Origin of the sequence: Baia soyae, assembly GCF_004341445.1 — a bacterium.
GTDB lineage: Bacteria > Bacillota > Bacilli > Thermoactinomycetales > Thermoactinomycetaceae > Baia > Baia soyae.
Window position 1 is genome coordinate 1 of record NZ_SLXV01000013.1, and the last position, 57,671, is coordinate 57,671.

General features: G+C 42.8%; 57 protein-coding genes (1 of these 57 running past the window's edge). 53 read left to right on the forward strand and 4 right to left on the reverse strand.

Features of this window, described 5'->3' with window-relative positions; all coding sequences use genetic code 11:
• Positions 1 to 153: 153 nt before the first annotated feature.
• The gene (locus tag EDD57_RS05745; RefSeq protein ID WP_131848527.1) at positions 154 to 861 is read right to left on the reverse strand and encodes a DNA alkylation repair protein; all 708 of its coding nucleotides are present in this window, start codon (positions 859 to 861) and stop codon (positions 154 to 156) included.
• 218 nt (positions 862 to 1,079) lie between these two features.
• On the opposite strand from EDD57_RS05745, the gene ndk reads away from it, so the two are divergent.
• The 15 genes from ndk (at position 1,080) to EDD57_RS05820 (ending at position 13,934) form a co-directional block, all read left to right on the forward strand.
• On the forward strand, positions 1,080 to 1,523 hold the full coding sequence (gene ndk / locus EDD57_RS05750; protein ID WP_131848528.1) for a nucleoside-diphosphate kinase: 444 nt from the start codon (positions 1,080 to 1,082) through the stop codon (positions 1,521 to 1,523).
• A gap of 93 nt (positions 1,524 to 1,616) precedes the next feature.
• A complete protein-coding gene (holB, locus tag EDD57_RS05755; protein ID WP_131848529.1) occupies positions 1,617 to 2,624 on the forward strand; it encodes a DNA polymerase III subunit delta' in 1,008 nt (335 codons plus the stop codon).
• Between the two features lie 26 nt (positions 2,625 to 2,650).
• Complete coding sequence (gene aroC, locus EDD57_RS05760; protein WP_131848530.1) at positions 2,651 to 3,814, forward strand: chorismate synthase; 1,164 nt, start codon at positions 2,651 to 2,653, stop codon at positions 3,812 to 3,814.
• Positions 3,815 to 3,829: 15 nt separating this feature from the next.
• Positions 3,830 to 4,924, forward strand: a complete 1,095-nt coding sequence (gene aroB, locus EDD57_RS05765; protein ID WP_131848531.1) for a 3-dehydroquinate synthase — start codon at positions 3,830 to 3,832, stop codon at positions 4,922 to 4,924.
• Between the two features lie 88 nt (positions 4,925 to 5,012).
• Entirely contained in the window at positions 5,013 to 6,110 is a 1,098-nt protein-coding gene (gene hisC / locus EDD57_RS05770; protein ID WP_341539663.1) for a histidinol-phosphate transaminase, read from the forward strand.
• Positions 6,111 to 6,260: 150 nt separating this feature from the next.
• On the forward strand, positions 6,261 to 6,749 hold the full coding sequence (locus tag EDD57_RS05775) for a hypothetical protein (RefSeq protein WP_131848532.1): 489 nt from the start codon (positions 6,261 to 6,263) through the stop codon (positions 6,747 to 6,749).
• An 88-nt stretch (positions 6,750 to 6,837) separates the two neighbouring features.
• The gene (gene coaA / locus EDD57_RS05780) at positions 6,838 to 7,770 is read left to right on the forward strand and encodes a type I pantothenate kinase (protein WP_165873684.1); all 933 of its coding nucleotides are present in this window, start codon (positions 6,838 to 6,840) and stop codon (positions 7,768 to 7,770) included.
• Positions 7,767 to 8,960 carry a hypothetical protein gene (locus tag EDD57_RS05785; RefSeq protein ID WP_131848534.1) on the forward strand — a complete coding sequence of 398 codons (1,194 nt, stop codon included), beginning with the start codon at positions 7,767 to 7,769 and terminating at the stop codon, positions 8,958 to 8,960. The genes coaA and EDD57_RS05785 overlap by 4 nt, the downstream gene beginning before the upstream one ends.
• A 116-nt stretch (positions 8,961 to 9,076) precedes the next feature.
• Positions 9,077 to 9,628 carry a ReoY family proteolytic degradation factor gene (locus EDD57_RS05790; protein ID WP_131848535.1) on the forward strand — a complete coding sequence of 184 codons (552 nt, stop codon included), beginning with the start codon at positions 9,077 to 9,079 and terminating at the stop codon, positions 9,626 to 9,628.
• 50 nt (positions 9,629 to 9,678) lie between these two features.
• Positions 9,679 to 10,140, forward strand: a complete 462-nt coding sequence (locus EDD57_RS05795; protein ID WP_131848536.1) for a DUF2487 family protein — start codon at positions 9,679 to 9,681, stop codon at positions 10,138 to 10,140.
• Positions 10,141 to 10,299: 159 nt separating this feature from the next.
• On the forward strand, positions 10,300 to 10,797 hold the full coding sequence (locus EDD57_RS05800; RefSeq protein ID WP_243649457.1) for a QcrA and Rieske domain-containing protein: 498 nt from the start codon (positions 10,300 to 10,302) through the stop codon (positions 10,795 to 10,797).
• Between the two features lie 29 nt (positions 10,798 to 10,826).
• Positions 10,827 to 11,498, forward strand: coding sequence for a menaquinol-cytochrome c reductase cytochrome b subunit (qcrB, locus tag EDD57_RS05805; protein WP_131848537.1), 672 nt, complete (start codon positions 10,827 to 10,829; stop codon positions 11,496 to 11,498).
• A 25-nt stretch (positions 11,499 to 11,523) separates the two neighbouring features.
• Positions 11,524 to 12,333, forward strand: coding sequence for a menaquinol-cytochrome c reductase cytochrome b/c subunit (locus EDD57_RS05810; RefSeq protein ID WP_243649458.1), 810 nt, complete (start codon positions 11,524 to 11,526; stop codon positions 12,331 to 12,333).
• A gap of 71 nt (positions 12,334 to 12,404) precedes the next feature.
• Entirely contained in the window at positions 12,405 to 13,046 is a 642-nt protein-coding gene (locus EDD57_RS05815; protein ID WP_131848538.1) for a DUF1405 domain-containing protein, read from the forward strand.
• Positions 13,047 to 13,130: 84 nt separating this feature from the next.
• A complete protein-coding gene (locus EDD57_RS05820) occupies positions 13,131 to 13,934 on the forward strand; it encodes a sporulation protein YpjB (protein WP_131848539.1) in 804 nt (267 codons plus the stop codon).
• A 41-nt stretch (positions 13,935 to 13,975) separates the two neighbouring features.
• Here the strand turns inward: EDD57_RS05820 and EDD57_RS05825 are convergent, their stop codons facing one another.
• The gene (locus tag EDD57_RS05825) at positions 13,976 to 14,860 is read right to left on the reverse strand and encodes a YitT family protein (protein ID WP_131848540.1); all 885 of its coding nucleotides are present in this window, start codon (positions 14,858 to 14,860) and stop codon (positions 13,976 to 13,978) included.
• 158 nt (positions 14,861 to 15,018) lie between these two features.
• Between EDD57_RS05825 and EDD57_RS05830 the strand changes: the two genes are divergently transcribed.
• From EDD57_RS05830 to EDD57_RS05940, 23 genes are all read left to right on the forward strand, one after another.
• Complete coding sequence (locus tag EDD57_RS05830) at positions 15,019 to 15,369, forward strand: nucleotide pyrophosphohydrolase (protein WP_131848541.1); 351 nt, start codon at positions 15,019 to 15,021, stop codon at positions 15,367 to 15,369.
• Positions 15,370 to 15,390: 21 nt separating this feature from the next.
• Entirely contained in the window at positions 15,391 to 16,191 is an 801-nt protein-coding gene (gene dapB / locus EDD57_RS05835) for a 4-hydroxy-tetrahydrodipicolinate reductase (protein WP_131848542.1), read from the forward strand.
• 28 nt (positions 16,192 to 16,219) lie between these two features.
• Complete coding sequence (locus EDD57_RS05840) at positions 16,220 to 16,621, forward strand: methylglyoxal synthase (protein ID WP_131848543.1); 402 nt, start codon at positions 16,220 to 16,222, stop codon at positions 16,619 to 16,621.
• Positions 16,622 to 16,637: 16 nt separating this feature from the next.
• Positions 16,638 to 17,345 carry a bacillithiol biosynthesis deacetylase BshB1 gene (gene bshB1 / locus EDD57_RS05845; RefSeq protein ID WP_131848544.1) on the forward strand — a complete coding sequence of 236 codons (708 nt, stop codon included), beginning with the start codon at positions 16,638 to 16,640 and terminating at the stop codon, positions 17,343 to 17,345.
• 38 nt (positions 17,346 to 17,383) lie between these two features.
• A complete protein-coding gene (gene bshA / locus EDD57_RS05850) occupies positions 17,384 to 18,508 on the forward strand; it encodes an N-acetyl-alpha-D-glucosaminyl L-malate synthase BshA (protein WP_131848545.1) in 1,125 nt (374 codons plus the stop codon).
• A 13-nt stretch (positions 18,509 to 18,521) separates the two neighbouring features.
• Positions 18,522 to 19,748 (forward strand): CCA tRNA nucleotidyltransferase, encoded by a 1,227-nt coding sequence (locus EDD57_RS05855; RefSeq protein ID WP_131848546.1) that lies wholly within the window; start codon positions 18,522 to 18,524, stop codon positions 19,746 to 19,748.
• Positions 19,729 to 20,712: a biotin--[acetyl-CoA-carboxylase] ligase gene (locus tag EDD57_RS05860; RefSeq protein ID WP_131848547.1), complete on the forward strand. Its 984-nt coding sequence runs from the start codon at positions 19,729 to 19,731 to the stop codon at positions 20,710 to 20,712. Before EDD57_RS05855 ends, EDD57_RS05860 begins: the two co-directional genes overlap by 20 nt.
• Positions 20,713 to 20,723: 11 nt before the next feature.
• Entirely contained in the window at positions 20,724 to 21,590 is an 867-nt protein-coding gene (gene panB / locus EDD57_RS05865) for a 3-methyl-2-oxobutanoate hydroxymethyltransferase (RefSeq protein ID WP_131848548.1), read from the forward strand.
• Positions 21,587 to 22,450: a pantoate--beta-alanine ligase gene (panC, locus tag EDD57_RS05870; RefSeq protein WP_131848549.1), complete on the forward strand. Its 864-nt coding sequence runs from the start codon at positions 21,587 to 21,589 to the stop codon at positions 22,448 to 22,450. Before panB ends, panC begins: the two co-directional genes overlap by 4 nt.
• A gap of 4 nt (positions 22,451 to 22,454) precedes the next feature.
• Positions 22,455 to 22,838, forward strand: a complete 384-nt coding sequence (panD, locus tag EDD57_RS05875) for an aspartate 1-decarboxylase (RefSeq protein WP_131848550.1) — start codon at positions 22,455 to 22,457, stop codon at positions 22,836 to 22,838.
• Between the two features lie 129 nt (positions 22,839 to 22,967).
• Entirely contained in the window at positions 22,968 to 24,344 is a 1,377-nt protein-coding gene (locus EDD57_RS05880) for a tetratricopeptide repeat protein (protein WP_165873685.1), read from the forward strand.
• Positions 24,345 to 24,375: 31 nt separating this feature from the next.
• Entirely contained in the window at positions 24,376 to 25,248 is an 873-nt protein-coding gene (gene ku / locus EDD57_RS05885; protein WP_243649460.1) for a non-homologous end joining protein Ku, read from the forward strand.
• Between the two features lie 349 nt (positions 25,249 to 25,597).
• Positions 25,598 to 26,545 carry an ABC transporter ATP-binding protein gene (locus tag EDD57_RS05890; RefSeq protein ID WP_083426264.1) on the forward strand — a complete coding sequence of 316 codons (948 nt, stop codon included), beginning with the start codon at positions 25,598 to 25,600 and terminating at the stop codon, positions 26,543 to 26,545.
• Between the two features lie 23 nt (positions 26,546 to 26,568).
• Complete coding sequence (locus EDD57_RS05895) at positions 26,569 to 27,804, forward strand: ABC transporter permease (RefSeq protein ID WP_243649461.1); 1,236 nt, start codon at positions 26,569 to 26,571, stop codon at positions 27,802 to 27,804.
• Between the two features lie 27 nt (positions 27,805 to 27,831).
• Complete coding sequence (gene fabD / locus EDD57_RS05900) at positions 27,832 to 28,755, forward strand: ACP S-malonyltransferase (protein WP_131848554.1); 924 nt, start codon at positions 27,832 to 27,834, stop codon at positions 28,753 to 28,755.
• Positions 28,756 to 28,768: 13 nt separating this feature from the next.
• Positions 28,769 to 29,515, forward strand: coding sequence for a 3-oxoacyl-[acyl-carrier-protein] reductase (gene fabG, locus EDD57_RS05905; protein ID WP_131848555.1), 747 nt, complete (start codon positions 28,769 to 28,771; stop codon positions 29,513 to 29,515).
• A gap of 46 nt (positions 29,516 to 29,561) precedes the next feature.
• Entirely contained in the window at positions 29,562 to 29,849 is a 288-nt protein-coding gene (locus EDD57_RS05910; protein WP_131848556.1) for a phosphopantetheine-binding protein, read from the forward strand.
• 8 nt (positions 29,850 to 29,857) lie between these two features.
• On the forward strand, positions 29,858 to 30,364 hold the full coding sequence (gene fabZ, locus EDD57_RS05915; RefSeq protein WP_131848557.1) for a 3-hydroxyacyl-ACP dehydratase FabZ: 507 nt from the start codon (positions 29,858 to 29,860) through the stop codon (positions 30,362 to 30,364).
• 35 nt (positions 30,365 to 30,399) lie between these two features.
• The gene (locus EDD57_RS05920) at positions 30,400 to 33,363 is read left to right on the forward strand and encodes a GNAT family N-acetyltransferase (RefSeq protein ID WP_131848558.1); all 2,964 of its coding nucleotides are present in this window, start codon (positions 30,400 to 30,402) and stop codon (positions 33,361 to 33,363) included.
• 3 nt (positions 33,364 to 33,366) lie between these two features.
• On the forward strand, positions 33,367 to 34,707 hold the full coding sequence (locus tag EDD57_RS05925; protein ID WP_131848559.1) for a DUF6365 family protein: 1,341 nt from the start codon (positions 33,367 to 33,369) through the stop codon (positions 34,705 to 34,707).
• Position 34,708: 1 nt separating this feature from the next.
• Complete coding sequence (locus EDD57_RS05930; RefSeq protein ID WP_131848560.1) at positions 34,709 to 35,809, forward strand: aminomethyl transferase family protein; 1,101 nt, start codon at positions 34,709 to 34,711, stop codon at positions 35,807 to 35,809.
• A gap of 14 nt (positions 35,810 to 35,823) precedes the next feature.
• Entirely contained in the window at positions 35,824 to 38,274 is a 2,451-nt protein-coding gene (locus EDD57_RS05935; RefSeq protein WP_131848561.1) for a beta-ketoacyl-[acyl-carrier-protein] synthase family protein, read from the forward strand.
• A gap of 588 nt (positions 38,275 to 38,862) precedes the next feature.
• Positions 38,863 to 39,594, forward strand: a complete 732-nt coding sequence (locus EDD57_RS05940; RefSeq protein WP_131848562.1) for a sugar phosphate nucleotidyltransferase — start codon at positions 38,863 to 38,865, stop codon at positions 39,592 to 39,594.
• Between the two features lie 6 nt (positions 39,595 to 39,600).
• Here EDD57_RS05940 and EDD57_RS05945 read toward each other — a convergent pair whose 3' ends face one another.
• The gene (locus tag EDD57_RS05945; protein WP_131848563.1) at positions 39,601 to 39,927 is read right to left on the reverse strand and encodes a hypothetical protein; all 327 of its coding nucleotides are present in this window, start codon (positions 39,925 to 39,927) and stop codon (positions 39,601 to 39,603) included.
• Positions 39,928 to 40,102: 175 nt separating this feature from the next.
• Positions 40,103 to 40,927 (reverse strand): HAD family hydrolase, encoded by an 825-nt coding sequence (locus tag EDD57_RS05950; protein WP_131848564.1) that lies wholly within the window; start codon positions 40,925 to 40,927, stop codon positions 40,103 to 40,105.
• A 257-nt stretch (positions 40,928 to 41,184) separates the two neighbouring features.
• On the opposite strand from EDD57_RS05950, the gene miaB reads away from it, so the two are divergent.
• The 15 genes from miaB to EDD57_RS06025 form a co-directional block, all read left to right on the forward strand.
• A complete protein-coding gene (miaB, locus tag EDD57_RS05955) occupies positions 41,185 to 42,669 on the forward strand; it encodes a tRNA (N6-isopentenyl adenosine(37)-C2)-methylthiotransferase MiaB (protein ID WP_131848565.1) in 1,485 nt (494 codons plus the stop codon).
• 12 nt (positions 42,670 to 42,681) lie between these two features.
• Positions 42,682 to 43,110, forward strand: coding sequence for a YlbF/YmcA family competence regulator (locus EDD57_RS05960; RefSeq protein WP_131848566.1), 429 nt, complete (start codon positions 42,682 to 42,684; stop codon positions 43,108 to 43,110).
• Between the two features lie 90 nt (positions 43,111 to 43,200).
• The gene (cotE, locus tag EDD57_RS05965) at positions 43,201 to 43,791 is read left to right on the forward strand and encodes an outer spore coat protein CotE (RefSeq protein ID WP_131848567.1); all 591 of its coding nucleotides are present in this window, start codon (positions 43,201 to 43,203) and stop codon (positions 43,789 to 43,791) included.
• Positions 43,792 to 44,033: 242 nt separating this feature from the next.
• Positions 44,034 to 45,467, forward strand: a complete 1,434-nt coding sequence (locus EDD57_RS05970; RefSeq protein WP_131848568.1) for a putative amidoligase domain-containing protein — start codon at positions 44,034 to 44,036, stop codon at positions 45,465 to 45,467.
• A gap of 111 nt (positions 45,468 to 45,578) precedes the next feature.
• Complete coding sequence (gene mutS / locus EDD57_RS05975; RefSeq protein ID WP_131848569.1) at positions 45,579 to 48,338, forward strand: DNA mismatch repair protein MutS; 2,760 nt, start codon at positions 45,579 to 45,581, stop codon at positions 48,336 to 48,338.
• A gap of 70 nt (positions 48,339 to 48,408) precedes the next feature.
• On the forward strand, positions 48,409 to 50,352 hold the full coding sequence (gene mutL / locus EDD57_RS05980) for a DNA mismatch repair endonuclease MutL (protein ID WP_131848570.1): 1,944 nt from the start codon (positions 48,409 to 48,411) through the stop codon (positions 50,350 to 50,352).
• A 63-nt stretch (positions 50,353 to 50,415) separates the two neighbouring features.
• Positions 50,416 to 51,156, forward strand: coding sequence for a tRNA(His) guanylyltransferase Thg1 family protein (locus tag EDD57_RS05985; RefSeq protein WP_131848571.1), 741 nt, complete (start codon positions 50,416 to 50,418; stop codon positions 51,154 to 51,156).
• Between the two features lie 8 nt (positions 51,157 to 51,164).
• A complete protein-coding gene (locus EDD57_RS05990; RefSeq protein WP_131848572.1) occupies positions 51,165 to 51,599 on the forward strand; it encodes an AAA family ATPase in 435 nt (144 codons plus the stop codon).
• A gap of 205 nt (positions 51,600 to 51,804) precedes the next feature.
• The gene (locus tag EDD57_RS05995) at positions 51,805 to 52,446 is read left to right on the forward strand and encodes a class I SAM-dependent methyltransferase (RefSeq protein WP_165873687.1); all 642 of its coding nucleotides are present in this window, start codon (positions 51,805 to 51,807) and stop codon (positions 52,444 to 52,446) included.
• A 91-nt stretch (positions 52,447 to 52,537) separates the two neighbouring features.
• Positions 52,538 to 53,215 (forward strand): GNAT family N-acetyltransferase, encoded by a 678-nt coding sequence (locus tag EDD57_RS06000; RefSeq protein ID WP_165873688.1) that lies wholly within the window; start codon positions 52,538 to 52,540, stop codon positions 53,213 to 53,215.
• A gap of 26 nt (positions 53,216 to 53,241) precedes the next feature.
• A complete protein-coding gene (gene miaA / locus EDD57_RS06005) occupies positions 53,242 to 54,171 on the forward strand; it encodes a tRNA (adenosine(37)-N6)-dimethylallyltransferase MiaA (RefSeq protein ID WP_243649459.1) in 930 nt (309 codons plus the stop codon).
• Positions 54,172 to 54,204: 33 nt separating this feature from the next.
• Positions 54,205 to 54,453 carry an RNA chaperone Hfq gene (gene hfq / locus EDD57_RS06010; protein ID WP_072329815.1) on the forward strand — a complete coding sequence of 83 codons (249 nt, stop codon included), beginning with the start codon at positions 54,205 to 54,207 and terminating at the stop codon, positions 54,451 to 54,453.
• Between the two features lie 92 nt (positions 54,454 to 54,545).
• On the forward strand, positions 54,546 to 55,508 hold the full coding sequence (locus EDD57_RS06015; protein WP_131848576.1) for an AAA family ATPase: 963 nt from the start codon (positions 54,546 to 54,548) through the stop codon (positions 55,506 to 55,508).
• 44 nt (positions 55,509 to 55,552) lie between these two features.
• Positions 55,553 to 56,824, forward strand: coding sequence for a GTPase HflX (gene hflX / locus EDD57_RS06020; protein WP_131848577.1), 1,272 nt, complete (start codon positions 55,553 to 55,555; stop codon positions 56,822 to 56,824).
• A 59-nt stretch (positions 56,825 to 56,883) separates the two neighbouring features.
• A protein-coding gene (locus tag EDD57_RS06025) for a methionine gamma-lyase family protein (protein ID WP_131848578.1) crosses the window boundary here: on the forward strand, positions 56,884 to 57,671 show its 5' portion. Its footprint extends 475 nt past the window's final position; only the first 788 of its 1,263 coding nucleotides appear in the window; its start codon is at positions 56,884 to 56,886; its stop codon lies beyond the right edge, outside the window.

The window sequence follows — 57,671 nt, forward strand, 5'->3', positions numbered from 1 at the left end:
GATGGAGAAACCATCGCCATAAACGATATTTGAGTCAATTCACACAAAAACCTCTTCTAAACTTGTTGTTCAGAAGAGGTTTGTCTGCAGTCTGACGCTTCCAGACGGCAATCTGGAAGCGTTTTTTCTCGAGGAGACACATCATCGTTTAAGCTAACACCGTACATACTTGCGTTTGAAGCCAATCCGTCCTTTGTCGATTTCTTTTTGAATTCGTTCGGAAACAAGTGAGAGGCTACTCTTTTTCGTGCCTTTCATGATTTCGACTGAGCCTATGTTCTGAGCGATTTCGATCGCTTTATCATGAAGGGGTATATAGGAAAGGCCTACTGTATAGACAAAGTTATTCATCGAAATTTTGGTTCGATCAGGTGAGTGGTGGATCGTCATGTCTACCTGCTCAAGCATATCCGCTATTTTACTTGTACTAAATTCACGGTCGGGGCGATTCCCTAAAAGCCAGCAGTAGCAACTCCAGCCTGCTGACATCCTTAGTTCGTCACCGCTATTGATCCATTTATCGGCAACGGCTTGCGCAATATCTGCTTCTGATAATGTTACTGCCACGACGAAGTCAGATAGCATGTAGAAATATGCCCCGTCCATCCAGCGTTCAAAATGTTCTTCTGTCATGATCATAGGGTCTGCAATGACACCTGCAAAATACATCGCATCGTAGTTTCCGGTGGCGTATAATTGGTCCGCCAAAGGTTGATTTTTCTTGATTTTCTTTGCAAGTGGCTTCATTTCGCCTGTCGTTACACCAAAAAGAGGCTCGTGTGCTCCATTGCTTATGTATATTTTTTTCATTCGTTCCTTGCTGAGTGCTTCTAGCTCCTGCATTACCATTTCAAAATCCATCGTTTTGCACTTCCCTTCCTCATCATTGTTCCCCTTTCTAGGGCCATTACTATTTTTCCTTTCTCTTTTTTTAGCGATTTTGCTGGGTTTCTTTTCTTTGAAAACGGTTGCTTTCCCATTTACTTCTTGATACAATTTTTTTGGTCTTATACATAGCTATAAACTGGCTTAGATGTATCTTCTAGGCACATTTGTTACATAAACTGGAGGTAATACGGATGGAAAAAACATTTATTATGGTGAAACCAGACGGCGTACAACGCGGTTTAGTGGGCGAAATCGTAGCTCGTTTTGAGAAGAAAGGCTACCAACTTGTTGGAGCAAAATTGATGCATGTATCCCGTGACCTAGCGGAAGCACATTATGCAGAACATAAAGAGCGCCCATTCTTTGGTGAGCTTGTAGATTTCATCACATCTAGCCCTGTGTTTGCTATGGTTTGGGCGGGTGAAGGCGTGATTGGTACAGCTCGTCATATGATGGGTAAAACGAATCCAAAAGAAGCAGATCTTGGTACGATTCGCGGTGATTTCGGAGTAAGTGTTGGCATGAATATCGTTCATGGTTCTGATTCTGCTGAGAGTGCTGAGCGTGAATTAAGCCTATGGTTTAAGGAAGAAGAAGTTACAAGCTATGCAAAAACGTTAAATCGCTGGGTGTAGGGCGATGGTAAGAAAAAAAGCTCGGGTTGACCGGGCTTTTTTCTTTTGAGAGGATATAGAGAGAACGTGATAGAGAACGGGGGCATTTACCAGATGTCGTTTCAGTCATATAAAGATCAGAAACGAGTGATTGAATTTTTACAAACGGCCATCAGACAAGATCGTGTTGCCCACGGGTACTTGTTTTATGGTCCCAAAGGTACATATAAAAGGGAAATTGCCCTCGAGTTCGCTAAGGCAATTAATTGCGAGAAGAGTCAGCTAGATCCATGTGATGAGTGCCCTACTTGTAAGCAAATTGAATCAGGGAATCATCCGGATGTACTCGTGATTGAGCCAGATGGTAACATGATAAAGATGGAGCAGATTAAACAGTTGCAACATCGTTTTCGATATCAATCTGCACAAGGGATGACACGTGTCGTTATTTTGGATTCGGCTGATCAGATGAGAATTGAGACCGCGAACACGTTGTTAAAATTCTTAGAAGAGCCGACTTCTCCCATGCTGGCGATTTTAATAACGGAGCAAGAGAAGAGTATCGTGCAGACGGTTCGCTCTCGGTGTCAGTCAGTCCGCTTCGTGGAGCCGACTTGGTTGGAGCAAGCCAAGATGTGGCAAGCTCACGGGATTCAGCCGCCTATGAATTACGTACTAGCACAGTGCTCCCAAAAATTCGAGCAGTTAGAAATGGATTCGGAGGAGTTGGAACGAATCTTTCGTCACGTGATCGATTGGTCTCAGTTGTTAGTAAATAAGCAATCCACCGCTATCGTTACGATTCAAGAGCCATGGTTCCAAGAATTGATTCAGAAAAAGCAAGTGACGCTGATTCTAGATTTTCTTATGATATGGCTTCGTTATGTCTCGAGAAGTGCGATCGGGATGGCGGATGAGAATATGGCTGGCTTTGCAGAGCAGGGTAGTAGCCAGGCAAAAAGAACGACTCAATCTGCATGTGCGAAGCTGATCGAGCAGGTTATGATTACGAGGAAATTAGTAGCTAGACCTGAGCTAAGTAACCAGTCATTAATCGAGCAATTCGTTATCCGGATACAAAAAGATGCTCCTAGTGATTGGACGAAACTGGGCTATAATTAAGCCATTTTGAGAGGAAATGAATATAGATGAGATACCTAACAGCAGGAGAATCACATGGTCCGCAACTTACATTAATTATAGATGGTGTGCCGAGCCAAGTTCCCTTTTCAAAAGAGCAGATTGACCATCAGCTACATCGCAGGCAAAAAGGACATGGCCGTGGTCGTCGAATGCAGATTGAGCGAGATGAAATTCAAATCATGAGTGGGGTTCGCTTTGGTAAGACGACGGGAGCACCGATTGCTTTAGTGATAGAAAATAAGGATTATACGCATTGGCAAAAGGTGATGAATCCATTTCCGATGCAGGAAGAAGCAGATAAGAGAAAGCTAACGCGTCCACGTCCGGGACATGCAGATTTAAATGGAGCGATAAAATATGACCATCGTGATTTGCGAGATGTTTTAGAGCGTTCGAGTGCAAGAGAAACAGCGGCTAGAGTAGCGGCTGGTGCTTTCGCACGGCAGATTCTAGCATTATGTGGGATCGAAATTGCAGGACATGTCTTGCAGATTGGTGGAGTGAAAGCGAAGCGAATCTTAGATGTTCCGTTATCTGAGTTCGTCACGCAAGCTGAAGAATCGCCTGTGCGTTGCTTAGATCCAGAGGCAGAACAGGCCATGATGAAAGAGATTGATGATGCGAAAGCAGAAGGGGATTCGATTGGTGGCATCGTGGAAGTGATTGTAGAGGGGATGCCGATCGGTCTGGGAAGTCATACCCAATGGGATCGTAAACTGGATGCGAAAATTGCTCAAGCGATCGTGAGTATCAATGCGTTTAAAGGTGTGGAGTTTGGAATCGGTTTTGAGGCGGCTAATTTACGCGGTTCACAAGTTCATGATGAGATTATCTGGTCGAAAGAGCGTGGATTTACTCGTGCTACCAATCGTCTAGGTGGCTTCGAAGGTGGTATGACGACAGGCGAAGAGATTATCGTACGTGGGGTGATGAAACCAATTCCTACATTGTACAAGCCGTTAATGAGTGTTGATATCGATACAAAAGAGGAATTTGCAGCAAGTATTGAAAGATCGGACTCCTGTGCAGTTCCTGCGGCTAGTGTCGTAGCGGAAGCTGTAGTCGCTTGGGAAGTGGCCCAAGCATTACTTGAAAAATTCCCTGCTGATACAGTGGAAGAGTTAGTCGCTCAGGTCCAGCGCTACCGGGAACATACGAGAAATTTTTAATGGGAGTGTGAGCAAATGAGAAAGCTAGAGGTCTCGTTACCTGAACAGTCCTATTCCATCTTGATTGGTTCAGGATTATTAGCTAAGCTGCCCAATCTATTAGAGATGCAAGGTGTTCAAAAACAAGATCGCTTATTTCTCATCACAGACGATCAGGTGGCTATTCACTATTTGGAGCCAGTTCGGAGAAGCCTCTCTGAATCTGGCTTCTCTATCGATTTTGCAATCGTCCCTCATGGTGAACAATCGAAATGTGTAGCAACCTATGAATCTTTGATTGGGAAATTGATAGAAGCCGGATGCAACCGTAAAAGCGTCATCCTAGCGTTAGGCGGCGGAGTTATTGGAGACCTCGCTGGATTTGTAGCGGCTACATACATGCGTGGGATTCGTTTTTTTCAGTTGCCTACTACCTTACTCGCACATGATAGTAGTGTGGGTGGGAAGGTAGCGATTAATCACATACTCGGTAAAAACATCATGGGTGCCTTTTATCAGCCTAAAGGTGTGATTTATGATGTTGATACCCTACAAACGCTGTCAACACGAGAGCTTCAATCAGGATTTGCTGAAGTGATCAAACATGGATTAATCTGGGATCACTCCTTTGTCGATTGGTTATTTCAAAACAAAGAAGAGTTGCTAAGCCGTAATTCTCTCTACCTAACAGAAGCGATCGAAAGAGCATGTGCGGTCAAAGTAGCTGTCGTCAGCCAAGACGAAACAGAACAAGGTATCCGTGCCATCTTAAACTATGGGCACACCATCGGTCATGCCATCGAAGGAACAACTTCCTACAGCGCCTACACTCACGGAGAAGCAATCTCGATCGGCATGGTCGGATCAGCGTGGATGAGCGAAAAAATCCACTCTTCCAGCCAAGGCTTAACCAAGATGACCGAAGAGTTATTAACCCACTTTGGTCTACCTGTCAAGCTACGTACACCTTTATCAGAAGATAAGCTGATGGACTACCTACGTCGAGACAAGAAACACACTTCTACCGGATTTATCTTTATCCTATCACCCATATACGGACAAGTCCGAATCAACGAGCACGTCCCCGAGGGGTTGATCCGTCAAGCATTACATAGGATAGGGGCTTGTTAATAATTTAAGCTCATTCTTTCTTCTGTGAAAATTTCGACCCTTCCACCTTCAACTATTGTAAAATAAAAAGAAAGGGAGGAATAAATCCATGATCAAATCCAAAAAATCCATTCACGGCCTACCTGTCTATCAACCAGGAAAGCCCCTAGAAGAAGTAAGGCGAGAACTCGGACTCGAACGCATCATCAAATTAGCTAGTAACGAGAATCCATTCGGATCATCCAAGGCAGTTTGGAAAGCAATCGAACAAGGGAAAGATTCGCTCCAACTTTACCCCGAAGGGTCTGCCCCTGATTTACGTGAAAAAGTAGCCGAACACCTTGAAGTAGACCCACGACGTCTCATCTTTGGAAATGGATCTGATGAAATTGTTCAAATGATTGCCAGTACATACCTAGAACCAGATACAGAGGCAGTGATGGCAGATCTGACGTTTCCTCGTTATGAAACGGTAACCAAGATAGAAGGAGCTATACCGATTCAAGTCCCTTTGAAAGAAGGCACTCATGACCTTGAAGGAATGCTTGCAGTGATCACCGAAAAAACGAGAGTGGTTTGGATTTGCAATCCTAATAACCCTACGGGTACGATAGTGGGTCGCGAGGAGCTTGAATCCTTCTTAGACCAAGTTCCTGATCATGTCTTAACCGTGCTGGATGAGGCATACGCTGAGTATGTGACCGATTCTAGCTATCCAGACTCTTTATCGTTACTCGACTATAATCCCAATATTGTCGTGTTACGCACCTTCTCTAAGATTTACGGCTTGGCGGCGCTACGGGTTGGATTTGGGGTTGCGCATCCGGATGTGGTAACCGAGTTGAATCGGGTCAGGGATCCATTTAATCTAAATCGTTTGGCTCAATTAGCAGCAAGTGCAGCCGTGGAAGACCAAACGTTTGTTTTCTACTGCCGAAATCAAAATGAGAGTGGACGTAAGCAGATCACGGGACGCTTGGACCAATTAGGCTTATTCCATTATCCTTCACACGGAAACTTTATCCTATTTGATACCGGTTTCCCGGCCAACGATGTATTTCAATTCCTGCTTCACCGCGGCGTGATTACCCGTTCTGGAGAAGGACTCGGATTCCCTACCTTCCTTCGTGTTACCATTGGTAGTAAAGACGAAAATGAAGCTTTTTTGAAAGAACTTGAATCCTTTTTAGAAGAACATAAATGTTAGAAATTACTTGCATTTCAGATAATATATAGGTTATATTGAATGTATAGTATGGTTTCTCTCCACTCCTATCCTAATATTGCTATGGTAGAACCGATTAAGCGGTTCTTTTTTTTGGTTTGTCCACATAGTGTGGGATGAGGAGGGTTGTCTATGGGCGGACGAATTTGGCATTTTTCATTGGAATTCTTCTTTGTTCTCATCTGTATTTTCATCTTAAAAACATGGGTATTTCCCTTTTTTATCTCAATTTGGTTTCCCATTAGCGATATGACGGAGCTTCTTCATGAATGGACGTTACTCATGGTTGGAGTGATTACCTTATTCGCTTATGTAGGTCTAGGCTCTACTGCTAAATGGAGCTATCACCTTAACTGGAAGGTGTCGAGTGCTTTATTCTGTTTCTATCATCTGCCTCTTTTTGTCCTACCATGGACATGGTCCCAGCAAATGCAATCGGATTGGACCTATCTAGTAGGGGAGTTGTTTGTCCTATTTGGCTTTCGAGAGTGGGATTCACCGTTCTCTATTTTCATTGTCTCTTGGGTGGCTTTCTTGTTTGGTAGATGGATGAAGATAAAAGAAAAGGATGAACAAGGAGGAAGGCTTGTTTCTAGGCATAAAGTATTCGTTCAAAAATGATGGGATGGATCGAGTACAGAGTAAAAAGATTGTCATTCTCTCTTTTTTTTGTCACAATGGACAAAGATCTCTAAAGAGGAGAATGAACATGAGCCAAGAGGCTGACTTAACCCTTCATGTCCGCTATCAGCGAGATAAGTGGAATGAACGCCATCAGGCAACTCCTTTTTCACTGTCAGCAGAAGCGCATGTGGAATTGATTGATAAACTAAAAATCTCTGAACATGAAATTCGTCAAGTATATCTCCCGATTGCGTCCCGCTTTGTGGAGCTATATCATCATTTACAACAAGCTCCACGTACTGCGAACATCCCGCTCATTATTGGAGTGGCAGGTAGTGTTGCAGGTGGAAAGAGTACCATTGCCCAGATTTTTCACACGCTATTCGAAGATTCGCTGGGCAGAGATTCTGTGACGATCGTATCAACAGATAGCTTTTTATATCCGATGAAAATCATGACTGAGAAAGATATATTACATAGAAAAGGCTTTCCTGAGAGTTATGATATGGAAGGCTTTGTTCGCCTTCTCTATGAATGTAAATCGGGTTTTTCGAACTTTAAAGTTCCTATTTACTCGCATGATACGTATGATATATTGCCAGACGAAACCCTTACATTCACAAGGCCCAAAATGGTGATTGTAGAAGGGTTAAATGTGTTGCAAGTCGTTCCCGTTCAATTGGATCTGCTGAAGCGAACCTCATGGATTGCTGCTGATTTTCTGGATATTTCAATCTATGTGGATGCAGAAGAAGAAAATCAAATTATTTGGTATCTAGAGCGAGTCAAACGGCTCTGGAAGGAAGCTCGAACCAATCCGCATTCCTACTACCATCAATTTACCTCTCTAAGCGAAGAGGAGCTATTAAACCGAGCAACCAATGTATGGAATGAGATCAACCACGTAAACCTACATAACTATATCTTACCTTCACGCGAACGAGCCGATGTCATTCTACATAAAAATGGGGACCACTCTGTTACCGATATATATGTACAGAGGAAATTACGGATTTGAATACGATGTCTAACTTAACACCCTTTCGTCCAAACTATCATTTAATAGGGACGAAAGGGTGTCGTAGTAAGATGAGAATAGCAGAATGGCTTACTTATGCAGGAATTGATCAATTAAAACAATTACATCGGTACTATGGATGTGAACAAACGGATCAACACTCGAAACATGAGTTAATCTGTAGCTTACTACGTCAAATCAGTAAAAAAAGTTATATCCACAATTTGCTGGAAGGGTGCTCTACGACTGAATTACGGTTTATTGAGTTAATTACGCTAGATCCAAGCCCGGCCTACACGATGGAAGAGCTTCTCGCAAAGGGTCGTGCGGCTTTATGTGGAGAAGAAGGGACCCCTCGCTCATTTGTCGTAGCGGCTTTAAAAAAGGGCTGGTTGTTTCCAGGCTATTCTCACCAAACGCAGTATCTCTATCATATGCCTAGCGATACGAGAGAGCAGATTCAACAAGCATTTGTTCAGTCGTATATTCCTTTTCAGCAATCGAATTCTCCCAGTTGTTATCGTGATGAAGAAAATCAGATGGTATATGATTTACAACGTTTCTTGCAATATTTACAGCAAGATATCGTAAAATTGACGCAGGATCAAGCGATTTATCGTCAGCAATGTAAGCAGTTACTCCAAACGTTTGCGATTCCAGAAGAGCCTATTAAAAGCGGAGGACCGAGATTTGGTTTTGGGCGAATGTATCATCTATACCCGAATCGCTTCTCACTTCTTTATGATTATGCATACTATGAAAAATACATCTTAGAAGAAGAACAAGGATATCTGGGTGTTACTTCAGTAGGATCTGAAAGGTGTAGTCATCTAGGAGTACAGGAAGGAAAACAGCTCTATCGATTCTGGATTCGCCTCTACCGTCGTCCGATTCCTCAGCTACCTATTATTTTAAGGTGGATTGGCCTGCTCTCCTACCCGAATTGGATCTCTGTTTCTGCTATTTATCAAGCAGTCTCCCCTTGGCTAAAGCCATTCTATTATGAAACAGAGAAATCATTATTCCAAAAAATCATGGAGATGTTGGTTCATTTGGGGGTTGGGAAGTGGGGAGAGGAGAACCAGGAAGCTTATTTTACTCTTACGTCTAATGGGATTAGGTGGATGCATGGCGTTTCTGCATTTGGCGAACAGACAATTGAAGAAGGGTTTATTCAGCCGCCGAAGTAGGAAAATGGATTCTTTAACTCGAATGTAATAGTTATAGGTGTAATAGGATAGATACAAAGAGCTACATCTTTGTCAGAGATCGACTCATTCACCCATCCATGCAAGGGGGAAGGCAGATGAGCAACAGTGTTACCGTTTCAGAGAAGAAACAGTTTATCAACTGGTTTTTGAATCGGTATGAGTTACAAAAAAAAGAGGCGGCTTGGCTGCTCAGTTACCTGTCCTCAGATGAACAACTATTAAAACGAGTCCATTTCGTTGATCACGTAGAAAATCTACCTAAAGCGATTCTCATGTCTACGAAATGTGTCAAGAAGCCATCTTTTCAGTTTAAGAAGAAAAAGCGGTTAGGTACAGACGTAGAAAGTGCCTATTTTGACATCAAGTCTTTTCCAAAAGAAGATATTTATATTGGCTTGTACTTTAAAGATTGTGCATCGTGTCCAGAGTTTGCTGCTGTATTGGAGGTAAATCCGTTGGAGAAACAGGATCTCGCACAAGATCAGCTACTAAGTCTGTTCGCGGAGATGTTTCTGGACCATACGATGAAGGAATTTCATAAAAAAGAGTTATATGTCCAGATTGATCAATCGCTAGAAGATCGAGATGAAGAAAGATTTGCTATCCTAACAGCGGAACTAAGAAAATTAGAGAAAGACATGATATAATGCTCAGCAGAAGCTGGGCTTTTTTTGTTTGAGATAAGAAGGATGTGGACATGATGAAACTATATACAGTAGAGGATCAGGAGTGGCAACAAGTAGCTCCTTTTGTAGATACGTTGATCTTACCTGTAGCCAGCTGTTTTATGGAGCACAAACAGTTACCTTTTCAAAGCTTTCATCGGTTAGAGCGTGTAGCAGAACGCGTGGAACAAGGTTTACAAGGGAGGGTGTTTTTGCTACCTACCATTGTAGATTATGGAATGGCTCCTGAGTTATTTCGTTCAGTGATTCACAACACGGTTCAGTCACTGCAAAAATCTGGCTTTACTCACCTAGTTGTGTTGACAGATGAAAAACATACATATCTGGAGAATGATGAAAGCGCAGATTTACCTGTGTTTTCTACGATTACAAGAATTGTGTCATGTGGATCTGGGGATGATACATGGGAGCTAGAAAAGCATGTGCGAGAGACGACGGAAGCAATTGTACAAAATTGGCAGAACTCATATTGAAAACTTGTTATGTTTCTCACATGAGTTTTCTTGATTTTTCAGATGCCATTCGCTATTATTGGAGATGTCCTAGTAAAAGAATAAGTCCTAGCATGTGTAAAAGGTTCCGTTTCCCGTGTTTTAACGGTTCATGCCGTGTAGAAGGAGGTCGGACTTGTCGTGAGTAAAAAAGTTTCCCGCCGCCAATTTTTAACGTATACGTTGGGTGGGACGGCTGGTTTCCTTGGAATGGGCATGCTTTTCCCTATGATCCGTTTTGCAGCAGATCCTATGCTGAAAAAGGGAGGAAAGGGAGCATTCGTCAAAACGAACTACAAGGAGGATCAAATTACTGAAACTCCTCTATCAGTTGATTTTCGTGTAGATGTAAAAGACGGATGGTATGTTCCAGAAGGTGGGGAGCCCCGTACAGCTTGGGTTATGAAAAGCGAAGGAAAAATCTTAGCGCTTTCACCTGTTTGTAAGCATTTGGGTTGTACAGTAGGTTGGGAGAGTAACCCACAATTCAAGGGTGAATTTTTCTGCCCTTGTCATTTTGGTCGTTATTTTAAAAATGGAACAAACGTTCCTGGTACGCCACCAACTAAACCACTTGATCAATACGAAACCAAAATTGAGGCTGGGCATTTGTGGATTGGCCCAATCAAGAAAGCTTAAATACTCGATCACGAGGGGGTGTCGCGTTTATGTTGCGCGCGGTCTACAAGTGGGTGGATGAACGACTCGATGTCACGCCGATCTGGCGAGATGTTGCGGATCATGAAGTACCGGAACATGTGAATCCAGCACACCATTTCTCCGCATTTATTTATTGTTTTGGTGGACTGACTTTTTTCGTTGTTATGATTCAAATCCTTTCAGGGATGTTTCTTGCAATGTATTATGTTCCGGATATCATTAACGCCCACGCAAGTGTTAAGTATCTACAAACTGAGGTTGCCATGGGGACGATTGTTCGTGGTATGCACCACTGGGGTGCAAGTGTCGCGATCGTAATGCTATTCTTACATACGTTACGTGTATTCTTCACTGGCTCCTACAAAAATCCACGTGAATTTAACTGGATCGTTGGAGTATTAATTTTCTTTATGATGTTAGGCCTTGGATTTACCGGATACCTATTACCTTGGGATAATAAAGCTTACTTTGCAACCAAAGTAGGGATACAGATTGCAGAATCGGTTCCATTTATAGGTAGCTATCTTGCTACATTCTTGCAAGGTGGCGATATGGTAGGTGCAACCACGATACCTCGATTCTATGCACTTCATGTGTTCTTTTTACCAGCAGGGTTGCTAGGTTTACTAGCTACTCACTTTATCTTAATACGCCGTCAGGGCATCTCAGGCCCGTTATAAGCCGTATACGTGAGGAGGGATCCACTTGGCACACAATCAAGACGGAAACCAGAAGCAAGTCCACTATGTGGGAGACTCGCGTGTAAGGGTGAATTCGAAAGAGATGCTCCCCCCAGATTACTCTCAGTTTCCTGGCAAGACAGAACAGTTTTTTCCTGACTTCTTGCTAAAAGAGTGGATGGTCGCAGCGGTTTTCCTAGTAGGTTTTATGACTTTGGTTATGGCTGAGTCGCCACCGTTGGGTGATATTGCAGACCCTACGAATACTGGTTTCTTGCCTGTACCAGACTGGTATTTCTTATTCTTGTATCAGTTATTGAAATATAAATGGGCAGCGGGTCCATTCATATCGATTGGTATTATCGTCGTACCAGGGCTATTATTTGGCGGTTTGATGCTAGCTCCATTTTTGGATACCAGCAAAGAACGTCGTCCATTAAAGCGCCCTGCTACCACGTGGATCGCAATCCTTTCACTTCTCGGAGTGATTGGTTTAACATGGGCTGCGGAAGCAGAGCATGTGATCCAAGTTACATCTTCTGCCGGTACCCCTGCGAAAGATAAAAAGATTGTCGCAGAACAAGACAAAGGCTACGAGCTTTATAAAAAGAATGCTTGTATCAAATGTCACGGTGACAAACTGCAAGGGGTCCAAGGTCCTCCACTTCTTGGTGTAGGGGATCGTTTAAAAGGCGAGGATGAAAAATTGACTCGTAAGGAAATCGAGCACGTGATCGATAATGGTCGTGGTGCGATGCCAGCAGGTATGTTCCAAGGTTCCGAAGCCGATAAACAAGTTCTTCTTGACTGGCTCATGAAACAAAAGCAAAAATAAATGAATGGATCTAAAAAACCTGGTTGCCTTTCGGTGACTAGGTTTTTTCCGGATCATAAGGAGAATGAAGGATGACTCCTACGGTGAGCTATATTCGAAGTGTCATAATGGAGCGATGGTTTTTACTTTCTCTCTTCGTGATTAATTTAATTGGTACTATCTATGGCTACTACTGGTATAAAGAGCAATTGGCGATGACAAAATGGTATCAAATTCCGTTTGTACCAGATAGCCCAACGGCTAGTTTGTTTTTCACAGTGGTTCTATTCTTATATCTGATCAAAAAAAGAAGTCCTCTCATCGAGGCCCTAGCGTGTGTCACTCTTTTTAAATACGGAATTTGGGCGGTTGTCATGATTTTCTGGGGAGCGGCTGTGGCACCGATTCCTTGGACCGAGTCTCTTACATGGCAACATTGGATGTTAATCGGTTCACATCTGGGGATGGCGTTGCAAGGAGCTCTCTATTTTCCATATTACACCTTCCAAAAAAGAGATATCTTGATTACAGCTACTTGGACATTGATCAATGACTATTTTGATTACCAGTTTGATTTACATCCATGGGTTGTAACAGAGCTAGATCGCTATATGCCGTCTATTGCGTTTTTTACGGTGGTATTAGGACTGACAAGTATTTTCCTAGCGGCGATCTTTATGATGATTCCGAGTAAGGTTCGATTATGGAAATATGAAACGTTATATCAAAAATAGTGAGTATTTTTCCCCTCTTAGACATGTGAGTCGGACAACCTGAATAAGGTAGTAGTACGAGTATGTTAGCAGGAGGGGACCCTGTTGTGGATTCGACTTTGCCTGATATTTGTCATGTTAAATGGATTCTTTTTTTGGAATATATCGAATGTATGGGCTGAAGATACGTTATCGGCAGAAAGTTCAAAGGAGCAAGAGTGGCTACAATTGGCGCTTCAGACACAGAAACAGATTGGCCAACAAAATCTAATGGATGCTAAATCGACTGTTACGAAACTGGCTATCTCCTTTTCGAAAACGAATTTTCAGGTGAAAAAGTATTCACTGGGCGTAATTTCAGCCCTATCTAATACGATTTTAGAGATGGACGAGCAATTGAATCAGGTGTTGGTAGATCCAGAGGGATTAACGGCACGAGCGAGGAAGTTAGTGTACTCATTTGATGTTCTCATTCACACCAACCAGCCCTTATGGCATAATGCAGAGCCGGAGTTACAACGGTCTGTTAGCGGGATCAAACAATCGAACCAAGAGCAGAAGCAAGAAGATCTTCAGGGAGCGGTTCGTCAATTTCAAAAAAGCTTTGATCTGGTACGTCCAGCTATTTTGATCTCAAAAAGTCCAGCTATTTTACAAAAAATAGATTCTATGCTTGCTTTCCTCTATAAAAACAAGAATTTTTCGGAAAATGAGACGATTATTCAACTTCTTGAACAGCTCATTCCGAAAATTTTTCACGGAAGTGATCAAGATGTGATGAAACTGCTAAGACCCACAGTACAAATGCCGATGCCTATGCTTATTATCTGGCTGCTGAGTACCATTTTAATAGTATTAAGTTATTTTCTGTGGAAGAAATACGAGGGGACGAAAGCAGGAACAACATAGCAAAAAGCACTCATTCATAAATAGAAATGAGTGCTTTTTGCTTATTTTTTTGCTTTTTTAACATTCTTTTCTACTTCTTCTGGAGTCTCATACGAGAATCCTTCTCCATAAACATCACGAACGTCATGTATGGCCATAAAAGCGTATGGATCTGCGTTGTGAACGATTTGCTTTAGTTTCGGGATTTGATTGGGTGCGAGGACGATGTAAATAACGTTTTTCTCTGTCCCGGTGTATCCTCCTTTTCCCTGTAGGAACGTGACACCGCGACCCATTTTCTGAGTAATCTCATCAGCCAATAAAACGGCTGCGTTGGAGATGATAGTTGCCGCTTTCGATGCGTTTAACCCCTCTACGACAAAATCAATCACACGCGCCCCGACGAATACGACGATTAAGGTATACATGGCTTTATCCAAACCGATGATTTTGCTAGAGATAAGGATGACAAAAAAGTCAAAGATAAACATTGTTTTCCCCATGCTCCAACCGAAGTACTTGTTCATAAGGCGGGCGATAATGTCCGCTCCACCTGTGGTTCCTCCAACCCGGAAAATGAGGCCCAGTCCGATTCCGACTAATACTCCGGTATAGAGAGAGGCTAGCAGTACGTCTTGACGGGAGCTTCCTAGCCCCGCTGTCCATTCGATAAAGAGGGAGAAGGAAATGGTTCCGATTAAGGTGTAAAATAATGTTTGTTTTCCAAATACCCTATATCCAACAAAAAAGAGGGGAATGTTTAATGCCAAGATGATCCATCCGGGCGATAAGCCAAATTGGTAATTGGCTAACAAAGCAATCCCTGTAAAACCGCCTTCGGCTAATTGGTTAGGAATCGCGAAGTAGTTGATTCCGACAGCCGCAATAAAGGCTCCAATTAAGATGGAGAGAATATTGCGGATGTGCATGTAAATTTGTTTCTTCATAGTAGCTCGCTCCGTTTAACAGAAATGGTGAACCAAATTCTGTTTAGTGTAGTATACCCCGATATAATATCAAAAATCCGAGAGGGTTTCTCAATTAATTTAGTAACTTTATATCTTAGGCATGATAAGGTAACATGGGAAGGTCAGGAGGTATTTCGATGTCAGAAAAAAAACCGAAAACATTTCACGATATTCAGCGTGAAGTGGATGAATATATTGGTCAATTTAAGGAAGGTTACTTCGGACCTCTATCTATGCTTGCTCGCATGACCGAAGAAGTGGGTGAGTTGGCGAGGGAAGTAAACCACCAATTTGGAGAAAAACCAAAAAAGAAGACGGAAGAAGATAATTCCATTCAAAATGAGTTGGGCGATCTTATTTTTATCATCGCTTGTTTTGCTAATTCCCTTGACATTAGTCTACAAGAGGCATTTGATGGAGTAATGAACAAATACAACACGCGTGACAAAGATCGATGGACACGAAAAGAGAATGAAGAAGAGAGATAAGAGAAAGAGGAGTAGGACACCATGAGTATTCGTATTATCATCGCTGGAGCTTCCGGCAAGATGGGGCAAGAAGCGGTAAAATTGATTCAACGTATAGCAGATTTTCAATTAGTAGGTGCGGTTTCACGCTCTGAAGAAGGGAAAGATGTAGGAGAGATGATCGGGATTGGGTCACTTGGGGTCTCTTTTCATCGTTCTGTTGCTACAGTTCTAGATGAAGTGGAAGCAGATGTTTTAATCGATTTTACTTCTCCCGAATGTGTGAAAGATCATATGGAGTTGTGCTTGCAAGCAGGGGTTCGTCCTGTAGTAGGGACAACTGGCCTCAGCGAAGAAGAAATTGATCAGCTTCAGAAAGACTTTGCGGAGAAGAAACTAGGAGCTTTAATTATCCCTAACTTCGCGATTGGGGCTGTTTTGATGATGGTGTTTGCGGCAAAAGCGGCCAAATATCTTCCCCATGTGGAGATTATTGAATCGCATCATGATAATAAACTAGATGCTCCATCAGGCACATCCCTTAAAACAGCGGAATTGATTGCAGAAGCGCGTAAAGAGGTGAAGCAGGGTCATCCTTCTGAGCAGGAAGTATGGGAAGGGGCGCGCGGCGCATACTATAGCGGTTTCCGTATCCATAGTGTCCGTCTACCAGGGCTTGTGGCTCACCAAGAAGTTCTCTTCGGTGGAGATGGGCAATTATTAACGATTCGGCATGACTCATTAAATAGAGAATCGTTTATGCCTGGAGTGGATCTCTCAGTTCGAAAAGTGATGAATTTAGATCATCTTGTGTATGGATTGGAAGAAATTTTAGATATGTAATTGTAGCATATCGAAGGTGGAGAACTAGATGAATATTGCACTCATCTCACATGATGCATTAAAAAAGAAGATGGTTAACTTTGCCATTGCGTATGAACCGTTACTTCTTTCGCATCGTTTATATGCAACCGGTACAACTGGAACTATGATTATGGAAGCGACGCAGCTTGAAGTGCATCGTTTTTTATCAGGTCCATTAGGGGGCGATCAGCAGATTGGAGCGCTTGTGGCCGAGCAGAATATCGATTTGATCATTTTCTTTCGAGATCCGCTCACCTCCCAGCCTCATGAACCCGATATCTTAGCTTTGTTGCGATTAGCAGATGTTCATGACATTCCCGTAGGAACGAATTTAGCGACGGCAGAAATTCTGATTCGTTCTCTCGATCAAGAGGGATTTATTAAAAGAGATCATTCACAAAACGATTAGAGAGAAGGGGATTTAGTTGGAAGAGCTTCAAACTGTAGACTTATTGGCTTTTGGTGCTCATCCCGATGATGTGGAGATTGGTGCATCCGGGATTCTAGCCAAACATTCTTTGGCAGGGAAACGCGTGGCGATTTGTAGCTTAACAGAGGCAGAACTTTCTTCAAATGGTACGGTTGAATTACGTAAAGAGGAAGCGAAGAAGGCAGGAGAGGCTTTGGGTTTAGTTGGACATTATAATCTCCAATTACCAGATCGGGGCCTGACGGGATCGCCAGAGCAATTAATGAAGATGGTCCAAGTGATCAGAGAGTGCCGTCCTTCTGTCATACTAGCTCCTTACTTTGAAGATCGTCACCCAGATCATGTAGCTTGTAGCAAATTGGTTAATGAAGCGATTTTTAACGCAGGCCTTAAAAATGTTCAAACTCCTGACAATAAGCCACATCATCGCATACAACAGCTGTATTACTATTTTCTCAATGACATCGCCAAAGCAGATATCATTGTTGATATTAGTGACGTATATGAGAAAAAAATGGACTCTATCCTAGCTTATCGCAGTCAGTTTCAACGAGCAGAAGGACAAGTTGAGACTCCTATTAACGGCCCATCTTTCTTGTCGATGATTCAAGGACGGGACCAGATGTGGGGACAGATGATTGGCGTACAATATGGCGAAGGTTTAGTAAGCCCACGACCTATAAATCAGACATTATTAGTGTAGGTGTATGTAAGTTAGCAAATAGGATAGGGGTGCAACTTATGAAAATCGGTATCACATGTTACCCCACACATGGAGGCTCTGGAGTGGTGGCGACGGAGTTGGGAAAATTACTGGCGGATCGTGGTCATCAAGTCCACTTTATCAGCTATGATATGCCCTTTCGCTTAGGTGGGTTTCACCAAAACATATATTATCATCCAGTAGAAGCCAATCAATATTCTCTGTTTAAATATCCTCCGTATGACTTGGCTTTAGCTAGTCGAATGGCACAGGTTGCCCAAACATACAAGTTGGACTTGCTTCATGTGCATTATGCGGTTCCTCACGCGATTGCGGCTGTTTTAGCAAAGCAGATGGTAGGCGATCACCTAAAAATCGTCACAACCCTTCATGGCACAGACATCACGGTATTAGGTGAAGATCCAGTCCTAAAAGACGTGATCAAGTTTGGCATAACCCAGAGTGACCGAGTGACGGCGGTATCAGATAGCCTAGCAGAACAGACGATTGATATCTTTCAAGTAGAGACTCCAATTGAGCGGATCTATAACTTTGTGGATCAACGTGTGTACTATCCAAGGGACGTGACAGGAGCTTGTGAGAAGTATACTCCTTGTAGCGATGAAAAAACGTTGTTACATATTTCTAACTTCCGCCCTGTGAAACGGACAGAAGACGTAATTCGAATCTTTGCTCAAGTACATGAGAAAGTCCCAACAAAATTGCTACTTGTGGGTGAAGGACCCGACTCTATCCCTATTCGCAAGATGGTGCAAAGTCTCGGATTAGAAAAGAAAGTCGCCTTCTTAGGTAAACAAGACGATGTGGCACAAATCCACTCTTTAGCCGATCTGTTACTTCTCCCATCTGAAAAAGAAAGCTTCGGTTTAGTGGCACTAGAGGCCATGGCTTGCGGAGTTCCAACAATCGGATCAAACGCAGGTGGACTGCCTGAAGTGGTAGAACATGGTGTAACAGGCTTCCTTTCACATATCGGTGACGTCGATTCGATGGCCAGCAATGCGATCAAACTATTAACAGAGCCTTCCTTATATGATCAATTTGTAGAAGCGGGTATGGAAAGAGTGCAAAAACACTTCTCCGGAGAAGCGGTTGTCGAGTTATATGAGAGTTTGTATCGTGAGGTACTAGAGGAACGTTAAAGGTGGTGAACACATGGATCCTAGGCGAAAAGCCGCTCATGCAGTCATTCAGATGCTAAATGAATCAGGCTATGAAGCATACTTAGTTGGAGGATGCGTGCGCGATCTACTACTGGATCGAGTTCCAAACGATTATGATATTGCCACTTCAGCAACCCCATCTGAAGTTCAAAACTTGTTTGCTCGTTCTGTTGCTACAGGAATTGAACATGGGACCATAACGGTGCTATGGGACCAAGAAACAGTAGAAGTAACAACCTTTCGAACAGAAGGGGTTTATGAAGACCATCGTCGCCCAAGTGGAGTCCAGTTTGTACGATCCTTACGAGATGATTTACAGCGGAGAGACTTTACCATAAATGCGATGGCGATGGATTTAGATGAAAATTTATATGACTATTTTGATGGACAGACTGACTTAGCCAGTGGGATGATTCGCGCGGTTGGGACTGCGGCGGAGCGCTTTCAAGAAGATGCTTTGCGTATGATTCGAGCTGCGCGATTTGCGGCTCAGTTTTCCTTTTCGATTGATCCACTTACTAAAGAAGCGATGGGGCGTTGTAAGCAGGATGTACAGTACCTGTCTGTCGAACGAATTATGACCGAGATGGATAAGATTTTGGGAAGCCCAACCCCCCACATCGGTTTTCAAGTGTTTCTACATACTGAGCTTTTTCATCACATGCCTCCTTTTACTCGATGGCAATGGAATCAGGAGAGAGTAAGAGAACGGCTTACCCATATTCCAATCAACTGCCAGCGTGCAGGGAAATGGGTTTGGTTCCTTCTCGCATTCGGCACGACTGCGGACTCCTTGGAAAGCAGAGCTCGTGAGTGTAAATGTTCCAAAAAAGATTCCCAGCTATTCCGGTCTATTATGGAGATATTGGCACAATGGGAGAAAGTAAAAATGCCTGACGAGAAATGGATGAAGCAAATCTTGCTCTGTTATGGAATGGAACCCGTTGTAGAAAGCTACTACATCAGGCAAGCACTAACCAACGAAACGGGCCTTGAGATGAAGGAATTACGAGACTGGTGGGAAGAAATGCCGGTTAGAAAAGTGACCGATCTATCCATTCAAGGAAATGAACTCATTTCATCCATCGGGAAAAAACCGGGTCCATGGGTAAAAGGGGTCTTGTCAGAGTTATGTCGCTTGGTTGCATTGGGAGAGATTGCAAATCAAAAAGAAATTTTGTTGAAAGTAGGGGGCCAAATTGCCACAAAGTATTCGTGATGAAATCTTGGCCGTATTATTGGACCGCCAGCCTAATTATCTATCAGGGGAAGAGTTGAGTCATAAAGTTGGAGTAAGTAGGGCGGCTATCTGGAAGCACATGGAGGAACTGCGGGCTGGAGGATATGAGATTGAAGCGAAACCGCGCAGTGGCTATCGTCTGGTATACAGGCCTGATCGAGTGGCTCCGGAAGAAATCTATTCCCATCTACAAACCAAACGGTTTGGTCGTGAAATTCAATATCAAAACCATACTCCATCCACCCAAATCATCGCACACCAATGGGCCAAGGAAGACGCACCAGAGGGGGCTGTCGTGATTGCAGATGAGCAGGGTGATGGCAAAGGTCGTCTAGGACGTGTATGGCATTCTCCCCCTCGTACAGGGATCTGGATGAGCCTGATTTTACGTCCGCCCATTGCTTTGCAAAGTGCATCCCATCTCACGATTTTAACGTCTGTTGGGATTAAACGTGGAATCGAAAGAGTAACTGGCTTGGACATACAAATTAAATGGCCGAATGATTTGCTAATCGTTGGGAAGAAAGTTTGTGGGGTATTAACGGAGATTCGGGGAGAGCAAGATTGCATTCACTATGCCATCATCGGGATCGGGATGAATGTGAATACAAAAAAACAAGATTTCCCTAAAGAGATTTTGGATATCGCCACATCGTTAACCATCGAATTAGGTGGAGATATCCACCGTGCCACGTTAATTGCGGCTGTTTTAGAGGAACTGGAAGAGTGTTACGAGCGATATCTACAGGAGGGCTTTCAGACTATCCAACAAGAGTGGGAGTCAAGCGCCTATAAGATGAATCAAATGATTACCGTGCGAACACCTCAGGGGAATCATACGGGTATTCTCAAGGGTTTATATGACACGGGTGCACTAAAGTTGCAAGTGGATCAAGGAACCATAGCGATTTATTCTGCAGAAATCGATATAGAAAAATATTGAGGGGATAGCCAATGAAGAAAGTAACGATTCGTACACTTGCCAAGATGAAACGTGAACAAACTCCGATTGCGATGATTACCGCTTACGATTATCCGAGTGCTATGTTGGTAGAAGAGGCCGGGGCAGATGTGATCTTAGTGGGGGATTCACTGGGAATGGTGGTTCTCGGTTATGATTCCACGATTCCGGTAACGCTTGCGGATATGATTCATCATACGAAAGCAGTAACTCGCGGGGCGAAGCGAGCCATGGTGATTGCAGATCTCCCGTTCTTGGTGGCTCACTTATCTCGTGATGAGGTATTAAAAGCGGCGGGCAGGCTGATGCAAGAAGCAAATGCATATGGGGTTAAGTTAGAAGGTGGCAGTGAAATAATCGACCAGATGCAAGCTTTGGTGCAAGCTGGGGTTCCTGTGATGGCTCATCTCGGCCTACAGCCACAATCGGTAAATAAATTAGGTGGCTACCTTATACAAGGAAAAGATCCATCCTCCGCCTTGCATTTAATCGAAGAGGCCAAAAAAGTGGAGGCGGCTGGCGCATTTGCTCTCGTGCTTGAATGTGTTCCTGAAGAATTAGCAAGGCAGATTCGAGATGAGATTTCGATTCCTGTGATTGGGATTGGTGCAGGGCGATATTGTGATGGTCAAGTTCTTGTCTTTCATGATGTGTTGCAAATAGGTGGTGGAGATTTTCAGCCTTCGTTTGTGAAAAGGTACGCTGATGTGGGCGAGTTGATCAAACAAGGGATTCGCTCTTACGTTGAAGAGGTGAAAGGGCAACAATTCCCGGCTGAGAAACACGTATCCCATCTGTCTCCTGAGACGGAACAACATCTCTATGGCGGTGGCCAGAAGGAGAAGGAAGGCATATTATGAAAGTGATCACAACAAAATCCGAACTAAGATCTTCCTTGCAATCGTCACGCACAGATCGTAAAAGGATTGGATTTGTACCAACTATGGGGTATCTACATGAGGGTCACATAAGTTTAGTAAAACAAGCTAAACTAGAGTGTGATATAGTAGTGATGTCGATTTTTGTTAACCCACTACAATTTGGACCAAATGAAGATCTGAATCGTTATCCCCGTGATTTTGAACGGGATTGTGAGTTAGCAAAAAAAGCAGGCGTTGACTATTTATTTCATCCTGATGTATCAGAGATGTACCCGAGTCAATCGTTAACCTATGTGCGAGTTGGCCAGATTACAGAAAAGCTATGCGGTGCCTCTAGACCAGGTCATTTTGATGGTGTGGCTACTGTAGTAACGAAACTATTTCAGATTGTGCAACCAGACCGAGCGTATTTTGGGTTAAAAGATGCCCAACAAGTAGCTGTCATCGAGCAGATGGTACTAGATCTTGATATCCCGGTAACCATTGTTCCTTGCGAGATTGTTAGAGAATCAGATGGACTAGCATTAAGTTCGCGCAATGTGTTTTTAACTCCCGAACAACATCAACAGGCATTGATTTTGTCGAAAAGCCTTCAGATGGCAAAAGATAAATTAGCTTCTCATTTGTTTGAAAGTACTGATCAAGTGAGTCAATTTGTGATCCAGCAGATTCAAACACAATCTCTGGCTGAGATAGACTATGTTGATACTCTGCAGTATCCATCACTTGAGAGCCCGAATTCTCTTACAGATGACCTACTCATCGCAGTTGCAGTACGTTTCGGCTCTACACGCCTGATTGATAATGTACTGGTCCGTCATAACAACAAGGAGTGTTAATCCCATGTTTCGTACGATGATGAAATCAAAAATACATCGTGCTATCGTAACAGAAGCGAATTTGAACTATGTAGGTAGTATCACCATTGATGAGGATATCATGGATCGAGTCGATATTTTGGCTAATGAGAAAGTGCAAATCGTCAATAATAATAACGGTGCCCGTCTCGAAACGTATGCCATTCCAGGTGAGCGTGGTAGCGGAGTGCTATGTTTAAATGGTGCAGCTGCTCGCCTTGTGCAACCAGGTGATACCGTGATTGTCATTGCTTATGCATTAATGGATGATGCTACTTCTCGAACTTATCGGCCGAAGATTGCTATCATGGATGAAGGCAATCAGATTTCACAGATGCTTGGTGAAGAAATTCATGGTGTCATTATCTAAATTGAATAAGAAACCAATATAAAAACTCCCTAATTTCTCGTTTAGGGGGTTTTTATATTGGTTTCTGAATACATTTCCTTCATAAGGAGATACTCCAAACATCAAGCATGAATGAGCGGAGGAGATTTTATGTTTCAGCCCCAATGGATCGAAATCGTGGAACAGACGTTAAAAGAGATTGAAGCAAATTATCCGGATAGCCCTTTAAAAGACCGCCAAAAATGGAAAGGTCGTTTTCGTCAATTAAAAAAATCGTGTGATCAGCTATTGGAATCATGGTCTGCTATTGAGGAGAGAGTGGCCCAATTGATTCATGAGCATCCAGAGCTGATGAATGATGAAAAAGAGGTAGAAGAAGAGTTTTGGATTCATGAATCAGTGGTCCGTCAGTTTCGACAAGGTCAAGGATACTTTAATCTTACTATGTTTCATGAGGCCAAAGATTTGTTCCATCAAGTTGTTCATCAAGAGCCTGATTTTTTATTGGGACGTATTTATTTAGGATTATCACAGTTCCATGCGGGTGAACTAGAAGAGTCTGCCAATCATTTTCATCTCGTGATTCGCACGACGACACAAGATGTATTTGTGGGATTTGCCACACATATGCTGGGATGTATAGAAGTGAAACAAGGGAATGATACGCAGGCCATCAAGCATTTTCGCAAGGTGATTAGCATCATCCCAGATCACAGTGATAGCTGGTTTAACTTAGGTACTTGTTATTATCGAATGGGCGAATATCATGAAGCGATTCCTCATTTTTATCATGCTTTAAATATAAATGAGCACGACTGGGAATCGATGCATTATTTATCCAATTGTTATAGGCACTATCGTGAATGGGGAAGCGTTAATTTCTGGCGAATGGCTTCTTATGAGAAAACGCATCATCCGATTGTGATGATTTCCATAGCCCATGACTATGAAGAAATGGGTGAACATGATAAAGCGATCGAATGGTACCGGAAATTAATCTCCAATCAAGAGCATCGATTTATGGCTTATCATGGAATTGCTTGGAATTTCTGGGCGAAACATGATGCTGACTCTTCTTTGTTGTGGTTAAAGAAAGGTCTTACACTCGATCCTAAAAATCCGAACTTGTTATTTACGTTTGCATGGATCTCCTTTTTACAAGGACAAGATGATAAAGTAGAAAAAGTTTTATCCCATATCCCGATGGAAGCACAGCAACAGCCCAATTGGATTGCCATGCGCTCCCGTCTTTCTACCAAAGCAGGAAAGACACCAGAAGCCATTCAAATCGCCGAAGAAATGATTGAACAAGAGCAATCTTCTTCTCAAGCGATGGGGCATTACCAAAAAGGGAGAGCTTTATTAGAGATGGGACAGGTTACAGAAGCGATTGAGCAGTTTCAGGAGGCGCATTCCCGTTTGAAAAACTGGAGAGATCCGATCTTTTATCAAGGAATATGTCACTTAATTGAAGGACGTTCCGATTTGATGCAACAATGCTGGAAGGAAATTTGCTTGTCATCCTAATCATAGATGGAGGTAATAGATCGTGCATACGATGTGGAAAGGATCGATTAGCTTCGGTCTGGTAAACATACCGATTAAAATGTTTGCGGCAACGGAAGAGAAGAATGTTAAGTTTCGTTATCTTCATAGTAAGTGTCAAACGCCTATTCAGACCGTACGAACTTGTCCGCAATGTCAGCAGGAAGTTCCATGGGGCGAAGTGGTAAAGGGTTTCGAATATGCGGATGGTAAGTTTGTGGTGATGGATGAAGAAGAGATGGCTGGCTTACTGCCTGATGCCAATAAGGCGATTGAGATTCTAGATTTTGTGGATCTAGATCAAATTGATCCCATTTACTTTCAAAAGACTTACTATCTAGGATCCCAAGACCAAAATAATAAAGCATATGCCTTACTTAGAGAAGCGCTAAAAGAGTCGAATAAGATTGGAGTAGCCCAGATTACGATTCGTTCCAAGCGCTCATTAGCTGTGATAAGAGTCTATCAAAATTGCTTAGTTATGGAGACGGTTCATTATCCGGATGAGGTTCGTGATGTGAGCATGGTCCCAGGCGTTCCAGAAGCGATGGAACTACCCGAAAAAGAGCTACAAATGGCAAAACAACTGATTGAGAACCTGACTACCGACTTTAATCCTGAACAATATCACGATGAATACCGCCAAGCCATGCAAAATGCAATCGAGCAGAAAATCACAGGCCAAGAAGTAGTAGAAGCTCCTGCACGTCGTCCAGAAAAAGTAATCGATTTGATGGAAGCCTTGCGAGCCAGTCTCGAAGCAACGAATTCGAATAAAGTAGTCGAAACACCCACAGAACCCTCTAAGAAGAAAATAACCAAGAAAAAAACAGAAAGTCCCCAAAAAAAATCTACAAAAAAAATACAGAAAAATAAAGAAGCCTAATTTATCAACAAAAACCCCGATCTATTCTGGGTTTTTTTGTTTTGTAATTTAATTATTCTTTATATAAAGAAATTTGCCATCTAAAAAACTCGCCATATTTTACTATTCTTAACTACTTGACGGCTATAATATGATTCCTATACCATGTCATTTAAATAGATTCAAATATATAAAATCTGTTTCGATTTGTTTGGTCATTTTTATTTGAAATATTTATTAGCAATTACCAATTTCTGATTTATTTTAATTTTTTCCTGTATCTGGAATGCTGTATAGGGAAATAGATTAGGGAGGCGAACGGTCTAGGAGTATAGCATTCCAAATCATGCTTGATAAAGGGGGCCTTCACTTGTCCACAAGGGATATTTTAATTTCTACATACGGATTAACCAAAAAATTTGATTCATTTACCGCGGTAAATGAAGTTGATTTAGATATTTATGAGGGTGAAGTCTTAGGATTGCTGGGGCCTAATGGAGCTGGTAAGACGACACTCATCTCCATGCTGACAACGGTTTTGCCGCCTGATGGGGGTTCGGCCACTGTATGCGGATATGATTTGCTGAAGGATAGTTCGAAAGTAAAGCAGAAAGTGAGTCTTGTCCCTCAAGATCTTGCCCTTTATCTTACGCTTACCGCAGAGGAAAATCTCTCATTCTTTGCTAATTTATATGGTTTGAAAGGCAGAGAGAAGAGATCACGAATCAAAGAAGTGTTAAAAATTGCACAATTAGAAGATTGGGCGAACCGTAAAGTAGGAGCCTATTCTGGAGGGATGAAAAGGCGTTTAAATTTAGCAATTGGTTTACTAAATCGTCCGAAAGTATTATTTTTGGATGAACCGACTGTGGGAGTAGACCCTCAATCACGGAATCACATATTTAATTCGATTCAATACTTGGTAAAAGAGTTCCAAATGACAGTGATTTATACGACCCACTACATGGAGGAAGCCCAAGAACTCTGTGATCGTGTTGCGATTTATGATAAAGGCAAGATATTGGATTTAGAGGAAACAGACACCTTGCTCCAAAAATATGGGGACAAGCAGTTGGTACTCGATTTTAAGTCCATCCCTGATTGGTTGGTCCAGCATATCTCCTCATTGCCACATGTTGATTCTCACCATGTGATTGATAACAAACTGACCATTCATTCCTCCAATCTCTTAGAGGTTACCGAAAACGTTTTGGGCTGGCTTCGTACAAACCAGATACCAGTCGAGTCTTTTAACGTTCACGAGTCTGATCTAGAGAGTGTATTTCTAAAATTAACAGGCAAAAAACTACGTGATTAGAGAGCGGAGGGATTCACTTGAGTATGTGGCATATAGCAAGAAAAGATCTACAAATCTTGTTTCGTGATATTTGGGGATTAGCTTACTTATTTTTAGCTCCTATCATTATCATTGCGATTGCTAGTGTTGCTCTATCGGGACTATATGGTGGTCCTACCGAAAAGTTTAAGATACCGGTTGTGGTTGAAGATAGTGGACAAGCGGCGAAGGATATGGTGGAGGCATTAAACAAAGTAGAAGCTTTGGATTTGATACTTACTTATAAAAAAGATGGAAAAGAACAGCCGATGACTAGGAGCGAAGCAGAGGAATTAGTGAAAGATAAGAAGGCTGCAATCGTGATTCCTAAAGGATTTTCAAAGGCTGTAGATGAAGGGAAAGGGGCTAGTGTGGAGGTTATCCAAAATCCAGCGGATCAAGTGATCCCAGGTGTGATAAAGAATGTAGTATCGGAATATACGTCTAGGTTGTCGACTGCGATCGTTGCCAATCAGGTTGGGGCCCAGTCTATACAAAATTTTGCTAGTGTTGTGGGACAAAAGCATAATCTAAAATTGGATCCTACTTCAGAAATTTCCAAAGTACAAGATTATGTTAAGCCATATACAGAAAAGCCTCCAATTGAAGTGAAAACAAAAAGTTTGGAAAAGAGTAAGGGAAGTACAGCAACTCCATTTGATTACAACGTACCCGGATATGCGGTTATGTTTGTCCTTTTCGGTGCAAGTTCTGCTGCTTCGGCATTACTCGAAGAACGAGAGAATGGAACATTACGCAAATTAAAAACATTACCAATTTCGAGTCAATCTATTCTCTTAGGTAAAATGCTTTCTAGTTTTATGACAGCAACATTCCAATGTCTTGTTTTATTTACGGTTGGTTATCTCGTTTTCGACATGAATCTAGGAAACAGCATCCTTGGATTGTTATTGATGATGATCAGTACCGCATTTGCGGCAACAGGATTGGCCATGTTACTGGCGGCATTTTGTAAAACACGCTCGCAAGCAAGCGGTATTTCGCTTTTAGTGGTTCTTTCGATGTCGGCGTTGGGCGGGTCTTGGTGGCCATTATCAATCGTACCAGAATGGTTGCAGAAGTTTGCTCACGTTACCTTGACAGCTTGGTCAACGGGTGGATTTAGTGATTTGTTGGTCTACGGAGGAGGCTTGGTGGACATTCTTCTCCCAGCAGGCGTTCTTCTCGGCATGGGTTTACTATTCCTAACAATCGCAATCCAACGTTTTCGCTTTGAATAACCGATTACACCGATAAGGAGGTGGATGATGAGTCTCGCATTTCTATTTCCGGGTCAAGGCTCCCAGTATGTGGGGATGGGCAAGGATTTCTATCGAAGATATGAAGCTATTTTCTCGGATCTTTTCAACGAAGCCAATGAGGTGTTAGGGTTTGATTTACAAAAAATGTGTTTTCAAGGTCCGGCTGAGTATTTAACCGCGACAGAAGTAGCTCAGCCAGCGATCTTAACAGCTAGCGTTGGAGTGTATCGTTTACTAGAACAAGAGGGCATCACTCCATCGGCGATGGCTGGGCATAGTGTGGGACAGTTTTCGGCGCTAGTAGCGTCTAGCTCTCTCACGTTTGCGGATGCACTACAAATTGTTCGTAAGCGTGGAAAATGTATGGCGTCGGTGAAGCAACCGGGTAGCATGGTTGCGATTGTGACTTCGAAACACGAACTGATGGCTGAGGCCCTTACATGGATCGAAGAGCAAGAGATCGATATAGCCGCTTATAATGCACCGAATCAGATTGTATTGTCTGGAGCTGTGGAGCAAATGAATGAGGCTTACACGGTGCTGGATGAGATCGAAGGGATTAAAGCTAAGAAGCTATCGGTTAGCCAAGCGTTTCACTCTCGGCTAATGAAGGAGATGGAGTCAGAGTTTATGGAGTTTATCACTCAATTCTCCTTCGATACTCCTCGTGTCCCCATCGTCCTAAATTGTACAGCGACGGAATCACAAGATGTCGATTTAATTTTAGAAGATGTGCGAAGGCAGTGTACAAGCCCTGTCAGATGGGCACAAACGATTAAGCGATTGGCAGAGATGGAGATGGAGCAATTTGTAGAAGTGGGATCTAGCAAGACGTTATCAGGATTGATGCGCTCCTTTGCAGAGGGATATCAAGTGCATTCGACCGAATCACCGATGGCGTTAGCGAAGGCATTGAAGAGAATGAGATAGGAGGGTTTGTTTCATGTTTGAGGGTACAGAAGTCGCATTGGTTACCGGTGGATCAAGAGGAATTGGAAAGGCGATTGCGATTGATCTAGCGGCAAATGGAGTAACGGTTTTGCTTACCTTTTCAAGCAATCCACGGGGAGCAGAGCAGACGATTGCCGAGATTCAAGAAGCAGGCGGGACAGCACATGCGATACAAGTCGATATCTCGCAGGAAAAAGAAGTGAAATCTCTATTTAAGGAGGTGAAAACGAGGTTTGGTAGACTTGATATCTTAGTCAATAATGCAGGTATTACCAAAGATGGCTTTGTTGCTGTGATGAGCGAGGCGAAATGGGATGATGTCATTCGAGTGAATCTGGGTGGAGCCTTCCTATGTTCGAGGGAAGCGGTCAAGATCATGATGAAGCAGAAGTCGGGTGCCATTATCAATGTTTCTTCTACGAGCGGAGTAGCGGGTTCGAAAGGACAGACCAACTACGCGGCCTCCAAAGGGGGAATTATCTCCTTTACGAAAAGCTTGGCGATGGAAGTGGCGGAACATAATATTCGCGCCAATGTCGTTGCCCCAGGTTTTATTGCGACGGATATGACAAAAGGGATGGATCAAGCGATCTTATCGAAGATGATGGATCTCATCCCGTTAAAACGCATGGGGCAACCAGAAGAAGTGGCCCATCTCGTTACCTTTTTAAGCTCTCATAAAGCCTCTTATATCACTGGAAAAGTATTTACGATTGATGGTGGATTGATCAACGGATAAGAAAATGAAGGCATAACATAACAACTACATGGAGAGAGGGACAACATTGCTTACATATCAAGAGACAAAAGAAAAAGCAGAGAAAAGACGCGAATTAACGCAGCGAATCAAGGCCATCATCGTGGAACGGTTAAATCTCGATATGGATCCAAATTTGATCACAGATGACCAACCTCTTTTTGGTCGAGGTCTAGGATTAGATTCGATCGATGCATTAGAGTTGTTTGTCGTAATTGAAGATGAGTTTGGTGTAACAATTTATGATGATAATATGGAAGTTTTTGGTTCTGTTAATAAATTAGCTGATTATATCTTAGAAAACATCGAGGAGTGAAAACAGCGATGACAGTGATGAATGCGGATGAAATTCGTAAATTACTGCCCCACCGCTGGCCTTTTCTCCTATTAGATCGCGTGATTGAGTTGAAACCAGGTGTAAGTGGTGTAGGGATCAAAAACGTGACCATTAGTGAGCCTTTTTTCGAGGGTCATTTCCCGACTGAGTCGATTATGCCAGGGGTGTTGATCGTAGAAGCACTCGCACAGATGACAGCAGTCGTCTATTGCACAGGTGCGCTCCAGGCCATGCGTGAAGCCGAGCAAGAGGTAGCGGCAACAGCAGAGGCACAGCTGGAGCCTGCAGAGGAGATCGATATCTCTTCTCGTGTGGGATACTTGGTTGCGATTCGAGATATGAAGTTTATGAAACCAGTGGTGCCAGGAGATCAACTCCTTTTAAAAGTGAAGATCGGGAGATCTGTAGGAATTTTGTCAAAAGTAAATGTAGCTGCCTATGTTGGCAAGGTATGTGTTGTGGAAGGAACTCTAAGTGTATCTCAACGACCTTAACAACTTTGAGTTCATAAACATGGGGAGTGAGAGTGTTGGATCAAGATCAAGGGTGGGTTAAGATCCGGGATTGTAAACGGGAAGATGCTGAGCAGATTGCCTCTTTTTATAATCGATTTGGTTATGGAACGGGACCTTCTGGATATCCGCTGAAGCCAGGCGATATTTTGCGATTGATGGATGAGCGGGAGATCGTCTCGTATTTGCTAGCGGAGTACGAAGGAAGCATCATTGGAACGATGTTGTTTAGCACTTTATCAGGACAGAAGATGCCTGATCCCAAAGCGGTATGGTCTGGCTACTTTATTATCCACCCTGAATTTCGCAATGGAGGAATACCAGGACGATTTTTTTCGGAATCCATTTCGCGGTTGACTGAAAAGGGATACTGGTACATCGACACAGAGGTGGATCCAACGAATCGACTGGCCATGGCCCTATACAAGCGGGTGGGGATGTACAAAACAAGTCGGTCGCGTCTGGATTACGACGGATATATTGATTTACGTTGCTATCTCCCCTATATACTTCAGTACGTATTAAGCGGTTATCAATCCATGTTGCCCGAAGGAATCATGGAGAACGTTGGTTGGAAAAACTTAATCACTTCGGTTACACGTTCAAACGAGACAGATTCCGTGGTCGAACACGGGGTCGAAATGGTTCCCTACACGATTCAGTATGGTGAAATGGGCGTCACTTGTTGGATCGACATTCGGAGTCAAAAAGTAACGAGAATGGAGAGTCCGCAATTTCGTTTTGATAGCTATATTGTAGAAGGACAAACGCTAACGATTGGACAAAGCATTCGAATTCGTTTTGAGTTTGAAAATCGGCAGGAGTCCAATATCCTAGTTCAATTTCAAACTCACTTAGGGAATCAAGAAGTAGAGTATCGAAATGGGCAAAAGATCCAACTGCTGGATGCAGGCGAATCCATCGAGTGGGAGGAAACGATTACTCTACTAGGTCCCCTGCAAGGTGAGCTAAAAACGAGAGTCCAATTCGGTGAAGCTCAATTTGATTTTTACAGTGGAGTAGAGGTTCGCTCTCGAGTTGAACTAAGGTTGCCAGAGCAGTCACTATTGCTGGGAGAGAGTACCACCACCTATCTCCGGCTACAAAACCTAGTTCCCGAACCCATTCGGATCCAATTAGAAGTGAAAGCATCAGGGAACAAACGATTACAAGCCATTTTTCCAGAAAAGGATACATGGTTGATCCAGTCTGAAGAGATCGTGGATATCCCACTTTGGTTGCAAGGGGCTGGTATTGGAGTAGGAGAGCTCGTCTGTGATGTGATCTCTGAACAGAATAAATGTATCCATACAGGCCATTTTCAAATTCCTATCCATTCCAAGGATGGTGTGATTCGATACAGGAGAAATGGTAGGGTCATACTAGAAAACCCTTCTATATCGGTTCAGATTGATTCGGATACGGGTGGTATCTATGTATATGACCAAGTTTCAGGAAAGCAAGTCATTCAGGAGGCGTGGCCCGATCTCGGTTTTCCTTATACGAGCGGAGTAAAGCGTATGGCAAATCGATCCCTACAATTTAATGATGAATCGGAATCTACCATCGTGGTAAAAGAGATGAGGGAAAATGGGTCAACGTTGACCCGGAAAATCTCGATCTGTTCGGTTCGTAACGTGAAGATTGAAGATAGTACGAATTCCGCTGGTTCACTGAAGATACACCCGTGGTGCATGTTACAAGATGCGGTAATCCATATCCCATGCATGGAAGGGGTCAGGAAAGATACGATTATCTATGAAGAATTCCCTTTTATGATTCACGATTTTGAGTATGCACGTGATCTACAGCTACCGTCTGATCCGCAGGCTTACTCGATGTCGTGGAGTGCTTTTGAAAATAGCGAAGTAACGGTAGGGATGGTATGGAAGGGACAAGTTGAATCCCTGCTATACGGCTTACGCTGGATGCCAGCGATTGTGTTTGCAAGTGGTGCTAGTGAGCAAAAGATGTTCCCATTCATTAGTAAGAGAAAGAGATTAAAAAATATAAAAGAATCATATAAAGCAAGCGCTCCTAGGGCGGTTCACTATTATGTGATAGCCCGAAGCGGTGTAGAAGATATCAAACGGCACTGGCAGATGCTAGTGGATAGAGGGAAGTTTTCTGATCCTTTCACACAACAAGCAGAGATCAGTTTGCCAATCAGACATACATCTTCTGTGGAGAAGGGAGAAGTAAGAGTAGAGGAACGCAATGAAGCTTCCAAGTACCTCTATTCGATCGACAATCAAGCAATCCAATTGAAACTGCTTCCTGAACACCAAGGTGCGATTACGAGCTTAAAAGTTCAGGGAAAAGAGCTCCTTCTTCAACCGCAAGGCTCTGAGAAAAGAGGAGGACGTGATGGTTCGCCGCAGCGCTCAGGCATTCTACTTAAGCCGTTTAATCAGCCGATCGATCTGGAGAACAATGCCCTTCTAGATGATCACCCGTTTCTGTCTTTTCAAGGGAAGCCTATTTCGGTTGCGGAGAAGGATGGGATCACATGGGAGGGGATCCGATGTAGTAGTGAACATTTCTCGTTAGATTGTTTACTCGTTCCCAATATCCCGCTGATCCGGTTGGACTTCCATGCCTTTAATCGTTCGAGGGCGCTTCAGGAATCGTACTTTGCGATCCAATCACTTTGGAATGGATTTCAGGAAAAACGACGTTCGAAGTCGGTTCACTATTGGAATGCGCTCGGTCATCAAGTTTTGGACGAAACAGGAATCCGACGAAAAGTATACGGGGAGCCACGAATGGTATTGGAACTGGGGAGTGACCTGTTTGCAGCGTGTTGGATTCCTTCGTACCTAGGACAGTTAGCGGTATACGAGCTTCCGAAAAAAGGATTTCAAGTCTCATTGATCCATCCCGTCAAAGTAGGAAGTGGTGAAACGAAACGATATTCTACCTACTTCGCCATCGGACATTCAGTAGAAGAGGTTTGTAACTATTTTAGAATGGGGGGCTAGTCGATGAATGTATTATTTATTGCACCCAGCTTATTTAGTATCGGAGAACTACACAATGCGATTTATTTAGCCAGACAACTAGAAGAACAAGATATCCGAACCCACTTCTTAACTAGTCCGAACCATATCGAGTATGTACAACAAGCGGGGATGTCAGCTACCTCCTTACGAAAGGCCACGATGCAGACTGCTCCTATACAAGCATTGGTAGAGGAATTTCAGCCAGATGTGATAGTGATTGCCGACTATCACAATCTAGATCTCGAATCGCCACTCATCGATCTCGATTATGTGATACAACTAGGGATTCCTTGTGCCACAATCGATTCGCTTTCTTGGGCACCTAACTCCAGAGTTTTACGAAATAGGCTGTTTGATGGAACGATCAATAGACGTCCAAATGCCAATGTCAAAGGAGAAGTTCATCTGCGCCAAGTTCCCGAGCAGATGAAGATTATCCGGACATGCCCCATTAATTCCCCACAAGATGTGGACGATCGAATCAAGGCAGTGACGTTATATAAAGAACCATTTCATATTGACGAAGATGTCAAACAGCAGATGAGACAGCGATTTGGCTGCGAGCATGAAGCTGATAAATTAGTAATGGTATCAAAGGCGGCATGGGCTAGTTTGCTAGTGAAGATGCGAATGCTAGAAAGCAAACTACATATGCAGGCATCCTATAGCTATGAATACTTTATTCAAGAGCTAATCGGTCAATATCTGGGTACCCGTTTGCTTCCATCTAAAGTAGTGGTTGTGGGGATTGCATCAGAGAAAGGCTTTCTCGAACGAGACCCACATTCGAAGCTGTCCTTTGTTTCATTACCGTTTATGAATTTAAATGAATATGAAGATCTCTTGTTCTCTTGTGATTTATTTATCACCGATAATATTACTTCTTGCTCGATGGCGAAGGCTTTGTTTGGATATGTGCCTGCTCTCAGCCTCATCAATACGAAAGTGGTAAGCAGTCCAGAGCGCGATGTTCCGTCTCTTCCACAAGTAAGTAGTGAGCCGATTAAGGAGATTCTGGAACGATGGAATCGAGTGTTACCACAAGGATTATATCCGTTCCTTACCTTCCCAAATGGTTGGACGGAAGAGCTGGCCCCTTTGCTAGAAGAGAATCCATTTTTTGATGCGATTGATATTGCAGAGATGTTTTGTGTGGATCAAACAGGCGAAAAGATATGGAACATGTTATACGATAAGCAAACGAAGCAACGTATTCGGGACAAGCAAGAAAGATATATAGAAAAAATCATTCATTTACCTGGTGCGATGGAAATGCTCTGTTTTATTACAAAACAAAAAGTAGAGACCTCATGGGGGAGATAAAATGAAAACAACTCTGTTAACCAAAAACATTATGAACGATCATGCCCACCGCGTGGCAGATGGTTATGCCGTTGTTTCGGCCTATACCAATGTAAATGAGGAATACCGTGTGCTTCGTGGTGGGGTTGGGCTGATTGATTTGTCGGCTGTTGGGAAAATCAAGGTGACCGGAGAGCAACATGTAGAGTTTATCAATGAATTAGTTACCAAAGAAATCGAATTCCTTGATATAGAGAAGTCTTTATATACGCTACTTCTTGATGATAATGGACAAGTGATCGATCTCGTTAATTTATACAAGCAAGAGGACGCAATTCTGATTGAAACATCCGTAACAAAGCGTTCCGAGGTATTGGCTTGGTTAAACGAGCGGAAAGTGGACGGTGTAGAGATAGCGGATCTTAGCGAGATGTTAGCCATGATTGGGCTAGAAGGACCTTATGCGTGGAAAGTGGGTCAACGTTTAATCGATTTTGAAATCTCCTCACTTCCATTCCAAGCGTTTGTGGAAATTGAATGGAATGGACATCACGTATTCTTTGCTCGTACAGGTGTCACCGGAGAATACGGATATAAGGTAATTGTCCGGATGGATGTTGCTCATCAGATGTGGGAGGCTTTACTCGGTTACGCTGATGAAGATATGAACGTGCAAGCAGTGGGGATGGATGCTCTCGAAATCGCGATGATGGAAGTGCGCCAGCCGAATATGGCGGTTGAAGGCAACGATTTAACGTTGTATGAAGCTTGTCTAGAGTGGTTGGTTAGCTTTGACAAAGAGGACTTTATCGGCTTTGATGCGATCCACTCGATGAGAGAGCAAGGGGTTAAACAGAGGGTTGTTGGCTTTGTTACAAACCCAGATCATGTACTTGATGCAAACGATGCAATCGTAGTAGAGGATACAAATGTCGGGAAAGTGTTACAAATTTGCTACAGCCCAACTCTCGACAAAAAACTAGGACTTGCTGTTATTCATGAGGAGTTTGCTGTTTCTGGGATTGAACTAGAAGGATTAAATCAGAACGGAGAACGAGTGTTGGTTCAAACACAATCATCCCCGTATACATTCCCTAAATCGTGGTCAATCAAAATCATCTAAGGTGGTGAGTGGACATGTCAATCCAAAAAGCTCGTATCGCCGTAACAGGCGTAGGGATCATCTGTGCAAATGGCAATGATGTAGAAGAATTTTGGGAGCACGTGGTGGCTGGTAAAAGTGGCATTAAACCTGTCACTTCCTTAGACTTGTCCCAAATCAATACGAAATTTGGGGGCGAAGTGAGTCATTTCAATCCTGAAGATCACTTTACCGACGAAGAGTTAAAACAAATGGATCGCGCGGGGCAGTTTGCTGTTTTAGCTGCCCGGGAGGCGGTTCAATTTGCCAACATGAATTTATCTGAATTAGATCCCTATCGGGTTGGTATCGTTTTAGGAACCTCGTTGGGTGGGATGCGTAGTGGCGAAATTTTTCACAAACAATGGATTGAAAATGGATTAGATCAAACCGATGTAAGTCTGCTCTATAAATACCCTGTTCACACCCCGTGCGACAACATCGCCCATGCGCTTGGCATCAAAGGGCCTAAAAGTGTCATTTCCAATGCATGTGCAGCAGGAACCAATTCGATTGGCTATGCAACGGATATCATCCGCACAGGGAAAGCAGATGTGATGATTGCCGGGGGAGTAGATCCTCTCACGTTTTTATCGTTTAGTGGCTTTAATAGCTTGCAAGCTCTCTCCAGTGAGCCGTGTGCACCTTATAGTCAGAGCCACGGTTTAAATATCGGTGAAGGAGCAGGCATTCTCATTTTAGAGAGAATGGAAGATGCTTGTGCACGGGGCGCTACGATCTTAGCAGAGATTCTCGATTATGATCTCTCGGCCGATTCCTATCATCAGACGGCACCCGATCCAGGTGGCGCAGGGGCGATTCGCTCGATGAAAGGAGCGTTGAATAAGGCTGGATTAACCGAACAGGATCTTTCATATATCAATGGTCATGGTACAGGTACCCCTACCAACGATGCTTCTGAGCCAAAAGCGCTACGGAGTATTATCAAAGAACAAGCTGTTCCCATCTCATCGACCAAGTCCATGTTGGGTCACACACTAGGAGCAGCTGGCGCAGTGGAAGCAGTTACATCTGTCTTGGCGATTCATCGTTCCTTTATCCCGCCTACAGTCAATTTTGATGAGGAAAGCCGAAAATTTGGCTTGGACTTTGTTCCGAATCAAGGGCGCAAAGGGGAACTAAACACCGTTCTCTCTAACTCGTTTGCATTTGGTGGGAATAATGCAACCGCCTTATTTGGCAAACACGATGACCAAAAGCCAACGCCAGCCCCAACCCCTCGGAAAAAAGTTTACCTAACAGGTGTCGGTGTGTTAGCCGGTAACGTTGCCAACATGGAACAATTTGATCAGTTGGTAAAAGGCGAAGGGAGTGGAATATCTGAGGTTCAGCGATTTGATACGAAGCCTTACGGCCAGTCAGAGGCGGGGCAAATTCCTGATATTCCTTATAAAAAGATGATCAACCCAAGTATGCTACGCAGAATGGACGCGCTGAGTAAGCAAGCTGTTGCGGTAACGAAAATGGCATTGGATCATGCCAAGTTAAAAATTACCCGTGATAATAGCGAAAAAGTAGGCGTAATTTTCGCGACAGGCACAGGTCCGACTGAGACGGTAGAGTCATTTAACCGTGTAGTCATCCGAGAAGGAGCCAAGATGGCAAATGCCCAGCTCTTTCCGAATACAGTGATGAATGCTGCTGCGGGCCATATTGGATTGCATTTTAAAATTAAGGGCCCCACTTCCACGATTACAGCGGGTGGAGTCTCAGCCATTAGCGCTTTATATTATGCGTACTCCCTGATCCAACTAGGTGGTTGCGATACGGTAATCGTCGTGACATCCGATGAGTTTAATGAGCCGTTACTCGCAGGTCATGGACGGATTCCTAACTTTTTGAGCAAAACAAAATCACGGCCATTTGCTAGTGACCGGGATGGAGTCGTGCTTGGAGAAGGAAGCGTGGCGATGATTGTGGAGAGCGAAGAGGCGGCAAAGGCTCGTAATGCACGGATTCTCGCTGAGTGTAAGGGTTTTGGCATGACCTCTGATCATCATAAAATTGCAGGTCTGAATCCAGAGGGAACTGAGTGGACGAAGTCATTTGAGTTAGCCCTATCCGATGCTGGTTTAACGACAGAAGATATCGGCTATATCTCTGCCGCGGCTAATGGTCACCATGTCTTTGACCCGATTGAAGCAAAAGCTATTCATCAATTGTTTCAAGACAAAGTCCCTGTTAGTGCACCTGGTTCTATTTTCGGGGAAACGCATGGTACAGCTGGTTCCATTGGCTTGTTAACGGCTTTGTCTGCTTTAGACGGTACGATTCCATTTATACGGAATTTGGAGAATCCGATATCAGATGTAGGGCTTGACTATGTGATGGGGGAGCCGCGTAAGGTGCAGACCGATAATGCGTTGATTAGTTCGTATGCGTATGGGGGGAATTATCATTCGCTCGTGTTGGGGCGGTATGAGTAGGTTTCTTTTCTTAGGTTAGTTGAAGAACGACCAGAAGAAATGGTGTGAATCGGTTGTTCCTTATGGCCTATTGGATAATCAGATCTCTCCCTTCTCTTGTTTCGAATTCTGGCTCATTAACAAACCTGATTGTTTGGGGGAGAAGGATGCTAGAAATCGTGAGTGGATTGCAATGTGATTGGTATGAGAACTGGCGAACAAGCATGTTCTTTCTTTCTTTTCCCTTCAGCTTTGTTAATGAACCAGTAAATGAGAAGTGGAAGAGGGGCAATGTGTCTGATCATAGCGATGTTAGTGAGCCTGCTTAGCGTAGTCATTAGAAGCTAGGGCGTTTTGTGGCAAATGTTTGAGCGTTCTTTGCGAGTTTTTGCCACTTGCCCGAAGCGAAGAATGACGGAGCGGACATGCTTTTCACATCCTTGTGGGCTCACTATTGAGCTATGATCAGATACATGCCCCCGGACATCTTCCATAACTGGCCTCCCATTAACAAACAGCCCTCTACTTTTCTTCTGCAATCTAATTAACTAACATGCATGCTGAGCTCTTCTTAACTACTATTCCTTAAACAAAAGAGGTGTACAGATCATGAAAGGTGTAATTCTAGCAGGCGGAACCGGTTCTCGGCTATACCCATTGACAAAGGTGACGAATAAGCATCTACTCCCCGTCGGAGAGTACCCCATGATTTATCATCCAATCTACAAGTTACGTCAAGCTGGCATTCAGGATATATTGATCGTGACAGGTCGGGACCATATGGGAGACGTGGTTAATCTCTTGGGAAGCGGAGTAGAGTTTGGTGTTTCGTTTACCTATAAAGTTCAGGACCAAGCAGGCGGGATTGCACAGGCATTAGGTCTAGCTGAAGATTTCGTCGGTGAGGATCTGGTAACGGTGATTTTAGGGGACAATGTATTTCTGGATGATATCTCATCTTGTATCCACACGTTTCAGGATCAAGCCCAAGGGGCTAAAATACTGATTAAACAAGTCGATGATCCTAGGCGTTTTGGCGTACCAGAGATCGCAGGAGACCAAATTATATCCATTCAAGAGAAGCCGGCCCATCCGAAAAGCTCCTACGCAGTAACAGGAATTTATCTATACGATCACCATGTCTTTGAGATTATTAAAACACTTCAACCATCAAAGCGTGGAGAACTAGAAATAACCGATGTAAATAATGCTTATATTAAAAAAGAGCAACTAACCTACGACATACTAGATGGATGGTGGACGGATGCAGGAACCCTTCCCTCTCTAGCAATTGCAAATAAGCTATCTAGTGAGATAGCTTATGATATAGAAGAGAAATAACGAAATTTATTCACCTGATTCGGTGGAACTTTCTCCATTCCAATAGCGAAGATAGGTTGTTTCATCCGTTGCTTGTTTTTTAACGATTTTCCCATCCCCATCTCTTGTAACCTCATACTCTTGATAAGCTTCGACCTGATAGCTCCCTTTGTCTTGACGGCTTTGTAATTCCGATGTATATTCATTTTTTGTCCCATTTTGAGTGGGGTATGCAGTAGCAGTGACTGAAGTTGCCTGTGGGACCCAGAGAAGCATGGCGACTAACATCAGATTAATGGCGATTGCGGTACCTAAGCAGGATTGTATGATGGTCGGGAGCCATTTGTTTTCCATAGTATTGTATCCTCCTAAATGATGAGAACTGGTGAGTCTGCGAGGATGTAGAGAAGTAGTAGCGTTATCTTCTATTTATGAAACAACTATTTTTTTAGAACTAACGAAAGAGGCCTATCTAATTAGTTGCTACTATGCAAACAAAATAGATGGGCCTCTTATTATTCTCTATTATCTATAACGGTAGTTTTAAATACTTTTTCAAGTAGTTTGCTATGCCATCCTGATCATTACGATCGGTGACGTCATCTGCAACATTCTTTAACGCTTCGATGGCATTTCCCATGGCGACTCCCTTACCAACGTACTGGAGCATTTCCATGTCATTATCTTCGTCGCCGAACGCGATAATCCGCTCTTTCGGGATATTGTAATAATGAGCGATTCGTTCTACTCCAACGGCTTTGTCAACACCTTGTCGCAGGACTTCCATCACTTGAAATGGTTCGTTCCATCTACGATGATGTACGATATGACTGTGACGATCGGTAAAGGTTTTTTGGATTTCATCCCAGTTATGATGGTTATGGAATTGTACGAGCATGCTGGTAGGATGGTCCTTTAATAATTGAAGCAGATCGCCTGTATGAATTTCCTTCGCGTGTAAGGAGAAAAATGTATGATTTGCATTTTCGCTTCCTGCTATAGTCGAGTAGATATGATCTTCTATTTCTACGAGAATATTAGGCATATCCAGAGAATAACAGGTTTCGATAATATGATGAGCTTGTTCTAATGGGATCGTAATATGGTGCTTTTCAAAGGATGCATCGTGTGGATGATGGCTGAGTGCACCATTATAGTTTACGATTGGCGAGCGTAAGCCAAGCTCTTGATAATACTGTTTACTCATCCGATAAGGACGTCCTGTTGCGATGGCAACTTCATGCCCTTCTCGCATGGCTTGGTGTAGAACTTGCTTTGTGGCTTGGGATATTTTTTTATCTTCTGTTAGTAATGTTCCGTCTAAATCTAGCACGATTAAATGTTTATTCGACATAAATAAGCCTCCGCCTCACCATTGTTTCGATAATGAAAATATTATACACCATGAATCAAGGGAACGTGTGAAGATTACTTTATTTCTATTTTTAGGAATAGTAGGTACATTGTTAAGCTTCCATTGAAGAAATAAGGAATTTCAGGTATAATCACTTAGTTGTAGATTGTTTTTTATCTAAGCGATGTCAGATGATAGGTTATAATTTCTTACAAATAGATGAGTATCTCGAAAATAAAGAATGTAGAGGTGGGAGCATGAGTAAAATGAAGAAAGACTTCTCTCAATACTTTCAAGCCCCTGACTTAAGAGAAGCGAAGAAGCGTGGGAAAGAAGAAGTACAAGTCTTACAATTTGAGTCACTACCAGATGAGATGAAAAATATTGGTGTGGGTCATAAATATTTGATTCAAACGTTTGGCTGTCAGATGAACGTCCATGATAGCGAGACGATGGCAGGTATTTTTGAGATGATGGGGTATACACCTACTATAGATGAACGCGATGCAGATATCATCTTGCTCAATACATGTGCAATCCGTGAAAATGCCGAGGATAAAGTGTTTGGAGAGTTAGGTCGACTCAAACATCTCAAGCTTGAGAAACCCAACCTTATTTTGGGTGTATGTGGATGTATGTCACAGGAAGAATCCGTTGTAAATCGGATCCTAAAAAGCTATCAAAATGTGGATTTGGTATTTGGAACCCATAATATTCACCGCCTACCTCATTTAGTGCACAATGCGCTAATGAGTAAAGAGATGGTGATCGAGGTTTGGTCGAAAGAGGGAGATGTAGTAGAGAATATGCCAAAAGTACGCGCAGATGGCTTGCGTGCTTGGGTAAATATTATGTACGGTTGCGATAAATTCTGTACCTACTGTATCGTTCCTTACACTCGCGGAAAAGAGCGTAGTCGCCGTCCTGAAGATGTACTAAACGAGATCCGAGAATTGGCCCGTAAAGGCTATCAAGAAGTAACGCTACTCGGTCAAAATGTAAATGCATATGGAAAAGATCTAGAGGATCTTAACTATCTCTTTGGCGACCTAATGGATGATGTGCGTAAGATTGGCATCCCACGCATTCGCTTTACAACAAGTCATCCCCGCGACTTTGATGACCATTTAGTTGAGGTGCTTGGCAAAGGCGGTAACTTGGTAGAGCATATTCACCTTCCTGTTCAATCAGGCAGTAGTGAAGTCCTGAAATTAATGGCCCGCAAATATGATCGGGAACGTTATCTAGACTTAGTGCGTAAAATCAAAGAGACAGTGCCAAATGTGGTATTAACAACAGATATTATCGTCGGTTTCCCTGGCGAAACAGATGAGCAATTTGAAGATACGATTTCATTAGTGAAAGAAGTGGAATTTGATTCCGCCTTTACCTTTATCTACTCTCCTCGCGAAGGGACTCCAGCGGCTAAGATGCAGGACGATATTCCGATGGAAGTGAAAAAGGCACGACTTCAAAGACTAAATGAAACCTTAAATGAAATCGGTCGTCGTAAAAACGAAGAGTTACGCGGCCATGTGGTAGAGGTATTGGTCGAGGGAGAGAGTAAGAAAAATGCGGATGTTCTTTCCGGCCGAACTCGTACTAATAAACTAGTAAACTTTGCAGGACCTAAGAGCTTAATTGGTAAAATGGTAATGGTTCGTATTGAAGACCCGAAAACCTGGTCGTTAACAGGTGTTTTGTTGGAAGATCCAAAACAACAGAAAGCTCCGGTTGCTTAGGTGAGATGGCAGGTGAAGGATACAATGGAACACCCCGTGCTTGCGTTTGCAAAAAAACTTTCGGAACAAGTAGGTGCCACAGCGGAGGTCGAGCGCTTCCGCCAAGCAGAGAAACAAGTTCAGGATAGTGAGAAGGTTAACCAGCTAATTGAGGAAATTAAGAAGAAACAAAAAGAATTGGTTCACGCCAAGCATTATCATAAAAGCGAATATGTTCGTTTGCTGGAAAAAGAATTAGAGCAGCTACATTATGAATTTGATCACCTTCCGATCGTGAGGGAATACCAGCAGTACCAAGTGGAGGTAAACGATCTTCTGCAAACGATTCAACATGTCGTTGCCGAAACCGTTTCTACAAAAATTCATATTGAAGTTGGCGGAGAAGTCGCTAGAGGCTGTGGTTCTGGCGGCTCGTGTGGCTGTAGTAGTCGTTCAAAATGAAAAAACTTTGAGATCTGTTAACACCCTCATGCACCCTAGGCGTGCGCCCTGCATATACTCAAGTGAACGACCGTTTGAGGAGGGAATAAGGTGGCAAATACAGATCGATCAGTTGAATACCGTCAGATCATGTCGAGAGCGATTTGTGGGAAAGGACGGAAGTTTTGTCAAGTGAAACACTCCATCCACCCACCTGACCACATTCACCACATATTAGGAGCGTGGTTAATTAATCACAACTATGAAAGCTCTAAAGTAGGTGAAGCGGTCGAGGTACGTGGTACGTATGATGTGAATATTTGGTACTCCACCAAAGGAAATACCAAAACAGATGTCATGACCGAAACAGTACACTACGCAGAAAAGATTCCACTTACGTACTATGATCGCTATACACGCGAAGGGACTGTGAATGTAAGCACCATTTGCACACAGACCCCCAATTGCGTAGCAGCAAAGCTTTCTCCCCATAAAGATTCCATTTCCATTAAAGTGGAAAAAGAATTCGTTGTGGAGTTGATAGGTGAAACAAAAGTCACAGTAGCCGTCTTCCCGCACGAGCTTGGTGATTGGGATGATAAAGACAAAGAAGATTTCATAAGCGAGATGGCTGAGGATGACGAGGACGACACCTTCGATGACCTAGATCCAGACTTAGTCTTTGATGATTTGGAAGACTGATCCATAATAAAGCTGCTGGCAAGGGATGCCAGTAGCTTTATTTTTATTAGCTATAGACAGACTCCAGGCTACATGGATTCGCATACCATGGCAGGGAGTCTGTTTTTTGTTCTCAGAATAAGTGGCTTGGTAATACGCACTCGTGCTGATGCATTTGCATATAAATAACCAATGGATTTAGTGTTTACCGTATAAAAGGCATAAAAGGTAGCCATGGGTGGTGCGTAGAAAGGGGAAAGGTTATGGGAGCCGTTACCCTACCATTAGATGCTAAGGAATCTGAACAAGAAGAACTGCAAGGTCTTCGCGAACAACTTGTCAGTGTTGATCACAGGTTTGCGCCTTCCATCCTTCTGGAGACGACTGACGATCAGATCCACATATCTGGGGCGATCCGTACGTCTTCAACGCTCTACACATTAAACAACGAAAAACAAGTAGAAAAACTAAAAAGTGCAAAACAACATAATGACATTCTTCAATTGCATGGGATTCAGGTGGTAGGTAGTAGCCGGCAGTTTCTTCGTGAATATGTATTTAGTATTTTTCAGACGAAAGTACTTAGTGTGTATCGATCCAAAGAAATGACTGTTTGGTTAAATCAGTCTAAGAAAAAGCAAAAAGTAAAGAAAAAAACATATGTACGGGTTACAGATCCGGATAATGATCGGGAAATCAAACGAGTACAAAAGGTAGCGGTGCGAGCTTTATACGCGACGGGGCTGGATTATGGCATGGTAACCTGTGGAGTGGGTACTAGCAAAAAGATATCGATTGTTCAGGTTGATCCTAGCCCTAAGTTAAATGAAGATCTCGAGAGACTTTTTATTAAAGCCGTATCTGATTATCGCAAAAAGCTTAGGAAGTCCAGCACCCCATCTAAAAACATTATGCTAGGTGCTGACCCTGAATTTATTATGGTTACTCCGAAAGGAAGTTTGATTGTCGCATCAAAGTATTTTCCGATTCAAGGGAAAATAGGATGCGATGCGGCATGGTTAGGGGATAATCGAAGTCATAAACCGATAGTGGAGCTCAGGCCAGATCCTACGACAGACCCCTTGCGGTTAAGTGTCCGCGTCTATCAGTGTTTGTTACATGCTGCAAAGAAGGTGCAGCATGTGCAGTGTAAGTGGTTAGCAGGAGCTCTCCCTTACCCGAAATATCCGATTGGGGGTCATGTTCACTTTAGCGGGATTGAGCCTAGTTTCCAATTGCTTCGGGCGTTAGATAATTACTTGGCTTTGCCGCTAGTAGTATGCGAAGATCCTAGAGGGAAAGATAGACGCCCGAAATATGGATTCCTTGGAGATTTCCGCATGCAAGAACATGGTGGCTTTGAGTACCGGACCCCACCTAGTTGGTTGATCACTCCTACTCTAACCAAAGGTGTACTGGTTTTGTCAAAAATTATTGCCGGTAATTTTGAACAGTTGATGTACAATCCGTTAGGTGATCCAGGTATTCAAAAGGCTTACTACGATGGAAATAAGGGAGTACTAAGGGAATGGATTCCAGACCTATGGCAAGATATTAAGCGTTTAGATGATTATGAAGCATATCAAAATGTGGTTGATGAGTTTTTTTCATTCATCCAGCAAGGAAAGACGTGGGATGAATCACTAGATCTACGAAAAGCTTGGCGGCTACCTCCGTATCATACAAAGAAAAGGTAACATAAGGCATTGAAGGGAACCTATGGTATGTTATAGTTGTTCCCTTTTTCTATGCATGTTACAATAAGTAAGATATAGAATTGATAGAATAATAGCCGGAGGAAGAGAAATTTGGCTAAATATACTCCGATGATTGAACAGTACCTCAAGATTAAGGCCCAAGCACCTGATGCCTTTTTATTTTTTCGCTTAGGGGACTTCTACGAATTATTTTTTGAAGATGCTCAATTAGCTGCAGAAGAGCTAGAGATTACATTGACAGGGCGCGGTGGGGGAACAGAAGAACGAATTCCGATGTGTGGAGTTCCGTATCATTCTGCTAGTACCTATATTGAACGCCTAATTGAAAAGGGTTATAAAGTTGCTATTTGTGAACAGGTAGAAGATCCATCTTCTGCTAAAGGGGTCGTAAGGAGAGAGATTATCCGTTTCGTTACCCCAGGAACCGTGATGGAAGAATCGATGCTGACCGATCAAGAAAATAACTTTCTTGTAACCGTTGTACAGAGTCATTCTCTATATGGTTTATCGGCTGTGGACTTATCAACAGGGGAGATTCATCTTACTGAATTACAAGATTTATCTTCGCTATTAGATGAAATTTTGTCATACCAGCCAAAAGAATTATTAGTTGAACATGCTTTATTAGATCGAGAAGATATTGGAACGATGTTGCAAAAGCGATACCGTGTAATGGTTACACCGTTTTCTGTGGAAGAGTCGCAATTTGAGGATCTTCTGAAAAAGGTGGAGAGCCAGTTTCCTACTTTTCATCAAGAATGTTCGACGATTGGATTGAAAAAAGGATTAGTTACACTATATGCTTATCTACAAAATACACAGAAACGTTCTTTAGGACATCTACAAAGGCTTCATCGATATGATGCGAAGCAGTATATGATGCTCGATGAAGTGGCTCGTCGTAATCTGGAATTGACGGTTACGATGGGGGAAGGGAAGAAGCGTGGTTCCCTCTTAGGATTATTAGATCAATCGGTTACGGCTATGGGAAGCAGGCTATTAAAAAAATGGCTAGACAAGCCTTTACTTCGTATAGAAGAGATCCAGAATCGACAAGATGTTGTAGCTGCCTATATGGAACATCTATTGTTGTTAGATGATGTTCGGATTCAGTTAAAGAATGTATACGATTTGGAACGTTTGGCCGCTCGGATTTCATACGGATCTGCTACGGCTCGTGATTTGGTGGCTCTACACCGTTCGTTAGCAGCGATCCCTGATTTAAAAGATTTATTACGAAAGTTGCCGTCGAAACGGATTCATTCCCTGCTAGTAGAGGTGGATGAGTGCGTAGATTTACAGATATACATATCAAAGGCGATTGTCGCAGAGCCCCCTCTTTCTGTAAAAGAAGGAGGTATCATTCAGACTGGTTACCACGAACAATTAGATCAATATCGCGATGTTCAAAAGAATGGAAAGCAGTGGATTGCTACATTAGAACAACAAGAGCGTAATCGAACAGGGATTAAGTCTCTCAAGATTGGTTATAACCGTATATTTGGTTATTATATCGAGATTTCACGCTCAAATTTACGAAATCTTCCAGAAGGATTATATGAACGAAAACAAACTCTTGCCAACGCAGAGCGGTTTATTACTCCAGAGCTAAAACAGAAGGAACAATTGATTCTCGATGCGTCTGAGAAGTCGATGGACTTGGAGTATGAATTGTTTTGTGAGGTTAGAAATCATCTAGCTACACATGTAGGACGGCTTCAGAAGCTGGCTGAGCAGGTTGCTGAATTAGATGTACTACATGCGTTTGCGAAAGTTTCTGCCGAGGGACAGTATGTGCGTCCAGAGGTGCATGAAGGGGATGAAATGGTTGTCGTTGCGGGTCGCCATCCAGTAGTTGAAGCACTTGCACGCGATGATCAGGAGTTTATCGCAAATGATGTAGAGTTGAATCACCAATCTCGCCAACTGTATCTCATTACAGGGCCGAACATGGCTGGGAAATCTACGTATATGAGACAAGTGGCTTTGATTACGATTTTAGGTCAGATTGGATGTTTTGTTCCCGCTGAGTCTGCGCGGATTCCGTTAACAGATCGGATCTTTACGCGAATCGGGGCCGCAGATGATCTAGTAGGTGGACGAAGTACGTTTATGGTGGAGATGGCCGAGACATGTCAAGCACTGCAAGAAGCGACATCCCGCAGTTTGATTTTATTAGATGAAGTAGGAAGAGGTACGTCTACCTATGATGGTCTAGCGCTCGCTCATGCCATTGTAGAATATATTCATGATCATGTAGGAGCCAAGACTTTATTCTCCACTCATTATCATGAGCTAACACAACTAGAGCAAAAGCTGGAATGTCTGGTAAATGTACACGCAAAATGTATTGAGAAAGACGGAAAAGTTGTGTTCTTGCATCGCATTGTTCCAGGTGGAGCGGATCGAAGCTATGGGATCCACGTTGCTGAGTTAGCTGGACTGCCTCCCACTGTGATTGAGCGCGCGAAGGTGATCTTAGAGCGGCTTGAGGTTGGTAACTCGGAATCTGCGGTCGCTTGTGCGGTTTCAGATCAAGCCCATGGTCCACACATCTCAGAGATTCAAGAAGAACCAATGGTGTATCAAACAGACGATCCCGATGGACAGCTAAGTTTGTTTGATTTTGGTGGAGCTGCCAAAAAATCGCAAGAGCAGGAAGTAGTCCATGAAGCGGAACGCGAAGTAGTAGTAAACGCCGAAGAACTACCAGAGCCAAGACTTTCTTCTGGCCGTTCTGTAGCCGAGGAAGAAGTATTAGCTGCTGTATTGCAATTTGATCTAATGAATCAAACACCGTTTGAAACGATGCAGTTTGTTTTAGAGTTAAAGAAAAAACTATTGAAATAGCTATTTTGGGGCGGGAAGATGGTTGAAACCAATCTCTCGTTCCTTTGTTTATAGAGAGGAGGATCTATTCATGGGGAAGATTCGTGTGTTAGATGAGCAATTGGCGAATCAGATTGCTGCAGGAGAAGTAGTCGAACGTCCTGCTTCCATCGTGAAAGAGTTGGTAGAAAACGCGATTGATGCCAAGGCAGATAAGATTACGGTGCAATTAGAAGAAGGCGGTATTTCGTATATTCGCGTTTCAGATAATGGTTCGGGGATGGAGCGCGAAGATGCAGTAATCGCTTTTGAACGACACGCTACTAGTAAGATTCAACGTGAACGCGATTTATTTCAAATTCAGACACTTGGATTTCGTGGAGAAGCATTGCCAAGTATCGCGTCGGTGGCAAAGATTGAGCTGAAGACAGCCGAAGATGCTTCCGAACTTGCGACTTTATTAACGATTGAGGGCGGACAGTTATTACAGACCGAAGATACTTCTCGCTCTAGAGGAACGGACGTGGTAGTACGTGACTTGTTTTATAATACTCCGGCTCGTTTGAAATACTTGAAGACCGTTAACACGGAAGTAAGCCAAGTAGCAGATGTAATGGGGCGGCTAGCTCTTTCTTGTCCTGATCTATCGTTTTCGCTTATTCATAATGGAAAAGAGCTTTTCCGAACACCAGGAGACGGGAAATTACTTCATGTCATCCATGCCATCTATGGGAAACAGGTTGCTTCTCAGATGATGCAAGTGGGAGGAGAAAATGGTGATTTTCAATTAAGTGGGTTTATCTCTAAACCCGAGTTGACCAGATCGAATCGTTCCTACCTCTCTATCATTTTAAATGGTCGCTATGTAAGGAGTATTCCTATCTCTCAATCCATTCTACGAGCATACGGAACACTACTGCCAAATGGACGTTATCCAATTGGTGTAATCCAAATCAAGATGGATCCCAAACTAGTAGATGTAAATGTACATCCTACCAAGTTAGAAGTTCGTTTGAGCAAGGAACGCGAATTATGTCAATTAATAGAGCAATCTGTTCAAGGTGTTTTTCTGAAGCAGCGACTCGTTCCACAAGCTATGGGAGCAGCAACGATCAAAAGTGTAGCACCGAAGTCGGAGCAATCTGAGTTATCTTTTACACCCGTTCGCTCGAAACCAGATTGGCAGGTACAAGAGAGGGTTTCTCCATGGAATGGTCCTCCTAGGGTGCCAAAAGCTCCCTCATTCACTCCAACTATGCAGGAGAGAGACGATTTTAGGGTGGAAGAGAAAAGCGTTGGACTAGAGAAACAAATGATTCAGCCGCCATCATCTCCCCTTCCACAAAATAATCAAATGCCAATCCCAGTGGAAGAGAAGGTGATGGAGTTAGAGCCAGAGTCAGAGTCTCTAGACATCCCGACCGTAGATGAACAAGCAGAAACGACGACCTCACGGTTCCCACTACTACTGCCGCTGGCCCAAGTGCACGGAACCTATATCGTTGCCCAATCGGATGATGGCTTTTATCTAGTAGATCAACACGCCGCCCATGAACGAGTGTATTATGAAATCTTTTATCGCAGAATGGGTGAAAAAAATAGTACGCAACAACCGTTGTTAATTCCGTTAACCATCGAATGTACGATCTCAGAAGCGAAGACATTAGAAAATTATTTAGAAGAACTGCAAGATTGGGGCTTGGATTTGGAGCCGTTTGGAGGAAACACCTTTATGATTCGGGCGTATCCAAGTTGGTTCCCAAAGGAAAATGAAGTGGATTTGATCCATGAGATCATTCACTATTTGAAGGATCATGGCAGGGTTGATGTGGCGGTGTTACGAGATGCCTCTGCGAAAATGATGTCGTGTAAAGCGGCTATCAAGGCGAATCGCCATCTCAGACATGAAGAGATGAGATCTCTCTTTCACCAGCTAGCTGAGTGTGAAAATCCGTTTACTTGCCCACATGGACGACCTATTTTCGTTCATTTTACGACGTATGAGTTAGAAAAAATGTTTAAGCGAGTGATGTAATACGAAAGCCATAGGAATGGCGGTTCTTGCTAATCGCCATTCATTTATAGAAAGGATATCCAAATGAAAAAACATGATGATTTTGGGAATAGAATGAAGGCATATGAAAATTCATTTCGGATGTATTTACCTAAGAGAATGCCAATCTTGTTGAGAATTGATGGTTGCCATTTCCATACTTTTACTAGAGGATTAAATAGACCTTTTGACGAGAAGCTAGCGTTGGCATTTTGGGAAACGTGTAAATTTCTCGCCGCAAACATGATGGGATGCAAGCTCATCTACCATCAGAGCGATGAAATCTCAATTCTACTAACCAACTACGATAAGCTTATGACAGAATCGTGGTTTGATAATAATTTACAAAAAATCGTATCTGTATCAGCTTCCTTAGCAACAGCTAAGTTCAACGAAATCATTAGAGAAATGATTCCAAACGCACCATTAGCCACATTTGATAGTCGTGCTTGGATTTTGCCGCATGATGAAGTTGTAAATTATTTCTTATGGAGACAAATGGATGCGACTAAAAATAGTATTTCCATGCTTGCGCAGTCTCAATTTACTCAAAGAGAGCTAAATGGATTAGATGGAAAACAGCTTCAAGATAAATTGATGTTGGAAAAGGGAATGAATTGGAACGACCTACCGATTTGGCAGAAACGGGGAGTATGTATTACAAAGCAAGAGTTTGTTAAAGGAGAAGCGTTGAGAAGAAAGTGGGATGTAGATCATAACACTCCTATTTTTTCCAAAGATCGTGAGTATATTAATCAACATGTCTATGTCGATGCGACTGAGTAGGTGTAATGATGGAAATAGTGATTCTTGTTGGAATTCAAGCATCAGGTAAATCAACGTTTTATCGTGAAAACTTTTTGAATACGCATATTCGACTTAACTTAGACATGTTAAAAACCAGACATCGTGAAAAAATCTTATTAGAAGCATGCCTAAATGCGAAACAGTCGATTGTGATTGATAACACGAATCCGACAGCGGAAGATCGTGCGAGGTATATCAACATTTCCAAAGAAAAAGGATTTTCTATAGTCGGTTATTATTTTGAACCTAACTATGAAGAATCCATCTATCGGAATAGCACTCGAAATGAAAATGAGAAGATTCCACTCATCGGAATCAAAAGCACCTTAAAGAAGTTAGTTCCCCCAAGTATTCAAGAAGGTTTCGATACCCTTTACAGGGTTTGTATCATAAATGGCAAGTTTGTTATTATTAAGTCCTAGTCATATAACTTAGAAACAGTCTACTTAAAAATACATTTCATGCTAAAGCGAGTGATATAACATATTATTTGTAAGCACTTCATTTCATCCAGACGATGCACTAGTAAAAGAAGCGAAGCAGTTAGCAGGGAAGTTAACTGTTCCTTATAAAGAACGATATCGCTTATCGCTTCCCGGTCTATTTGACCAAGCAGATGGCGATGAAGTGATTTTAATAACGAAAAAAGGTTGGCGCTATGAGCGAAAAGATGGCCATTCTTTTCATTTTCATCCAAATACCTCAGCCCTTAGAATCAAAAACTTATCTCGTGGTGAATCAGATTCATTGGTGAAGTTTGCAGAACTACGACCAGGAGATCACGTACTCGACTGTACACTGGGCATGGCTTCTGATGCGATTGTGGCAAGTTATGCAGTGAGTGAATCAGGGCGAGTGGTTGGCCTAGAGTCAGAGCCGATTTTAGCCGAAATGGTAAGGCAAGGTCTGAAGAGCACAGTTACGAATCGAACTCGGTTAGATGCCGCTATGAGAAGAGTGGAAGTGATGAGTCGAGATTACCGAGATGCTCTTCCGAATATGAAAGATGATTCCTTTGATGTGGTCATGTTTGATCCGATGTTTCGTAAAACGATTAAAACCTCTTCCGCGATGCAAGTGTTAAAGCCGCTCGCGAATCCTGTACCTCTTGATCAAGAATCTGTACAACACGCTGTTCGCGTTTCCAGGCGATTGGTTATGCTAAAAGAGAGACTCGATAGTGGGGAGTTCGAACGCTTAGGATTTACGATTGTAAAAGAGTCTTCGCAATTTGCTTGGGGAGTTATACAAAAATCCGATGTAACATAGGTTATTTTTATAGACAAGTTTGCTACACAAACAAAAATGGAAAAAATAGAGGACTGGGACATAGTCCTCTATTTTATTAGGAGGCTTTAAAGTGGATATTACATGGAAAAAGCTCACTTCCAGCGATCACATCTTCCTTCAAAAAGCATTTGAGATTTATGATCAATCATTTCCTGACGAAGTGAGAGAGTCCCACGATGTATTTGATAGGGGCTTATTAAGCCAGAACTCTTCTTTTCCAGACTCCTATACATTTCTAGTAGGCTATCAAAATGAGGATGAAATCGTTTCTCTTGCTACTGCTCACTATTTTTCAAAAGTGAACATGGGATTTGTTGTATATCTTGCCACGAATCCATACATAAGAAGTCGTGGAATAGGCAGTATGACCCTAAATAAAATAGAAGAGGTTCTGCAGGATGACGCAAAAAAAGCAGGGCATCATTTTTTAAGCGGTATGGTACTGGAGACAGAGAAACCAGAATTTGCTCATACAGAGGCTGAAAAACGGAACTGTGAGCTGAGAAATCGTTTTTTCGAAAAGAATCAATTTGTGAATCTGATGAATGTCACATATCTACAGCCTCCATTAAAAGAAGGTGATTCATCTGTGCCACTTCATTTGTTTTTGAAACAGTATGCGGGCACTATTCAACGTGATGAGATTGCTATGGTAATCAAAGAAATACTTACAAAAAAGTACCAGGAAATCAATCAGATACCGATCAAAGTACTTGAGGAATGTCAGAAGTTAATGAGGATAGATTAAGATTTCATTTGAAAGGCGGTAGTATGATGAAGCCCAATTTGTTGGTGATTGTGGGACCGACTGCTGTGGGGAAAACGTCTCTAAGTTTGGAATTAGCTGGGGAGTTTCATGGAGAAATCATATCTGGTGACTCGATGCAAGTCTACCGATATATGGATATTGGGACAGCAAAAGCATCAAAGGAAGAGATGGAACTTGTTCCTCATCATCTCATTGATCTATACGATCCCGATTATCCTTTTTCAGTGCAGGAGTTTCAAAAGGTTGCTAGAGAAGCGATTGCAGAAGTATCGGAGCGATCTCACCTTCCTATTTTGGTAGGTGGGACGGGCTTATATGTGGATTCAGTAACGCATAACTACCGTATGCCAGATGTAAAAGAAAACCCTAGCTTAAGACAAGAGTTAAGAGAGTTGGCAGAAAAAGAAGGAAATGAGGCTCTACATAAACGTTTGCAAGAAGTAGACCCGACATCTGCAGAGAAATTACATCCAAATGATCAGAAGCGCTTAATCCGGGCTTTAGAGGTGTATGATCAGACAGGCCAGTCGATCTCGCAACTAAGTAAAAAAGGAGATTCTCCCTATCGTTCATTATGGGTTGGTCTAACCATGCCACGGGACTTACTGTACGAACGAATTAATCTCCGCGTTGATCTGATGATCGAGCAGGGGCTTGTAGAAGAGGTACAGATGCTACGTGAAAAAGGATACCAAAGGACGGCTACTTCGATGCATGCGATCGGTTACAAGGAGGTTTACCGGTATCTAGATGGAGAATGGTCTTTGGATGCTGCGATTGAACAGATCAAGAAGGGATCCCGTAATTATGCGAAGCGTCAGCTCTCATGGTTTAGGCGATCGGATGAAATTTATTGGTACGATGTAACGAAAAAAGGAATCTTTGAAGAAATTAAGGAGCAAGTGGCAGGAAAGTTTCCAGAGTACAGAGAATAAATACCTTACTGATAAACATAGGAGGTACTTACTTTGAAACAGGCCATTAATATCCAAGATACATTTTTGAATCAGATTCGAAAAGAATCAGTACCCGTAACCATCTATTTAATGAACGGATTTCAATTACGAGGTGTCATTAGAGGCTTTGATAACTTTACGATTGTGATCGATAGCGAAGGCAAGCAACAAATGGTTTATAAGCATGCGATCTCTACGTTTACACCAGCACGTCCTGTATCTCTTATGTCTCAAGAAGATAAAGAAGTAGAAGTCAAGTGAGAATTCATCACTTGGCTTTTTTCTATTATCACCAATAAATGGGCATATGCGTATATATAGACAGAACAAATAGCCCAGATGAGGTGAACTTCATGAGCAGGAGAGTCCTTGAGGTGCAAGATGAGAAACATCGAATCCAAATCGTGTTTGATCGAAAACAGAGCGCTGCTACCTGTTCCCTTCCTGCTTGGCAAGAGGAAACGCCTGTCGGTTTAAAGAAGTGTTTTGACCAATTGGGTCAATTAGTAGGATTAACTCAAGTGAAGGCATTCGTAAAAGAAATATATGCGTGGCTGGAAATCGGTAAGCGAAGGCAAGCTGCTGGTTTAAGTAGTGAACAGCAAGTTCTCCATATGGTCTTTACTGGGAACCCCGGAACGGGCAAGACAACGGTAGCTAGAATTATGAGCGGTTTGTTTCGGGAGATGGGTATGTTGTCAAAAGGTCATTTAGTGGAGGTAGAACGAGCTGATTTAGTGGGAGAGTATATCGGACATACTGCTCAGAAGACGAGAGAGCATGTAAATAAAGCACTTGGTGGAATTCTATTTATTGACGAGGCGTATTCGTTAGCTCGTGGTGGAGAAAAAGATTTTGGGAAAGAAGCAATCGATACTCTTGTAAAAGCCATGGAGGACCATAAGAATGATTTTATCTTGATTCTAGCGGGTTATTCATGGGAGATGAGTAATTTTTTAAGCTCCAACCCTGGTTTGCCTTCTCGGTTCCCTGTCCAGCTTGAGTTTTCTGATTTTCCGATTCAACAACTGCTCGAAATTGCTGAATGCATGACAAATGAGAGACAATATCGTTTATCCGTTGCAGCAAAAGAGAAGTTACGAAATCATGTGCAACGGGAAATGGAGCGTTTAGATCGTCCTTTTGGGAATGCCCGCTATATCCGCAATTCGATTGAACAGGCCGTTCGCCAACATGCTGTTCGGTTGCTGCAGATGCCTTATGCAAATCGAAACGATTTAATGACCTTGCGTTCAGATGATTTTCAGTTAGACGAGGTCGAAAAGAAAACACCTGTTCAGTCATGGTATAATTAAGCTTATTTCATTGTCTTTTGGAAGGATGGATACCAATCGAAGAAATGGTAGAGAGAGAACGAGCCATACTTGTCAGTTGTGGCTCTAAGTTGCATGAATGGGAGCTTCGTTCTTCTTTGGAAGAATTAGCAGGCTTAGCAGATACGGCTCATGCAGAAGTACTTGAACAAGTGATTCAGTTCCGCGATCGAAAAGATCGTGCGTGGTTGGTCGGAAAAGGAAAAGCTGAAGAGATCGCACAGTTAGTAGAGGATTTAGAGGCCGACTTGGTCATTTTTGATCAAGAGCTAATTCCTTCCCAAATCAAGCACCTAGAAGAGCTTATCGATGCAAAAGTTATTGATCGGACGCAGTTAATCCTTGATATATTTGCAGGGCGTGCACAGACGAAAGAAGGCCGTCTGCAAGTTGAACTAGCTCAGCTCCAGTATATGCTACCAAGGCTAGTAGGGAAGCGGAAAGAGCTATCTAGACTAGGTGGCGGTATTGGAACCCGTGGTCCTGGTGAGAAGAAGCTTGAAACGGATCGAAGACATATCAGACGTCAAATTGATATTTTGAAACACGACTTAGAAGAAGTACGCAAACATCGGCAGCTCCATCAAGCAAGACGAAAGAAGCAGGCAGTAACGCAAGTTTCCCTCGTTGGTTATACAAATGCCGGGAAGTCTACGTTACTCAATCAGTTAACCGAATCAGAAGTGTTAGCGGAGGATAAGTTATTCGCTACCTTGGATCCGACATCGCGTAAACTAGATCTTTCTAACGGGCAAGAGGTTTTATTGACCGATACGGTTGGTTTTATCCGCAATCTTCCGCACCAATTAGTAGCGTCTTTTCGGAGTACCCTTGAACAGGTAACAGAAGCCGATTTGCTACTACATGTGGTAGATGCGAGCCATCCTGAATCATCTGAACAAATGAAGGTAGTAGAAGAGGTTTTGGAAGAGTTAGGCGCGGCGCATATCCCGACGCTGATTGTTTTTAATAAAGTGGATCAAATGGTGGAGAGATCGATTCAAGAAGAATCGGAAGAGCGCGAAGGGAATCGAATTATGATTTCTGCGTTTCAGCAATCTGATTTAGAGCGTCTAAAAGCAAAGATAGAAGAAGCTCTTTATCAACATGACTTTAAAGGAACGGTTTCATTCTCTGTTGAGAAGGGAGACTGGATTTCTGCGCTATATCGTCATGCAGAAATCTTACATAGCGAGACAGAGGATTTGGAGATCTCTTTTCAATATCGACTTCCGAGGAACAAATTGAACTCTCTTCCGAGGGATTTGCAAGAGAAGATGCAATTACGTAATAAGTAAATTACAGAACAAAGTGAGCAGATCTGTCGAACGAATAAACAATAGAAATTGGTGTACACATGAAGCTAAAACATGCAACGTGGATTCAAGAACTACAGTCGAAGGTCGTAAAGCAGATTCAACCTATCATCAGTCAAATCGAAGAACGCGTCGATGTGCATCAATGGCGCGTTCTTGATGCGTTTCGTAAACATGCTGTGAGCGATTATCATCTCCATTCGTCTACAGGATATGGATATGATGACATGGGCCGGGAAGTGTTTGAACGAATTTTTGCCGATTTGTTTGGTGCTGAGATGGCGTTGGTCAGATCCAATATTATTTCGGGCACACATGCGATTGCGAGCAGTTTATACGGAAATTTACGCCCGGGGGAAGAGTTGATTTATCTTACTGGAACCCCGTATGACACATTACATAAAGTGATTGGAAAAGCGGGAGATGGGACAGGCTCATTAGCGGACTATGGAATTCGATATCGAGAAATTCCTTTGCTTGATGGTGGAGAGATCGATTGGGATGCATTTAGGCAATCCGTCAGTGAGAGTACAAAAGTGGTTGGGATTCAGCGCTCTCGTGGCTATGCAGATCGTCCTTCCTTTACCATCGCGCGTATTCAGGGCATGATTACACAAATTCGTCAAATAGCACCTCAAGCGGTTATTTTTGTGGATAACTGTTATGGAGAGTTTGTAGAGGACATGGAGCCGACGCATGTAGGAGCTGATATTGTAGCGGGTTCGCTCATCAAAAATCCCGGTGGAGGATTGGCTAAATCAGGTGGATATATGGTCGGGAAGAAGGAGTTCATCGAAAAGGCGGCTTCACGCCTCGTTGCTCCGGGTAT

Coding starts and splice junctions, on each gene's coding strand:
- EDD57_RS05840 (WP_131848543.1), top strand. CDS start 16,220: ATGAATATTGCACTCATCTCACATGATGCATTAAAAAAGAAGATGGTT.
- EDD57_RS05970 (WP_131848568.1), top strand. CDS start 44,034: ATGGGAGCCGTTACCCTACCATTAGATGCTAAGGAATCTGAACAAGAA.
- EDD57_RS05790 (WP_131848535.1), top strand. CDS start 9,077: ATGAGCAACAGTGTTACCGTTTCAGAGAAGAAACAGTTTATCAACTGG.
- EDD57_RS05945 (WP_131848563.1), bottom strand. CDS start 39,927: ATGGAAAACAAATGGCTCCCGACCATCATACAATCCTGCTTAGGTACC.
- aroB (WP_131848531.1), top strand. CDS start 3,830: ATGAGAAAGCTAGAGGTCTCGTTACCTGAACAGTCCTATTCCATCTTG.
- EDD57_RS05830 (WP_131848541.1), top strand. CDS start 15,019: ATGTCAGAAAAAAAACCGAAAACATTTCACGATATTCAGCGTGAAGTG.
- EDD57_RS06015 (WP_131848576.1), top strand. CDS start 54,546: ATGAGCAGGAGAGTCCTTGAGGTGCAAGATGAGAAACATCGAATCCAA.
- ndk (WP_131848528.1), top strand. CDS start 1,080: ATGGAAAAAACATTTATTATGGTGAAACCAGACGGCGTACAACGCGGT.
- fabD (WP_131848554.1), top strand. CDS start 27,832: ATGAGTCTCGCATTTCTATTTCCGGGTCAAGGCTCCCAGTATGTGGGG.
- qcrB (WP_131848537.1), top strand. CDS start 10,827: ATGTTGCGCGCGGTCTACAAGTGGGTGGATGAACGACTCGATGTCACG.
- holB (WP_131848529.1), top strand. CDS start 1,617: ATGTCGTTTCAGTCATATAAAGATCAGAAACGAGTGATTGAATTTTTA.
- hflX (WP_131848577.1), top strand. CDS start 55,553: ATGGTAGAGAGAGAACGAGCCATACTTGTCAGTTGTGGCTCTAAGTTG.
- EDD57_RS05990 (WP_131848572.1), top strand. CDS start 51,165: ATGGAAATAGTGATTCTTGTTGGAATTCAAGCATCAGGTAAATCAACG.
- fabZ (WP_131848557.1), top strand. CDS start 29,858: ATGACAGTGATGAATGCGGATGAAATTCGTAAATTACTGCCCCACCGC.
- EDD57_RS05985 (WP_131848571.1), top strand. CDS start 50,416: ATGAAAAAACATGATGATTTTGGGAATAGAATGAAGGCATATGAAAAT.
- miaB (WP_131848565.1), top strand. CDS start 41,185: ATGAGTAAAATGAAGAAAGACTTCTCTCAATACTTTCAAGCCCCTGAC.
- EDD57_RS05950 (WP_131848564.1), bottom strand. CDS start 40,927: ATGTCGAATAAACATTTAATCGTGCTAGATTTAGACGGAACATTACTA.
- EDD57_RS05775 (WP_131848532.1), top strand. CDS start 6,261: ATGGGCGGACGAATTTGGCATTTTTCATTGGAATTCTTCTTTGTTCTC.
- bshA (WP_131848545.1), top strand. CDS start 17,384: ATGAAAATCGGTATCACATGTTACCCCACACATGGAGGCTCTGGAGTG.
- mutL (WP_131848570.1), top strand. CDS start 48,409: ATGGGGAAGATTCGTGTGTTAGATGAGCAATTGGCGAATCAGATTGCT.
- panD (WP_131848550.1), top strand. CDS start 22,455: ATGTTTCGTACGATGATGAAATCAAAAATACATCGTGCTATCGTAACA.
- EDD57_RS05880 (WP_165873685.1), top strand. CDS start 22,968: ATGTTTCAGCCCCAATGGATCGAAATCGTGGAACAGACGTTAAAAGAG.
- ku (WP_243649460.1), top strand. CDS start 24,376: ATGTGGAAAGGATCGATTAGCTTCGGTCTGGTAAACATACCGATTAAA.
- coaA (WP_165873684.1), top strand. CDS start 6,838: ATGAGCCAAGAGGCTGACTTAACCCTTCATGTCCGCTATCAGCGAGAT.
- EDD57_RS05855 (WP_131848546.1), top strand. CDS start 18,522: ATGGATCCTAGGCGAAAAGCCGCTCATGCAGTCATTCAGATGCTAAAT.
- dapB (WP_131848542.1), top strand. CDS start 15,391: ATGAGTATTCGTATTATCATCGCTGGAGCTTCCGGCAAGATGGGGCAA.
- EDD57_RS05815 (WP_131848538.1), top strand. CDS start 12,405: ATGACTCCTACGGTGAGCTATATTCGAAGTGTCATAATGGAGCGATGG.
- EDD57_RS05930 (WP_131848560.1), top strand. CDS start 34,709: ATGAAAACAACTCTGTTAACCAAAAACATTATGAACGATCATGCCCAC.
- fabG (WP_131848555.1), top strand. CDS start 28,769: ATGTTTGAGGGTACAGAAGTCGCATTGGTTACCGGTGGATCAAGAGGA.
- hisC (WP_341539663.1), top strand. CDS start 5,013: ATGATCAAATCCAAAAAATCCATTCACGGCCTACCTGTCTATCAACCA.
- EDD57_RS05925 (WP_131848559.1), top strand. CDS start 33,367: ATGAATGTATTATTTATTGCACCCAGCTTATTTAGTATCGGAGAACTA.
- EDD57_RS05745 (WP_131848527.1), bottom strand. CDS start 861: ATGGATTTTGAAATGGTAATGCAGGAGCTAGAAGCACTCAGCAAGGAA.
- EDD57_RS05895 (WP_243649461.1), top strand. CDS start 26,569: ATGTGGCATATAGCAAGAAAAGATCTACAAATCTTGTTTCGTGATATT.
- aroC (WP_131848530.1), top strand. CDS start 2,651: ATGAGATACCTAACAGCAGGAGAATCACATGGTCCGCAACTTACATTA.
- miaA (WP_243649459.1), top strand. CDS start 53,242: ATGAAGCCCAATTTGTTGGTGATTGTGGGACCGACTGCTGTGGGGAAA.
- EDD57_RS05940 (WP_131848562.1), top strand. CDS start 38,863: ATGAAAGGTGTAATTCTAGCAGGCGGAACCGGTTCTCGGCTATACCCA.
- panB (WP_131848548.1), top strand. CDS start 20,724: ATGAAGAAAGTAACGATTCGTACACTTGCCAAGATGAAACGTGAACAA.
- EDD57_RS05825 (WP_131848540.1), bottom strand. CDS start 14,860: ATGAAGAAACAAATTTACATGCACATCCGCAATATTCTCTCCATCTTA.
- EDD57_RS05795 (WP_131848536.1), top strand. CDS start 9,679: ATGATGAAACTATATACAGTAGAGGATCAGGAGTGGCAACAAGTAGCT.
- panC (WP_131848549.1), top strand. CDS start 21,587: ATGAAAGTGATCACAACAAAATCCGAACTAAGATCTTCCTTGCAATCG.
- EDD57_RS05935 (WP_131848561.1), top strand. CDS start 35,824: ATGTCAATCCAAAAAGCTCGTATCGCCGTAACAGGCGTAGGGATCATC.